The organism is Miniphocaeibacter massiliensis, assembly GCF_900232905.1.
Lineage (GTDB): Bacteria > Bacillota > Clostridia > Tissierellales > Peptoniphilaceae > Miniphocaeibacter > Miniphocaeibacter massiliensis.
Map to the genome: position 1 here is coordinate 1 of NZ_OCTQ01000008.1, position 44,083 is coordinate 44,083.

Sequence of the window (44,083 nt, forward strand, 5' to 3'; positions counted from 1 at the left end):
ACTTTGAATCTTTTTTAGTTATTTCTTCTTCTTTTACTTTTTCTCCATGATTTACCGTTACTTGTTTTGCTTCTGTTGTTCCATCTACGAATGTTCCACCATTTGGTTCAAATATTACTGTTTGTTTATTTAAGTCCCATTTTGCATACAACGTCATATCTTCTGTTACTGGATTTTCAAAGTCGTATGCTGTTGTTAGAGCTTCGTCTGTATACCAGCCTCCAAATCCATTTTTTTCTTTTGTTATTTCTTCACTTGTTACTTTTTCTCCATGGTTTACTGATACTTGTTTTGCTTCCGTTGTTCCATCTTTAAATGTTCCGCCATTTGGTTCAAATATTACTGTGTATTTATTTACATCCCATTTTGCATACAACGTCTTATCTTCTGTTACTGGACTTTCAAAATCATATGCTTTTGTTAATTCTTTATCTGTAAACCAACCTTCAAACTTTGAACCTATTTTGCTTATTTCTTCTTCTTTTACTTTTTCTCCATGGTTTACTGATACTTGTTTTGCTTCCGTTGTTCCATCTGCAAATGTTCCACCATTTGGTTCAAATATTACTGTGTATTTATTTATATTCCATTTTGCATATAGTGTTATATCTTCTGTTACTGGACTTTCAAAGTCATATACTTTTGTTAATTCTTTATCTGTAAACCAACCTTCAAACTTTGAACCTGTTTTACTTATTTCTTCTTCTTTTACTTTCTCTCCATGGTTTACTGTTACTTGTTTTGCTTCTGTTGTTCCATCTGCAAATGTTCCACCATTTGGTTCAAATATTACTGTTTGTTTTTTTACAATTTTTGTATTTTCAACAATTTCTCTAACTTCTATAAGATCTTCTGTAACTTCATCTATAGTGAATGGAATTTTACCTTCTATTTTTTCGTATCCTTCTGGTGCAACTGTTTCTTCATAATAATAATTTCCTGGTAATAGGTTTGCAGGTTTTGATTCTCCAGTTTCTTCTGCTGTAACTCTATTATCTGTAAGCACTTTACCCTTACTATCATATATTGTGAAAGTAGCTCCAGCTAATTTTAATTTATCATTTTCAGAATCTATTTTTTGAAGTATAAAATTTACCTCATTTTTAAATAGATATGTTTTAGCATAATTAGCTCCAGGTGCCTGTATATACACATCTTGATTTAATACTACATCCTTATAAACTAAAGGTGAACGATCTACAAAATTAATTTTATATTGTCCGTTTGGTAAAAAGCTACTTGTTGCAACTCCGTTTTCATCTGTTGTCATTGTTGCTAGAATATCACCAGCTTTATTTGTTACCTTTAATTCTACATCCTTAATTCCCTTCATTGTTTGCGCATCAAGTAAAGTCATATGAGCATATCCATCTGGCACTTTTTCATCTTTTACATTGTAAAATTCTAAAGATGCATACATGCTGTCTGCATTTAAAGTTACGGTATATGATTTTTCATCTTTTATATAACCTTCTGGTGCATCTTTTTCAGAAATTTTATATGTTCCATCTGGTAAATAAAATTGTGTTACTGCTCCTAATTCTGTTTCTAATGGTCCATACATTTCAAGAGTTTCAACATTTATTATCATGAATGTTGCACCATCTAGTAAATCATTTTTACTATTATCTCCGACATTTTCTCCTTCAAATTTTGTAATCGAAATGGCGTTTTTACCTGTTGCTTTAGCATTACTTCTTTCAATCTCTCTTACTTCAACTGTTATATCTTTTTCTTGTGAAGTAGTCTCACCTACTGCAACACCTAATACCCTGCTAACTATTTTTAATTTATTAAGAACTGTTAAATTGTATACTTTATCTTTATTTATAACTATACTTTGTTCTTCATCAAAAATATCATGTGTTTCATCTGAAGCTGTCTGCACTAGTATATATTCTCCAACTTCTAATTCTCCTACAAATATAAATCCTTGAGCATTACTTACAAGATCATCTCTTAATATATTTCCTTCATTATCTTTTAAAGTAAACTTTGCTCCAGATATTACTTTCTTACGATTTGAATCTATTACACGAATTTGTAACTGTCCATATTCTTTCTCAACTGCTTTCTCTTCCCATTGAGCATATAAAACTATACTTTCATTAGTGTATACTAATTCTTTCCCTGACTCATAGGAATCCCCTGTTCCGTCTTCTTTAGTATTCCATCCTTTAAATGTTTTTTCACCATTTGTTGCTTTTAAGGTTTCTAAACCATCTACTACTGATGTTTTACCATTAATATTTCCTGCTGTATAATATTCAACAACTTTTCCTTCTTCATTTTGTTCATAATAAATTGAGCCATCATAGGACTCCATTTCACCTAAACGAAACTCTCCACCATTTGCAATATATTTTACGTTTGCAATTTCAACAGAACCTGCATCATAAGGGCTCTCTCCTCTAGAAAAACCTCTTTGGTCCAGTTCATCTGTTATATCGGCTTTACCTGCTCCTTCCGCTGATCCTCCTGGTCTAATTAATAGAGTAGGAATTTTTATACGATTTTCTGAGCATCCTGCTTCTTTTGATGTACCATTCGCTGAATATAAAACACCATGTTTACCAAAAGACATTTCTACAGTTTCTTTTGTTACTGTGCCATTATCTAATCCAATGTTGCCTTCTTGGTCATTAACTATTCCAGAGTCCAATGCACCTACATTATTAGTATCTTCATAATCTCCAATATTCCCTACAAATAAATTATTTTTTAAATTCCCACCTACAGCATTCGTTACATAGCCTGTGAATGCTATTGCTCCTGCTTGTGCTCCTGCTGTATTTTCAACAAAAGTATTGTTTTCAAATGTTACATAAGATAATCTACCTTGGAAAGGACTTCCATTTCCATATAGCTGAATGGCTCCTCCACTGTACATTTGAGTAGCACTTTTTGATAATGCTTGGTTTTTATAGAAAGTATTATTTCTAAATATTATTCCTTCGTTTATTACATCATTTGATTGTATAAATACTGCTCCACCATCATCTCCAGCAACATTGCCTTCAAATGTATTTCCATCTAATTCTATTTTAGCTCCATTTACAGTATTAAAGATACCTATAGCTCCACCATCTGCTAATTTACCACCTAATTCTTCTGCTGCTTTATTACTTTTAAAATATGAATCTTTAATAATAACATTAGCTGAACTTCCTAGTCTGTTGAAGGCTATAGCTCCACCTTCTCCACCATAAACAGCACCACCCATAGTAGTTTCATTTCCTTCAAACACAGAGTTTTCAACTAAAAATGTTCCATTAAATCCTGTTGAATAAATAGCTCCTCCTGAGTATCCTGTAGCTGTAGCTATATTTTCTTTAAATGTTGAATTTCTTATAGTTAAATTTGATGAACTTCCTAAAGAAATTCCACTTCCTGCCCCAGTATTCCTATTATATATTGAAATATTATCTAATATAACTTTTCCTGTAGCATTTATATTAATTGCTGTTTTATCAGAAGCTTCAAATTTAATATTTTTAATAGTTAAACTTCCTAGGTTTGAACCATTAACAGTAATCTCTCCTTCTGACCATACCTTGTTTTGACAATCTAAGATAACGTTTACACTAGGTATCTCTAAACTAACTTTACCAAAAGCAAAACTTTCAGATAGCATAATAACTTCTCCATCTTCAGCATTTTTTATTGCTTCTATTAATTCTTCTACAGTATTTATATCTCCAACTGCCAATACTTCTGGTACTTCTTCGACCTGCTCTTCCGTTTTTTCCGTTTTTTCTTCCTTTGGTAATTCCTTCTCCTCTGTAACCTCTTCTTTTAGATTTCCATCTTCTACTTTTTCTACTGTATTAGTATTATCTGTTGTTTCCTCTAGATTATCCGCTAAAACCAGCGTGCTCGAAAACAGATTAATCAAAATCACCAATACTGTAAATAAAGCTATTCTTTGTTTACTTTTCATACTTTTACCTCCATTATTTTATTAAATTATATTTTTATTAATTTATATCTTCATTATATCATTCTATTTGTTTCATTTCCAAGTAATTAATATTTAATATATATTTAATTGATGAATATTATTTGCGATATATTTATAAAAAAATAGAGCTTCTGCTCTATTTCCAATTTATTGTTATCCAAGGTCTATTATTTTTCCAACTTATTTTTATATCATTGTCATAAATTTGAGAAAGTATATCTTCCCTTATAATATCTTTCTTATTTCCTTTACAGATAATTTCTCCTTCTTTCATTATTGCAACATGTGTTATTGCTGGGAAAATTTCTTCTATACTATGAGTTACATAAACCAATGGCTTATCTATATTTTCATATTTTTCATTTAATATTTTTAATAGATGCTCTCTTGATTTTAAATCTAAACTTGCACACGGTTCATCTAAAATCATAAGATCAGGATTATTCATAAAAGCTCTAGCGATTAGTGTACGTCTTTGCTCTCCTTGTGACTGATTCAAAAATGTGCCATCTTTTAAATATTCTAAATTAAAATCTTTCATTAATTGTCTAGCTATAATATAATCCTCTTCTTCCAAATCATTATAAATACCTATGGTACTATACTTTCCACTTATGATTATTTCTTCTAATTTATAGTAATTTAAGGTATTTAAAAAGCTATTCATTGTTGAAGAAACAAACCCAACTCTAGACTTTACTTTCTCCCAAGGATATTTTCCAAAAGTTTTTTCAAAAACTCTAAGAATACCTGATGTAGGATGAGTAAAAACAGGTATCATTCCTAATAATGTAGACTTTCCTGAACCGTTAAGACCAAGTAATACCCATTTTTCATCTTCCTTAATTTCCCAATTTACACCTTTTAATATTTCTCTTCCATCTCTTTTAAAAGTAATATTTTCAAAAGCTAGTATTTCCTTTTTATTCATTATATTCTTTCTGCTACAGCATCTCCTATTTCAGAACAAGTTACATACTCGCCATCAGGCTCCCTAATGTCTATTGTTCTTATTCCGTCTCCCAGAACTTTTTCTACAGCTTTTTCTATAGCCTGAGCTTCTTCTTCTAAATTAAAAGAATATCTTAACATCATAGCAACAGACAAAATTGTAGCTAATGGATTTGCTATATTTTTCCCAGCAATATCTGGTGCAGAACCGTGAATAGGTTCATACATATGTATTCCTATTTCACTAATACTTGCCGATGGTAGCATTCCTATTGAACCTGTTATTTGGCTAGATTCATCAGAAAGAATATCTCCAAATATATTATTGGTAAGAATAACATCAAATTGTGAAGGATTTTTTACAAGTTGCATAGAAGCATTGTCTACGTACATAAAATCTAATTCTACTTCTGGATAGTCTTTAGCCATTTCTTTAACCACTTCTCTCCAAAGTTTGCTAGAATCTAAAACATTAGCTTTATCTACAAGAGTTACTTTCTTTCTCCTTTTCATTGCAGAGTCAAATGCCATTTTAGCAATTCTTTTTATTTCATTCTCATCATACTTTTCAACATCATATGCGGTTTTTACTCCATTTTCAACATATGTTTTTCTATCACCAAAGTATATTCCACCAATAAGTTCTCTTACAACTAAAATATCTACACCTTGTTCAACAATGTAATCTTTTAATGGCGAAGCCGATTTTAACGCTTCATAAATTGTTGCTGGTCTTAAATTTGCATAAAGACTAAGTCCTTTTCTAAGAGCTAAAAGTCCTTTTTCTGGTCTTAATTCTGGTTCTACAGTATCCCATTTTTCTCCTCCTACTGCACCAAGAAAAACAGCGTCTGAATTTTTACAAATCTCCAAAGTTTCCTCTGGTAGTGGAGTATGATATTCATCATAAGCAGCCCCACCGATTAACGCATATTTATATTCAAATTTATGTCCATATTTTTCTGCAACTTTATCTAAAACTTTAAGAGCTTCATCTACTATTTCAACCCCTATTCCATCACCTTTAGTTACTGCTATTGTCTTATTCATTTTTCCTCCCTGTCTAACATAATTTACCAACCCATCTGCTGCTATTATTTTTTCCATAAAGGTCGGAATAATTTGTGATTGATATGTTTCATTTTTAGTATTATTTGTAATTAAACCTGTTTTAAAATCTACTTCAATATCATCACCATTTTCTATTTTGGTAGCAGCTTCTTCAGACTCTAAAATAGGCATACCTATATTAAATGAATTTCTATAAAAAATTCTTGCATAATTTTTTGCAATTACAACTTTAACTCCACTTGCTTTTATAGCTATTGGTGCATGTTCTCTTGAAGAACCACAACCAAAGTTATCACCAGCAACTATAAAGTCTCCTTCTTTAACTTCTTTATTAAAATTTTTATCTATATCTATCATGCAAAATTTAGCTAATTCCTTTGGATCCTGCGTATTCAAATAGCGAGCAGGAATTATTACATCTGTATCAATATTATCTCCATACTTAAAAACTTTTCCCATTTCTTCCTCCTAGTTGCTTTCTGGTCCTGCAATTTTACCGGCTATTGCTGAATAAGCTGCAATTACTGGACTTGCCAAATAAACTTCTGAGCCTGTATGCCCCATTCTTCCTATGAAATTTCTATTAGTTGTAGAAACACATTTTTCTCCTTCAGCAAGTATCCCCATATATCCACCTAAACAAGGTCCACAAGTCGGAGTACTAAACACACAACCTGCATCTACAAATATCTCTGCTAACCCTTCTCTAACGCATTGTTTGTAAATCTCTTGAGTAGCTGGAATAATGATACACCTTAAATCTTCTGCTATAGTTTTCCCCTTAAGAATTTCTGCTGCTTCTCTCATGTCTTTAATTCTTCCATTTGTACAAGAACCAATTACTACCTGCTGAATTTCTATGTCCCCAACATTATCTATTGTTCTTGCATTTTCTGGCAAATGTGGAAAAGCTACTGTCATTTTAACTTCTGACAAATCTATATTATAAACTTCATCGTATTCTGCATCTTCATCAGCATAAAATTCTTCCCAAGATTTTACTCCATGTTCTTTCATATATTCTCTTGTTTTATCATCTACTGGGAAAGTTCCATTTTTAGCTCCTGCTTCTATAGCCATATTGCAAATAGAAAATCTATCATCCATTTCAATTGTAGATGTTCCTTCTCCCATAAATTCCATGGACTTATACCTTGCACCATCTACACCTATCATTCCAATTATGTGAAGAATTAAATCTTTCCCAGTAACATATTCGTTCAATTTACCTGTTAAATTAAATTTAATAGCCCCTGGAACTTTAAACCAAGCCTCTCCTGTTGCCATACCAGCAGCCATATCTGTAGAACCTACTCCTGTTGAAAAAGCTCCCAATGCTCCATAAGTACAAGTATGAGAATCTGCTCCTATTATTACATCTCCCGACTTTACTATTCCTTTTTCTGGAAGTAAAGCATGTTCAATGCCTGAACGTCCTACCTCAAAAAAGTTTTTTATTCCATATTCTCTAGCAAATTCTTTACATTTTTTTGCTTGAGTAGCTGACTTTATATCCTTTGCTGGAACAAAATGATCAAGTACTATAGAAATTTTTTCCTTATCAAAAACTCCTCCATCTGTCATTTTATGAAATTCATTTATTGCAACAGGTGTTGTAATATCATTACCTAACACCATATCTAATTTTGCCATTATAAATTGATCTTTTTCAACAGAATCCATTCCTGCATGTTTAGCAAGAATTTTCTGTGTCATAGTCATTCCCATTATTTTACCCCCTTAATTTTCTTCCCCATGTGCATGTATTCTCTCTGTAAAGTATTCTAAATGATTCATAGCATTTACATATGCTAATATACTAGATTTTATAATATCATTTGATATACCTTTACCAGTGAATGTTCTTTCTCCTTTTGAAAGTTTCAAAGAAGTTTCCCCTAAAGCATCTTTACCTTTGGTCACTGAATAAATTGAAAAATCTTCTAGTTTTATCTCTGAACCAAAAATCTTTCCTAATGCGTCAAAAGCTGCATCTATTGGTCCTTTTCCTGAACCCACTATCTCTAAAACCTCATCTCCCTTTGTAATCTTTATGATAGTTTTAGATTCCTTACCTTCACTTGTCGCCGTAGAATAATCAACTAACTCATACTCGTTAATCATATTTGACATATCCCTAATTACTAAAGCTTCTAAATCTTGATCATAAACTATTTTCTTTTCATCTGCTAAAGCCTTAAATCTATCAAATATACTGTTTAATTCTTCATCTGTAACTGTGTAACCCAAATCACTCAATTTATCTTTTAATGCATGTTTTCCTGAATGCTTTCCTAATACCATATTATTTTTAGTAAGTCCTACGGATTCTGGAGTCATAATTTCATAAGTTTCTTTATTTGCTAAAACCCCATGTTGATGTATTCCTGACTCATGAGCAAAAGCATTTACTCCTACAATTGCTTTATTAGCTTGAACTTTTGCACCTGTTATAGTTTGAAGCAAATTAGAAGAACGCATTATTTCAGTTGTAACAATATTAGTATCGACTTTATAAATATCATGTCTAACTTTCAACCCCATAACAACTTCTTCCATAGCAGCATTTCCAGCTCTTTCACCTATACCATTTACTGTACATTCAACTTGAGTTGCACCTGCTCTTATAGCAGCCAATGAGTTAGCTACTGCAAGTCCTAAGTCATTGTGACAATGTACTGAAATGTCTACATTTTCCATACCTCTTGTGTTTTCTTTCACAGCTTTTATAAATTCATAATATTCAAAAGGATCAGCGTATCCAACAGTATCTGGAATATTTATAACTGTTGCACCTGCTTCTATTACAGCCTCAAATACTTTAGCTAAAAATTCTACAGAACTTCTTGTAGCATCCTCTGCTGAAAATTCTACATCATGGCAATATTGCTTTGCATGCTTTACTGCTGCAACAGCTCTTTCTATTGCTTGTTCTTCAGTCATTTTTAATTTATATTGTAAATGAATAGGTGAAGTCGCTAAAAATGTATGTATTCTTGGTCTGTTAGCATCTTTAACAGCTCTCCAAGCAGCGTCTATATCTTTCTCCAAAGCTCTTGCTAGAGATGCTACAACTGGTTTTTCTACAGTTTGAGCAATTCTCTTTACAGATTCAAAATCTCCCTTAGAAGATATTGCAAATCCCGCTTCAATAATATCTACATTCATTCTTTCCAACTGTCTTGCCATTTGTAGTTTTTCGTTTAAGTTCATACTACATCCTGGTGATTGTTCCCCATCTCTTAACGTTGTGTCAAATATTTTTATCATTTTACCCTCCTACTTTACCTTGTAAATTAATTGTATTTTATACTATTTAAAATATCTTTACCAGAGTAAACTGACAAAGATATTTTAGTAAATAAAAATCCCTGCATAATTATATACAGGGACGAATTTTTTCGCGGTACCACTCTGCTTGCTTTATTTTACTGGATACTAAATATTTTTAAGTGCAATATAGTATACAGTAGCTTTCTTCCAAGCTTTTTCAAACCTTGGGAAAGCCTTACATTTGACGTACCTAATATTTGCTTTGCAAATATGGTTACGTCATAAAGCCACTCTTAATCTTAAGGTGATTAGCCTTTCCCCCTACTTGTTTTCAAAGGAAATACTAGAAAACTAGAATACTCTCTCCCAATTATTATCTTTCACCAACCGATAACTCTCTCTAAATCTTCGTAAAGTATATTTTTTCATAACGTATATATTAACTTGTAAAATGGTAAAAAAATAAGCCTCCTAAAATTAGGACGCTATTAACCGTGTTACCACCTAAATTGCATAAAAACTATGCCACTTAAAAGTTTTTAACGAAACTACTCGTCACTCCCTACTAAGCTCAAAAGTGATGCTAGGAAACTAGAAGCAAAATTTTCCAACCTAGGTTTTCACCAACCACCTAGTCTCTACAGTTTTCTAATTCTACGCTTTTCCATAACGCTTTCTAAAAATTATTAGGTACATATTATCACGTTGTCCAAAAAAAGTAAAGTAAAACAAAAAATTTAATTACTTTAGTTAACTAACTAGATTAAATATTTATTTTCTACAATTATTATTAGAATAGCAACTTTTTTATTTAATTTTAATGTAGAATAAAGTATAATTTTAGTATACAAAAATTATTATAAAGGTGAACCATGTTTGATTATGAATATATCACTAAAAATGAAATAGATTTAATAAAAGAAGCCAGCCATATGTTGAAGATATCTTGGAAAGAATCTTACAAAAATATACTTAATAGCTCTTATTTAAGTAGCTTAGACGATAATCATTGGACTGAATTTATAAAAAACAATCTTCTTAATAAATCTATAAAATGCATAATTGCAAAATATAATAATACTATCATAGGTGTATCTATATTTGGAAAATCTATAACCAAGGAATTTCCAAATAGTGGTGAAGTAATATCTCTATATGTATTAAACGAATTTAAAGGAAATAAAATAGGATATACTTTATTTACCAAAGCTATATTTGAACTAAAAAATCAAAATTTCAAAGATATAATAATTTGTGTCTTTAAAGATAATACGACTGCCATAAACTTTTACAAATCTCATGGTTTTACAGTAGTACAAAATAATTTGACCACTCTAATAGGAAACGAAGATTTACCTTATATAATTATGCAAAGAAAAAGCCAGCCTTAACAGCTGGTTTTATTTTAATAGTATTTTTAATAAATTTTCTTTATCTTTCAATATCTCTTTTTCTTCTTCAGTTCTCACTTTCATTTCTTCTTCAACTTTATTTTTTATATCTTCTGATAAGTTTTTTGCTCCAAAAGGATATACTACATTATTTTCTTTATCTATGTGAAGTCTTAATAAATTAACATAACTCATTGCATTAGCTAAAACTTGTATTTTATTTTTATCAGATTTTTCTAGCTTATATTCATTTAAATATTTTTCTAATTCTAAAACATAATATCTTGCCATTTGATGTTCTTGTAGCATTGCATAGTTTATCAATTTTTCAGCAGCTTCGCCTAAGTTTTCTGACATATACTTAAATAAAATATCTTCCTCTTTTTTATGATGTGCATCATCTGCATACTTTCTTATAAATACTATTAGTTTTCTAAAATAGTCATCATTTATTTCTTCACCATTCACAATTTTAATACATTTTTCTTCAACTTTATTAATAACTTTAGTAATTCCCTCATGTTCTTTTTCTAAGTATTCTACTGTAAACATTATTTCCTCCCTATTTCATATAAATAATCATCAACCTTATTAAATCTATAATTAGATGAATCAAAAATACCTTTTATATATTCGTTCCTTAAATCCCAATATATGTTCATTACATCATATTTAACCCAAAAATTAGAATGTTTATCAATAATAATTTTAAAAGAAAGTAAGTCTTCTGTATCTTCTAAAATTATTATTGCATTATCACAAGGCATCCCATCTAAAAATTTCGAACTAATTAATTTATATCCTTCTTTAACTGTAGATGGTTTACTTTCTTTTTTACCCAAATTATGCAATAAACCTTTAATTTCCTCTAAACTATCAGTATCATCTTTTAATATAAGAGCTACTGTTTTTGCAAATCTATTTTCAACAAGTTCCACTCTTTTTTGTAACCATGCATGGATATTATCTGAATCTATAATATCTTCTAATTTTCCATCTTCAATAGTTCCTAGTTTATCAACTTCTTTTTCTATATTATAGTTTCCTTTGTTTTTTGCAATATTCAAAATTTCTTTAACTATTTTTTCTTGAAACTTTATTTTATCAAACATTATATAATGTATAAATCCTAAATATTTACTCATTATTCCTCCTGTTTTTTATTAATAAGCATTATTGCTATGTAAAGAATACCCTAATCAGAAAATATATTCTATGATATTTGCAACAAAAAAAGAACTATATAAATAGTTCTTTTATAAAGAATAGTCTAAATTTCTACTAGAAATCCAACCGTCATAAGAATTACCTGTAACAGAGCTCGTAATTATAGCATGACACCATGTTCTTCCAACATCTTCTACAGTTTCATAAATATATACCGAAGAGCCTTGAGATACATATGTTATAACCGATGCATTCACATCTGGTCCAGATCTTACATTAGCTTTTGCACTTGTAACATAAAAAGTTCCATAATCTCCAGACTTTGCTACTTTGTTTTTATTACTTGTACTACTTTTCTTGTTTTCTACTTCTTTCTTTAATTTTTCTAACTCATCTTTTGCTAAAGCAAGTTCTTCCTGTTCTTTAACTTCCTTTTCTTGCTTGTCCTTAGCATCTAATATCTTTTCTTTAAAGGCTAAAACCTTGTCACTGTTATTAAACAACTCCTTATACTCTGCTATTTTTGTTTCAGCATCTTCAAAATTCATATCCTCAATACTAGCTTCTATAGCTGATATAAATTTTGCATCTATTTCTTCTAACATTTTTTTTGCAGATTTGTAATTATCTTTATCATCTTTTATAACTTCTTTTAGATGATTGTATGCTTCTTTAAATTTTTCCTTCTTAAAGCTTTTTTCACCTTCAATAAAATTTTCATTTGAATCTTTTAATTTCTTTATAGTCTCTAATCTTTCTGTATATTCAGGTTTATCGCTTTTTAAAATCAATTTATTATATGTAATTATTGCATCATCATAATTTTTTAATTCAACATACTTTTCAGCATTTTTTACCAATTTATTTCTATTGTATGCTTTTAATCCAAAAAACGCTCCTACCATAGCAAATATACAAAAAACAACTACAGCGACTATTATAATTATTTTTTTACTATCTTTTTCCATATATCCTCCTTATAAATAAAACTTCTTACTTTAAAATATACATTAAAATACAAAAAACACAAGCCTTGTATATTTATTAAATGAGTTAATTTTGTGAATATTTGTTAAAATCATATCTCAATTTTACAATTGTCTATCAAAATCTATAAATAAAAAAAGAACTGTTTCTCAGTTCTAATTTTTATTTATAAATTCCATAATTTTAGTAACTACTATGTTTTGTTGCTCATCTTGTGAAATTATAGCCTCACCATCACCTTTTTGTTTTCCATAATTTCCAAAATAAGCATGGTTTCCACCATCTATTATGCCAACTACTTCTGCTTTTTTAATTTTAGACTTATCTAAAATTTCATCTTCTGTTCCGTAAAATATCAAAGTTTTTTCCTTGTCATATTCTCCATAATTATAAGCCCCTAGTAAAAACAAGCCTTTAATCTCTTTACTGTTTTCATTAGCATAGCTACTTCCCATAGCTCCTCCTAATGAATGTCCTATTATATACCACTCACTTATATTAGGATTGTTTTTTATAATATTATCTGCAGCATTTTTATTAAAAATAGCTAATTTAAATGGCATTTTAACTAAAAATGAATTGACTCCCTTTTCTCTTAACTTGTTCATTATGGGTAAATAAGCGTAATGCTCTACTTTCCCTCCTGGATAAAAGATTATACCAATATCTGACTTTTCTTCAGGATTTAATTCAACATATCCATCAATTTCCTCAATGTAATCTTTCTCCAATAAATCTATCGCAGATTCATCAGCTTCATAATAATTCATACTATAAACGTTTAAAGCAACAAATATTACAAGCAATATTAAAGTTATTGTTATTAATAATTTTTTTAGTTTTTTCATTTTTCTACATACAATTTATATTTTCATAGATAGAGCTACTTTTCCTTTATCTCTATCTATTCCTATTATTTTTACTTCTACTACATCTGCTACTTTAACTAAATCTTTAGGATGTTTTATGAATTTTTCTGACATTTGTGATACATGTACAAGTCCATCGTTTTTAATTCCTATATCGACAAACGCTCCAAAGTCTACTACATTTCTTACAGTTCCTTTTAGAGTCATACCTTCTTCTAAATCATCTATTGAAAGTACATCTGAACGAAGTATAGGTTTTGGCATTTCATCTCTAGGATCTCTTCCCGGTTTCTTCAATTCATCTACGATATCTTTTAATGTTGGAATACCTACCCCTAATTCTTCTGCTTTTTTACTAAGTTGAACTTTCTTCAAATCTTCACCAAGTAATTTTTCTGCTATTTCATAACTCTCTGGATGAACTGCTGTATTATCTAATATATTTTCACTTTCAGGTATTCTTAAAAATCCTGCACATTGTACAAATGCCTTTGGACCAAGCCCTTTAACTTTATTTAATTCTTTACGACTTTTGAAAGGTCCATTTTCTTCTTTATGTGCAACTATATTTTTTGCAACTGTTTTTGATACACCCGAAATATAATTCAAAAGAGCTGGTGAAGCTGTATTAACATTAACCCCAACTGAATTTACACAATCTTCTACTACATTTCCAAGAGTTTGCTTTAATTCTTTTTGGTTAACATCGTGTTGATATTGACCTACACCAATATGTTGTGGTTCTATTTTTACAAGTTCTGCCAATGGGTCTTGAATCCTTCTTGCTATAGAAATAGCCCCTCTTATAGTAACATCTAAATCTGGAAATTCCTCATCCCCAAGTTTTGACGCAGAATAAATTGAAGCTCCCGCTTCATTTACTATTGAATAAAACAAGTCTTTTTTTCCTATTTCATCTATTAGACCTGCAACCATACTTTCTGTTTCTCTTGAAGCTGTTCCATTACCTATAGCTATTAAATTAACATCATGTTTATCTATAAATTTTTTTAAAACTTTTTTTGAGCCTTCTATATCTTCTCTAGGCTTTGTAGGGTATATTGTAGAATAATCTAAAACTTTGCCATGTTCAGAAATAACAGCTACTTTACAGCCTGTTCTATACCCAGGGTCAAGTCCTATTACTACAGATTTTTTTATTGGTGGTTGCATTAAATATGGTTTTAAATTTCCTGCAAATACTTCTATGGATTCTTTATCCGCCATCTCTTTTAATTCATTTTTTATTTCCGTTTCTATTGACGGAAGTAGCAGTCTTTTATAACCATCATTTAATGCCTCTTCTAAATACTTGTATCCTGGATATTCTTCGTTCATGCAAAGTTTGAATAATATATTTTCTATATTTTTCGAATCATTAAAATCATATTTTAGCTTTAAAATCCCTTCTTTTTCTCCCCTAAACATAGCTAAGATTCTATGAGGTTTTAAATGTTTAATTCTCTCTGCAAAATCATAGTACATTTCATAAGTAGCATCTTCTTTTTTATCAGACTTAGACGAGTTTATTCCTCCATTCGTATGAGCCTCTTCTCTTACAATATCTCTAAACTCTTTTGTTTCAGAAATAATCTCTGCTATTATATCTTTAGCTCCTTCTAAAGCATCTTCTATTGTTAAAACTTCTTTTTCTTCGTCTATTAAACTTTCTGCTAGCTTTTCAATATCATCATTTTTAGCTTTTAAAGATAAAATTAATTCTGCTAAAGGTTCTAATCCTCTCTCTTTTGCAATAGTTGCTCTAGTTCTTTTCTTTTGTTTATAAGGTAAGTATAAATCTTCAACTTCTTGAATTTTTTCTGCTTTTTCTATTTCTTCTTTAAGTTCTTTTGTAAGTTTACCTTGCTCATCAATTAATCTAATTACGTCTTCTTTTCTTTGTTCTAAAGACCTTAAATATGTAAGTAACTCTTCTAAACTACGAAGTTCTGTGTCAGATAAATTACCTGTAACTTCTTTTCTATATCTAGATATAAAGGGTATAGTATTTCCTTCATCGATTAACTTTATAGTATCTTCAACTTGTTTTTCTCTTATTTTTAAATTTTCTGCTATTTTTAAATTTATATTCAATTTTCCACCTCATTGTTTTGTTAAACTATTTTTATCACTTACATATTTTACCAAAAAAATTAATTTATGTTTACCCATAAAACAAGGATGCAGTTTTCTGCATCCTAATTGTTTTTTTGTTCTATTGCTTTCATTTTTAGATATTCATTTATAAAATCATCTATTTCTCCATCCATAACTTTTTCAGCATTCCCAACTTCAAAGTTTGTTCTATGGTCTTTTACTAAAGTATAGGGATGAAAAACATATGATCTTATTTGAGATCCCCAAGATATTTTGTTATATTGTCCTTGGATATCTTCAATTTTTTCGCGATTTTCTTCTTCTTTAATAGTAATTAGTCGAGCTTTTAACATTCCCATTGCAGTTTCTCTGTTACTTATTTGGCTTCTTTCAGACTGGCACTGTACAGTTACACCAGTTGGAATATGAGTTATTCTAACGGCCGAATCTGTTGTGTTTACATGTTGCCCACCTGCACCACTTGCCCTATAAGTATCTATTCTTAAATCATTAGAATCTATTTCTATTCCCTCATGATTATCTATTTCAGGGTATACATCTACACTCGCAAATGATGTATGCCTCTTTTTATTTGTATCAAACGGAGAAATTCTAACTAATCTATGAACTCCCTTTTCTGATTTCAAATATCCATAAGCATTATAACCTTTTACAAGTAGTGTAACAGACTTTATTCCACCTTCAGTATCTCTATTATAATCAGTTATTTCATGACTATATCCGTGGTCATCCATCCACCTTACATACATTCTGAGCAACATTTCTGTCCAATCTTGAGCTTCCGTTCCACCTGCACCTGAATTTATGCAAAACACTGCATTATTTTTGTCATATTCTCCACTTAGCATAGTTTCTATTTTAAATTCATCTAGCTTTTTTTCTATACTTTTCAATGATTTATTAATATCTTTATCATACTCAGTGGTATCTTCTTCTTGAACCATTTCGATTAACACTTTTACTTCTTCTAACTCTTCATCTATTTCCTGTAATTTTTCTACTTTTTCTTTTTTTATTTTAAGTTCATCAAAAAGACTTTGGGCTTTTGAACTATCATCCCAAAAACCTTCTGCCATAGTCTTTTTTTCCATTTCTTCTATATCTTTTTCTAGACTAGGCAAGTCAAAGTGAATCACCAAGTTCCTTTAAAATATTATCTAGATATTCTATTTTTTCATTTATCGAGTATAAATCCAATTACTCACCTCTATGCATTTTTACCACAACATTTTTTGTATTTTTTCCCACTACCACATGGACAAGGATCATTTCTTCCAATTTTTTTGCCCTTAACTATTGTTCTTTGTTCTTCTCCACTTGCGTTAGTTTCTTTAGCTACTTTTACTCTTTTTACTTCTTCAACTGGTTGAATATTAAATAGTCCTTTTAAAGTTTCTTCCTTAATGGAATGGTTCATTTCTTCAAACATTTGGAAACCTTCTTCATTATATGCTCTAACAGGATCTTGCTGTCCATATGAACGAAGACCTATACCTTGGCGTAATTGATCCATTGCGTCTATATGATCCATCCATTTTCTATCTACAACCATTAAAAGAACAACTCTTTCCACTTCTCTAAATTTATCAGAACCTATTTCTTCTTCTTTTTCTTCATATGCTTTTTTAGATTGTTCTATAATATATTCTTTTAAAGTATTTTCGTTATATTTATTTAAATCTGGGAATTGTAATATTCCATCAGGTAAGAATGCTGATTTTAAATAAAGCATTAAACCTTCCATATCCCAGTTTTCCGGTTTGTTAGAACCATTTGTAAAATTATCTACTGATAAATTTACAACTTCTTCCATCATGTCAAGAACATAATCTTTCATATTCTCGCCATTTAAAACTCTTTCTCTTTCTCCATAGATAATTTTTCTTTGTACATTCATAACATCATCATATTGTAGTACATGCTTACGAATACCAAAGTTATTTGTCTCAACTTTTCTTTGAGCTCTTTCTATAGACTTAGAAATTTGCTTAAATTCGATAGGTTCATCCTCTGGAAATCCACCTTTTATTGCAAAGTTTTGTATTCTTTCTCCACCAAACAGTCTCATTAAATCATCTTCTAATGATATAAAGAACCTTGATGAACCAGGATCCCCTTGTCTACCAGAACGACCTCTTAACTGATTATCTATACGTCTAGACTCATGTCTTTCTGTTCCCAGTATATAAAGACCTCCAGCTTCAAGCACTTTTTTCTCGTCTTCTTCTGTAGTCTTCTTGTGTCTTTCATACAATCTATGATAAATTTCTCTGGCTGCTTTTATATCTTCATCGTCAGTTTCAATAAAACTATCTAAATTATCTATTATATAATCTGCAAAACCTTGTTTTTTCATATCGTGTTTTGCCATAAATTCCGGGTTTCCACCAAGTACAATATCGGTACCACGACCTGCCATATTTGTAGCTATAGTAACTTTACCAAAAGTACCTGCTTGAGCAACTATTTCTGCTTCTCTTTCATGGTTTTTAGCATTTAATACATCATGTGGTACTCTTGCTTTTTTAAGCATTGCAGATATTAGTTCTGAAACTTCTATATTAACTGTACCTACAAGGATTGGTTGTCCTGTTTCATGAACTCTAATAATTTCTTCAATTATCGCAGTATATTTAGCTTTTTCATTAATATATATTCTATCTTCAAAATCTTGTCTAGCTATTGGCTTATTTGTTGGTATTTCTACAACATCCATATTATAAATTTCACTAAACTCGTCTTCTTCTGTCTTTGCAGTACCTGTCATACCAGAAATTTTATTGTACATTCTAAAGTAATTTTGGAATGTAATAGTGGCTAAGGTTTTTGACTCTGCTTCAACCTTAACACCTTCTTTAGCTTCTATAGCTTGGTGTAAACCATCACTATATCTTCTACCTTCCATAATACGTCCAGTAAACTCATCTACTATTAAAACTTCTCCATCTTTTACAACATAATCTATATCCCTATGCATTGTATGATGTGCTTTTAATGCTTGATTTATATGATGAGCTATCTCCATATTGTTTAAGTCAGATAAGTTTTCTAAACCAAAATATTTTTCTGCTTTTGCAGTTCCTTTTTCTGTAAGGCTTGCTGTTTTTTTCTTTTCGTCAACTATAAAATCTACAGTTTCTTCTTTTATCTCTCTGTCTAAAATATCTGGTTTTTCTTCATTTGGATCTATAATCCTACCTTCTAAAGTTTTGACAAATCTATCAGCTTTTTCATAAAGATCTGTAGATTCATCACCTTTTCCAGATATAATAAGTGGAGTTCTAGCTTCGTCTACTAATATAGAGTCAACTTCATCAACTATTGCATAATTTAATCCTCTTTGAACTTGATCCTCTTTGTAAATAACCATGTTATCTCTTAAATAGTCAAATCCAAATTGATTGTTTGTTCCATAAGTTATATCACAAGCATATTGATCTTTTCTCTCTTGATTATCTAGACCATAAATTATACAACCAACAGTAAGTCCTAAGAATTGATGTACTTTACCCATCCATTCCATATCACGCTTTGCTAAGTAATCATTTACTGTTACAATATGAACTCCATCTTCAGTTAGAGCATTCAAATAAGCAGGTAAAGTAGCAACTAAAGTTTTACCCTCACCTGTCTTCATTTCAGCAATTCTACCTTGATGTAGTATTACTCCACCAATTAGCTGAACCCTATATTGTTTCATACCTAAAACTCTCCAAGATGCTTCTCTCACAACTGCAAAAGCCTCTGGAAGTATATCATCTAAAGTTTCCCCATTTTTTAGTCTTTCTTTAAACTCTTGGGTTTTAGATTTTAATTCATCATCTGTTAAGTTAGCCATTTTACTATCGTATGACTCTATTTTATCTACAATTGGTTCTACTTTACTTACTTCTTTATTGTTAGAACCAAATAAATTTTTTAAAAATCCCATAATCCACCTCATACTTTTTCACGGTTTATTTTACCACTTATTAACTATATATACAAATAAAATCTCTAAAAATAGCATTTTAACAATACTTCTATTTTTCCGTTTTATTAATATTATTATAATTCAATTAGCAAATACACTTACGATTTTAACATAAAAAAGACATTTCTTAAAATAAGAAATATCTTTTTTATAATATATTTTTTATTGTTTATTTTTGTAATTTAAATATAGTCTATAGATAATAGCTGCCGCTATTATTATTACCGCTATTTGAAATAATAAACCTACAATTGATACTACTATAGATAACAAGATTATAGCAATTATTACAACTGCTATAATGGCTAAAATATTATACATTCTATTTTTCCTTATCTCCTAAAAAAGTTTCATATACTGCCCTTATAGCTTTTTCATAATCATCATCAGAAATACCAACAATTATATTTACCTCACTAGATCCTTGTACTATAAGTTTAACATTTATTCCCGCTCTCGCGAGTCCTGTAAACAATGTAGCAGATGTTCCTGAAGTATTTTTCATTCCATGTCCAACAACGGTTATTAATGAAATATTCTTTGTATATCCTACTGAATCGGGCTTACATATTAACTTTATATCGTCAATTATATCTTTAACTTTTGGCTCTTCTACATTATCATCAATTATTAAAGATATTGAATCTATAGAAGATGGCATATGTTCTAAATATATATCATAGGATTCTAAAATTGACATTAACTTTCTATGAAAACTTTTATCTTGATTCAACTTTACTTTTTCAATATATATTACAGTAAAATTCTTTCTTCCCGCAATACCTGTAACCCATGTTGAATCATTTCCTAAACTTGCTTCATCAACAATAAAAGTTCCCTCATCTTCTGGTGCATTTGTATTTTTTATATTTATTGGTATTCCTTTTGAAATAACTGGAAATATTGCTTCATCATGCAAAATTGAAGCTCCCATATAAGATAATTCTCTAAGCTCTCTATAAGATATCTTTGATATACCTTTTGGCTTACTAACTATTCTTGGATCAGCAATTAAAAACCCTGAAACATCTGTCCAATTTTCATATAGTGATGCTCCCACAAGTCTAGATATGATTGAACCCGTTAAATCTGATCCACCTCTGCTAAAAGTTTTTACTTTTCCATTAGGTAATGAACCATAAAACCCAGGAATTACAGCATTTTCTACCCCTTCTAATCTTTTCTTTCCTATTGTATAAGTTATATCTGAATCAAAATTACCCTTTACATCAAAAAATATTATTTCTTTAGGATCTATAAACTCAAACCCTAAATATTTTGATAATAATATTCCATTTAAAAATTCCCCTCGGCTTGCTATGTATTCCTTAGACGCTCCTTTTCCTAGTTCATTCAAAATATCATCAAAGTAAGGATCCAAATCTATTTCAATACCAATACCTTTAGCTATACCATTATAAACAGCTTTTATATTTGCTAAAACTTTTGAATAATCTTGTTCTAAATTAAATAAATCTTCTAGTATATATAATAAATCTGTTACCTTTGTATCATCTGGATATGACTTTCCTGGTGCTGAAGGTACAACAAATCTTCTTCTTTTGTCTGATTCTACTATTTTTTTAACCTTCTTAAATTGTTCACTATTAGCTAGACTACTTCCTCCGAATTTTACAACTACTGGCTTTTCCATATATCCTCCCACTCTATGCAATTATTATTTTACCGTATTATATCATAATGATAAAAATAAGAACATATTTAATCTATTTTTTAATATTTATGTACTTTTTTATATCCTTTTAAATAACCTAAATTAATTCCTATATGTCTTATCACAAGGATTATAATAAAAACAACTACCCTTAACGCCTTCCTACAAACTCCGAATAAAAATAAATCCATTCCTGATAAAGTAGCAAGGAGAAACTAGGGTAAATAAAAAGTTTTTATAAAAATTTTAATTAGTTGAAACCTTAAAATATCTAATGCAACAAATTTCATATAGTATCATAATTGAAAAAGCTAATATTAATAAAATATTCCAATATCCTACGTTTTTTATATTAACCCCCCTAAAAATCAAAGCAATTGTACTAACAATTACTTGTCCAATTCTTTCAAAATCCAAATCTCTCCATATTTATCATCTAAAAAAAGACTCAACTAAAAGTTGAGTCTTTAAATTATAAATTTTCCACTACAAATCTAACTGTTTCTTTTGCAATTCTTAAATCTGCTTCAGCTGTTAATGAACCAATATGTGGAGTAAGTGAAATCTTTGGATTATTTAATATCCTTTCATTTTTAACTGGCTCATCATCAAATACATCCAACGCTGCTGCTTTAACTTTTCCACTGTCTATAGCATCTAGTAAAGCTTCGTCATCTACTACTCCTCTATTTGAATAATTTATAAAGAATACTCCATCCTTCATTAATTTAAATGTACCTTCATCTATAATATGATGGTTTTCTTCCCCTCCAGGTATGTGTAGAGAAATATAATCTGATTGAGTCAATAACTCATCCATTGTAACTGGTTCATAGCCATATAATTCTGTAGTAGAATACTTATCATAGTAAATTACTCTCATACTCAAACTTTTGGCTTTTTCTGCTATTGCTCTAGCTATTCTACCAAATCCTACTAATCCTAAAGTTTTTCTAGAAATTTCTGTACCATAGTACTTTTCTCTATCCCATTCACCTTTTCTCATATTAATATTAGTTAGATGAATATTTCTAGATATAGTAATCATTTGTCCAATTACCATTTCCGCTACTGCATTTGTAGTTCCTGATGGAGTACTATATGTCCTTATACCTTTCTTTTTAGCATAATCAACATCTACATTGTCAAGAATTGCTCCAGCTCTTACTATTACTCTTAAATTTTTTGTTTTTAATGCCTCATCTATTACTTCTCTAGTTATCTTTGTATCATATCCTACAACTATACAATTTACTTCCTTTATTAATTCCTTTAACTCATTTTCATTAACTCTCTTGTCAATTATTTCATGACCTTTTTTCGCTATTTGAGTTATGTACTGTTGTTCTAGACCATTTGTTATTAATACTTTTGCCATTTATATATATTCCCCCTTATTGTAATTTATCTCTTTATTATATTATAACCCAATATCACTAAAAAAAACATTTTCACAATTTGAATTTATAAATATATTAATCTATACTAAAAAAATAATCAAATTAAAATCATTTCTATCTCCATGTTAAAACTATCTAAATTACAATTATAAAATAAAAATTTTATATTTTATTAATTCTTATTATACATCTTTAAAAATAAATATTATAAGCCTATTTATAGAAAACAGCTTAGTTAAATATTATACTAAAAATTATCACTTAACAAAATGCACTTATATTTTTACAACAAAAAATATACACTTAATATTAATTAATAAAATTAAATTAATCTTTTATTTAAGAAATCGATTTTTCAAGATATTTATATAGTTTTAATAAAAATACTAAATATAATCTCAATTCTAATTTCTACATTTTCATTAATTAAAAATAATTATTTAGTTATAATTCCTATACCACTAGATGTACCTATTCTACTTGCACCAGCTTTTATCATATCTATTGCATCTTCTCTAGTTTTTATACCTCCACTTGCTTTTATTTTCACTTTATCCCCAACAATTTCTTTCATTAACTTTACATCATCTACTGTTGCTCCTCCTATACTAAATCCTGTTGATGTTTTTACAAAATCTGCTCCTGCTTCCATGGCTAGTTCACAAACTTTAACTTTTTCTTCTTCTGTTAATAAACATGTTTCAATAATAACTTTTACTAATGCTCTATCTTTAGATGCTTCTACTATCTCTCTTATTTCATCCTTAACATAAGGATATTTTCTACTTTTAATTTTACCTATATTAATTACCATGTCTATTTCTCTAGCACCATTTTGTATTGCATTTTTTGTCTCAAAAACCTTGCTTTCAGTCGTCATAGCTCCTAGAGGAAAACCAATAACTGTACAAACTTCTACGTTTGTATTATTTAATTTTTCATATGCTAATTTTACGTAACTTCCATTTACACAAACAGATGCAAAATCATATTCTATTGCTTCTTTGCATAGTCTATCTATCTCTTCTTCTGTTGCATCTGCTTTCAAATTGGTGTGATCTATATATTTGTTTAATTCCATATCTTTAACTCCATAATTTATATTCATAAAAAAAGGAACCAACTATGTTGATTCCTTATGAAATTCATACTAAAACGCTGGCTCCAATAAACCATAATTTCCATCTTTCCTTTTATAAACAACTTTTACCAAGTCAGTTTCAGCATCTAAGAATACATAGAAATTATGTCCAACTAATTCCATTTGTAAAATTGCCTCTTCTACACTCATAGGCTTAATTCCAAAAGATTTTACTTTAACAATTTTAGGAGCATCCTCGTCTTCTTTTTCTTCTATTTCTGGAATATTTTCAAATCTTATAGTTTCTCCACTTTGATATCTTTTTTGTAATTTTGTTTTGTACTTTCTTACTTGAGATACTAATGCATCCACTACTCTATCTATAGAAGTATACATATCATCGGTTGATTCTTCTGCCCTTAAAACCGTTCCTGAAAGAAATATTGTGACCTCTACTTTCCTTAGGTTCTTTTCTTGGCTATATGTAACTTTAGCCTCCACATCTTCTTTGAAGTATTTATCTAGCCTACCTAGTTTCTTCTCAGCTACTTCCTTAAGATTTTCATTTACATTATAATTTTTACCTATATGTTTTAATTTCATACATATGCCTCCTATTTCCAACGGTTTTTATACAAGATGTGTATCTTGTACTTAATATTATACCCATTTTAATTAGAAATATATATTTTAAAAATTTTTAAGTGATTTTAATATATTTATTCATAATTAAAATTGTGCACAATTTGTTAATTTAAATTGTGGATAATGTGGATAACTTTGTGGAAAACCTATTTTCACTATTATTTTTATGTTGATTAATTTATTAATAACTTTTTATAACTATTTTTTAGATATACTTTATATGTTATTTCTATAATATTTTTGTAACTTATCTAATAATTATTATTTTTTCAGATTTTTAAATTGTCTTTAAATATAGTATTATATAATTAAAGATATGGAGTGTTTTATGAATAATTTTTTGCATTTTTTAAAAAAAACTTTTGGTCCTAGGACTTTAAAAACAGCAGTTGCAACTACTTTATCTATATATGTAGCACATTTACTAGGTATGAATAATCCTATACTAGCTGGGATTTCTGCAGTTGTTTCTATGACATCATCAGTATTTGATTCTTACAAAATAAGTGTTAATAGAATTTTGTCTACAATTATAGGAGCAATTATAGCTATTGTCTTTCAATATTTTGGAATAAAGAGTATGATTGCAATGTTTTTTGGAATAATATTAATAATAAATATTTGTAATTATTTTAATTGGAACAAATCAACCCCATTATCCTGTATTGTATTTATTATTATTATGCTCTATCAGCCAAGATTGTCTGACGATCCTAGCTACTACATGTATGCTTTCTACAGAGTTACAGATACAACAGTAGGACTATTAATAGGTTTCTTTATAAATTACTTTATCTATCCACCAAATCGTCATCAATTTTTACTATCTACTTATACAAAAAGTTTAAAAGAATTTGAAAACTCTTTTAAACTTTTACTTGCAAATAGTAAGAATATAAAATTAGGCAATTTAATCGATGATATAAACGAAATAAATACTGAACTAAAATCAATAAAAAACGATAAAAAATTATTTAAAAATAAAAACTTTAAAATATCTGATATATCTAAAATAAACAATGATTTTTATACTGCTTTTGGCTTAATAACTCAACTTTCAGAAAATGGTCAAATACCAAATATTAGTAATGAAAATTTAAAACTTATAAAAAATTATTTTGGTAGTAGTTCTGCTATAATCTCTACAAATATAGACAAAGAATATGAACTGGCTTTTAATTATTATTTAGATGAATTATTAGAAACATTTTTTAGACTAAAAGAAAATATTAAAATTTTTGAAAAAAATATTGAAAAAATTTAATTTGAGTTGATAATATGTTTAAGAAAAAAGAAAATATAAATAATAATAAACAAATCTTTTTCAAAGATTTGTTTTCTCATATTAAACAAGATAATATTGCAATGTTATCTTCACAAACAGCATTTAACTTTGTTGTAGCTCTCGTTCCTTTTTTAGTAGTTGCAATAAACTTAATATTGTTTTTTGCATCTTCAGAAATATTAACCATTCAAGAATATATTAACAAACTCCCTGAAGAATTAGCTAATATTGCAAACGAATTGTTTTATTTTATCATTAACCAGAAAAGTACTAGTGCACTATCATTAGGTATTATAATAACCATATGGTCATCATCTAAAGGAGTCAAAGCTCTAATAAATTCTTTGAATAAGTCTTTTGAAACAGAAGATAATAGAGGATTTATATATAATCAACTAAAGTCAATTATTTTCACAATTTTATTAATAATTTTTATTATGGTTGCTTTAGGCGGAGTTGTTTTTGGCGACTTAATTCTAAGTTGGATTGTAAGTTTTTTTAAATTAGAATTAAATAACTTCTCTAGATCCTTAATATACTTTTTAAAAGCAATTATCCCATTAATACTAATGATTTCTATATTTACATCAATATATTTATTTGGTCCAACCTTTAAACAACATAAAATACCTCCTTTTAAACCATGCTTTATTGGAGGTGTAGTTTCTACTATAGGATGCACAATTATAACGTATGCTTATTCATTTTATATTAATAACTTTGGAAATCTTTCATCAGTATACGGTCCTTTAATGGGTATTATGATTCTATTCCTTTGGCTTAATTATACTGTTCTGATTATAATATTTTCAGGTGAAGTTGCGGCTACATTATTAAGACTAAATTACGATATAAAAAAATAAAACTAGTAGATACCTACTAGTTTTTTATTCCCCATAATGTTTACTATCTTTATTGTCTTTTTCATTTCCTCTTTTAAAATTACCTGTAGTTTTTGCCATTAATAACTGAGCTTCTACTCCTGATAAGTTATCGATTTTATCTATAAACTTTTTAGCTTCTTTTTTGTATAAAGTTTTTACTATTTTATTTTTCCAATAAATAAATACTTTTTCACCTTTGAATATCTTATATTCAAAAACCTCTTCTTGTAACTTACCTCTTTTATCTACATTTTTCATTTTTATGTTAATTGTTTTCTATTGGATTAGAATAACCCTCTAATTCTGATGTACAATTCGGACATCTTGTAGCTTTTATAGATATTTCTGATAAACAATATGGGCAACTCTTTGTTGTTACTTCTACCTCTTCTTCTTTTTTACCAAACATCTTATTTATAGCCTTAACCATTAAAAACATAAACAATGCTATTATTAAAAAATTTATAATTGCTTGTAATACTCCACCATACGCTACTTTTGCTTTGCCTATTTTAAAAGACAATTGACTAAATTCGACTCCTGATATTGCCGCAGATATTAAATTAGTTATTATTTCTACTATTTTCGTAACTATTTGTCCAAAAGCTCCACCCATTATAATACCTACTGCCATATCTATTACATTTCCACGCATGGCAAATTCTTTAAATTCTTTTAACATCTTTACCTCCTTATTTTTATGGAATTATTACTTTATCTAATATACCCTTTAATTTAGCAATTGTAACTCCATAATTAGTCATTGGTATATTTTGTCTTTTTGCTTCTTCTACTCTTGTTTGAACATGCTTTTTATTAAACATACATGCACCACAATGTATAATTAAATCATACCTAGATAAATCTTTTGGAAAATCATCTCCTCTAACAAAATCTATGTTTATATTTTCTCCATATTTTTTCCTTAACATTTCAGGTATTCTTACAGTTCCTATATCTTCACTTATTGGAGGGTGTGTACAAGCTTCTGCTATTAAAATTTTACTACTTTTGTTTAACTGTGGTATTCTTTCAGCTGATTCTATAAAATACTCTATATCCCCTTTTAAAGCAGCAAATAACACCGAAAATGAGGTGAGTTCTGAATTTTTTGGTTTCATTTTATATACATCTTCAAATACTTTTGAATCTGTAATTATTAAATCTGGTTCTTTATTTAAAAGATTTAATGTTGTCTGCACCTCTTCAATAGAAATCGAAATAGTAACTGCATGTTTGTCTATCAACTCTCTTATTGTTTGTACTTGAGGTAATATTAACCTTCCTTTAGGAGCTTCTTTGTCTTGTGGCATAACTAATAAAACCAATGTATCTTTTTTTACTAAATCTCCAGTTATGAATTCTTCTTTTTCCTCTAAATTTTCTGATATTTTATTTAAAATTAATTCTTTGTTTTCTTTTTCTGAAAAAATTATTACTTCTTCCTTTAGTTCTTTTGAAATTTCTTCAATTTTTTCTTTATCATAATTGTAAATATCATTTTTATTCACAATGGGAATATATTTAACTTTATTTTTATTTAATAATTCCACCCATTCTCTATCATATCCTGTCAAAGATTCTTCTATTATTAATAATGCTATATCTAATTTTTTTAAAGATTTTTCTGTTTTTTCTATTCTTAACTTACCAATATTCCCAATGTCATCATATCCTGCAGTATCTAGAAAAACTACAGATCCTATATCATGTAATTCCATATTCTTTTGTACAACATCTGTTGTAGTCCCTGCATAATCACTTACTATAGAAGTTTCTTGCCCTGTTAAAATATTTAAAATGGTAGATTTCCCAACATTTCGTCTTCCTACTAATCCTATATATTTTCTATTAGATCTTGATGTTGTCTCCATAATTAAAACCTAAAATCTCTCTCTCCATTTTCTATATTACTTAAATATTCTTCAGCTATTTTTCTAACTTTTTTATTCTTTATATTTGGAACTTCTCTTTCTATAATTTTCAATCCTTTTTCTACAGTATCTTCTGATGCATAGTCTTCTAAATATTCTTTTAACGTCATTACAGCATTAGGCTGGCAAATATTTGCTATTTCTCCAGACTTAACAAGTCTCATAAACCTGTCTCCAGTTCTTCCTTCTCTATAGCACGCTGTGCAAAATGATGGTATATGACCATTTTCTAGCAACCAATTTACAACTTCATCCAAGGTTCTATTATCACTTGTTTCAAATTGTGCTGAATTTTCATCTTCTTTTTCTTCTTCGGCATATCCACCTACTGATGTTCTTGAACCTCCACTAATTTGAGATACGCCTAATTGTAAAACTTTTGAACGGGTTTCTTCATTCTCCCTTGTAGAGACTATAATACCCGTGTAAGGAACTGCTATTCTTATTAACGCCACTATTTTCATGAAAATTTCATCACTTATTGCATTTGTAAATTCTTCAGGATTTACATCATCTGCAGGTCTAATTCTTGGAACAGACATCGTATGTGGTCCAACTCCAAACTTAGCCTCCAAATGTTCCCCATGCATCAATAAACCTATAAAATCATACTCATAATTATTTAATCCAAATAAAACTCCACATCCTACATCGTCAATTCCAGCTTCCATTGCTCTATCCATAGCCTCTGTATGATATGCATAATTATGTTTTGGTCCTGTTGGATGCAATTCTTCATAGTTATTTTTATTATAAGTCTCTTGAAATAAAATATATGTACCTATACCTGCATCTCTTAGTTTTTTATAATTTTCTACTGTAGTTGCAGCAATATTTACATTTACTCTTCTTGTATCTCCATTTTTATGATGCACACTATAAATTGTTTTTATAGATTCTATTACATATTCAATAGGACAATTAACAGGATCTTCTCCAGTCTCTAGAGCAAGTCTTTTGTGTCCCATCTCTTGTAATGCTATTACTTCTTCTTTAATTTCTTCTTGTGTAAGTTTCTTTCTTCTAATAGTTTTATTTTTATAGTGATATGGACAGTAAATACATCCATTTACACAGTAATTTGATAAATACAAAGGTGCAAACAACACTATTCTATTTCCATAAAACCTTTGTTTTAACTCTTTTGCAAGTATTAATATCTCATTGTTTAAATCTTCTAACTCACAAGATAGTAGAAGAAATGCTTCTTTATAAGTTAAGCCTCTAGCTTCTTTAGCTTTCTCTAGTACCTGCTCAATCATCTCTCTATTTTTGCTGTTTTTTCTGCCAAATTCTATAGTCTTTAAAATCTCTTCATCATTAATAAATTCTTCTGCAATAGAAGAACTTGGATTGTACTCACTCATAATCTTCCCCTTAAATTTTCGAATAAATTGCCTTACAGCTTACTTCTTGTATCATCCCTAATTTTCCTGTTAGTGCACTAATTTCATTTTGTGGTGCATCTACTATTACTGAAATGACATTTACATTTTCTTTTACTTTAGGAATCCCCATTCTTCCTAGTATGTAACTTGAATAATCATGTAGAATTTCATTTACAAATTTACTTGAACTACTATCTTCTATAATAATTCCTATTATGGCAACTCTGGTTTCCATACACCCTCCTGTTTTGCACAAAAAAAGACACAGCTACCCTGTGTCTAAAGTAATAATTTTCACAGGTTTAGCATCAGAACTAATCTTTAACTTTACCTTGTACAATACTATAATAACACTTATTTTGTAATCAAAAAAGAGAAAACAAATATCAATTAACTTTAATTTCAATTAAACAATAATCAAACCCTTGTCTCATACTTTGTAAAATTTCGACTTCTACAGATTTATCAAAAACTATTTCAAATAATTTTTTATTATATCCAGCTGTGCAATGACACCAAGTTAATGACTCAGATATTTTTGATTCTTCCAACATTGGACACTCACAACTAAACATTTTTGTATATAAAAAATTACCCTTTATATACCAACCAGCACCATTTTCATTTAAAATTTCAACAAATTTATATAAATCTTTATTAACTGATAAATATATTTTCTTTAGATATATAGCCGTATCTTTTAATTTACCATTTTCATTACAATAGCATCCTTTTCTTATTAATTTCACTATATTATTATCAAATCTATTTTCAAGTAAAACAGATAACTTTTCCACCCATTCTGCACGTTGAGTAGGTGTTGAATTTATGTCTAATGGTAGCTCTAAGATTATTTCTTCAACTACTTCTTTTGATGCAACTTTTTCTAAGCTATTTTTAAGACGCCCTATTTCGTCTAATTCTAATGTTGGTGAAATATAATCCGGCATAGAAAATTCCCCCATAATTTCCTCCTAATTTTATATTCTAAAAAAGGAGACCTAGGCCTCCTTTAAATTATTTATTAATATGATGTATCTGTTCTTTTACGCTTTTTATATTCTTCTTCATTAAACTTAGAAAAATCTACTTCTATTCCTAATTCTTCTGCCATCATTTTCCCATACTTTTCATCTGCATAGTAACAATGTTCTATATGACGTAATCTTATTTTTTCTTCTGCATCTCCCATAGCTCTTCTAGTATTTTCCACAAGAACTTTTTGTTGTTCTGGAGTCATTAAATTAAATAATTTACCTGGTTGAGTGAAATAATCATCGTCATCATCTCTAAAGTTCCATCTTCCTACTGCACCATTTGCTGGTTGTTTCGGTTCTTCATGTTCTGTGTACTCTACAAAGTTTCCATAACTATTTGGAGCATAATGCACTTCTGATCCACCATTACCATCAACTCTCATTTGTCCATCTCTATGATATGAATTTGTATTTTGTGCATGTTTTGGTGAATTTACTGGAATTTGATGATGATTTACTCCTAAACGATATCTATGAGCATCTCCGTAAACAAATAGCCTTCCTTGTAACATTTTATCTGGTGAATAAGAAATTCCAGGAACTACATTTGCTGGAGTAAATGCCGCTTGCTCAACATCTGCATAATAATTTTCAGGATTTCTATTTAACTCATATTCGCCCACTTCTATAAGTGGGTATTCACCATGATACCAAACTTTTGTTAAATCAAATGGATTATACGGCATATTTGCTGCTTGTTCTTCAGTCATTACTTGAATATACATTTTCCACTTAGGATAATCGCCCTTTTCTATAGCTTCATATAAATCTCTTCCATGACTTTCTCTATCCATTCCAACAAGTTTTCCTGCCTCTTCATCTGTTATATTTTTTATTCCTTGTTGTGTTATCATATGGAATTTAACATAAACTTTTTCATTTTCATCATTTATCATAGAGTAAGCATGTGAACTAAACCCGTGCATATGTCTATATGATGCAGGAATTCCCCTGTCACTCATAGTAATAGTTACTTGATGTAATGCTTCTGGTAATGATGTCCAAAAGTCCCAGTTGTTGTTTGCACTTCTTAAGTTAGTCCTAGGATCTCTTTTTACTGCTCTGTTTAATCCAATAAAATGATGTGGATCTCTTAAAAAGAATACTGGAGTATTATTTCCTACCAAATCCCAGTTTCCGTCTTCTGTATAGAATTTAATTGCATATCCTCTAATATCCCTTTCAGCATCTGCTGCTCCTCTTTCACCTGCAACTGTTGAGAATCTAATAAATATTTCAGTTTCTTTTCCTACTTCTGAAAATATTTTAGCTTTTGTATATTTAGTAATATCATTAGTAACTTTAAATGTACCAAATGCTCCAGAACCTTTAGCGTGCATTCTTCTTTCAGGTATCACTTCTCTATCAAAATGAGCCATTTTCTCCATATACCAAACATCTTCCATTCCCATTTGACCTCTTGGCCCAACAGTTACTGCAGTTTGATTGTTTGAAACTGGAATCCCCGATTCATTAGTCAATCTAGGATCTTTACCTATGATATCGTTTTTACTTGTAATTTTCTTATCCTTATCCATCCTTGCCTCCTAGTTGTTTAAATTTTTAATTATTAACAAAATAGTTAATAACTACTTTTCTTTTAATATTATACCCTTTCGCACTTTTTGTAATCATTACAAAAAGCGCGAAAGATATCTATTCTACTGCTTTTAATGCTTCTACCATATTTATATGTTTTAATTTTCTATGAACTACTAACATTACCATAACTGCAAAAAGTATAGTTATAATTGCAGACAATATATAATTCATTAAAAATATATGAGGATCTAGCATAACTATATCTGGTACTAAATTGTTAATAATGATGTAATGCATTATAAATCCTAGCACATATCCTAAAAATATTCCTAAAATAGTTAATATAAAGGTCTCTCTATATACATAAGCTGTTACTTCCTTATCGTAAAACCCTAAAACTTTAATGGTTGATAGTTCCCGAAGTCTTTCTGATACATTTATATTGGTTAAATTATACAATACTACAAATGCAAGTGTACATGAACAAATAATTATTACAAATACTAATATATCCAACGTTCCAAGTAATGTGTCTATCATTTCTTTTACTTGACTATTATTATATATACTCAAAACTGAATCATTATTGTTTACTTCTTCTATTATTTGACTTTTTTCTTTATCACTCTCTGGAGTTAACTTCAAAATATCTCCATTAGGTTCATAATCTTTATCAAAAATTTCATTGTAATATTTAGAAGTCATATATACATAATGCCCGCTATAATTTTCTGCTATATCTCCTATTTTTACGCTGTGCTCTATACTATCAGAGTCCTTTATTTTTATTGTATCTCCTACTTTAGCTTTTAATACTTTTGCAGCCTTTTCAGTTATTACAACTCCATCATCTTTTAATTTTATATTTTCAAGATTCTTTCTATCCCTTAGTATAACAAATTCACTTAATTCTTCTTTTTCTTCTGGAGATATTAACGTTATTGCCTGATCTGGAGCTCCTTTTACATCTATTGTAAAACTATCAATTACTACAGGAGTTGACTTTTCTACCTTATTTTTATCAGTTATTAAATTATTATACTCTTTAAACCCCTCTGGACTAAAATCCTCATCATATATAGAAATCATGTCGTAATTAAGAAGTTCATGGTATTGTTTTTGTTCAAGACTAGTAATTGAATCTTTTATTCCAAATCCCATAAATATTAACCCTGTACAACCAGATATTCCTATTATTGTCATAAACATTCTGCGTTTATATCTAAATAAATTTCTCATTGTAACTTTTTCCATGAAATTAAGTCTTTTCCATATAAATTTTAATCTTTCGAAAAAAATTCTAGTTCCATGTTTTGGAGGTTTGCCTCTCATTAAATTAGAAGCATTTTCTCTTAGACTACTTTTTGATGCCATTGCTCCAGCTACTGCAGTACATAAAACTCCAATTATCAACGACATAGCTGAATAAAATACATTAAAAGGTATAAATGAAGAATAAAACACATAATTTGAAGCATAGGCGAAGAATATTAATGGTGAAATTACTGTATGTCCGATAATTATACCTAGTATGCTCCCTAAAACTGACGCTATACCTCCATAAATAAAGTATTTTTTTATAATTTGAGAATTTGAATATCCTAGAGCTTTTAAAGTACCTATCTCTAACCTATCTTCATCTACCATTCTAGTCATAGTAGTTAATGATACAAGAAGTGCTATAAAAAAGAAAAATACTGGAAATACATTACTTATTATTCCAAGTCTTCTAGCCTCGTCGTAAAAAGTGTAAATCTCCGAACTATTTTCTCTAGATTCTACAGTATATCTTGGTGCCATTAAGATATTTAGCATTCTTTTAGCATCATCTAAATCTTCTTCACCATCTGCTATTTCTTTTTCTGCTTTTTCTTTTTCATCTAAAAATTCTTTTTCATTATCTTCTAATATTTTTTTATTCTCATCTAGTTCAGAAAGTGCCAATATTAATTTGTTTTGTCCACTTTTGTACTCTTCTTCTATAGTTTTATTACCACTGTTTACTTTTTCTTGTGCTTTTTTTAAAGCTTCTTTTCCTTCTGCTAGTTGCTTTCTACCATTAGATATAGTTGAAACCGCTGAATCATATTTAGTTTTGCCCTCTTTCCATTCTGCTTCTTTCTCGTCTAAAGTTTTTTTGCTTTCAAGTAGTGTATCTAAGTTTTTTTCATATACCGCTTTTTCAGACTCTGCTTTTTTAATACCTTCTTCTAGCTTAATCTTATTTTCCTTTAATATTTGTTCACTATTTAGTAAATTTTCTAACTGAAAAATTTTGTTTTTTATATCTGAAATAGTTTTATTTAGTTCACTTATCTCAAAATTTAATTTAGATATTTCATTTTCTATATTAACTTTATCGTCTTGTAGCTCTTTTAGCTTATTCTGTAGATTTATATTCGTTGGATCATCTTCTAGTTGTTTCTTAATATCTACAATTTGACTTTCTACTTGATTTAATTTATTTTGTTTGTCATTTAGTTCTGAGTTTTTTTGCTGTAACTGGCTTTCAGCCTCTGATTTTTGATTTTCTAATTGAGTTATTTGTCCTGATATTGAAGGTAGCATCTCTAACGTGTCTTTTATTTCTTTGAGTTGCACATTCATTTTTTCTATTTCTTCATTATATTTGTTTATAGCACCTTCTAAAAGTTCTTTATTAGTATTATATTCACTCCAAGCATTATCTAATTCTTTTCTTCCTGAATCTATTTTTATTTTCGATTCTTTTATTTCTTTTTCTGCTTCTTCTAACTCATTCTGTTTATTAGATATTGATTTTTTATTAATATCTATTTCTTTTTGAGCTTTTATTAATTCATCTCTGGCCTTTGATATTTCAGAATTTAATTTTTCTTTTCCTTCTTCATATTCTAAATATCCATCTTCAAGTTTTTGTTTTGCATCAGTTATTTCTATTTCAGCATCTTCAAGCTTTTGTTTTGCATCAGCTATTTCTTTTTCACCGTCTGCTATTTCTTTAGATACCTCTTTTTTCTTTTCTTCAAAAACCTCATCTTTTCTTTTATATAAAATATCTTCTATTTCTTTCTTATGTTTTTCAGCTAATTCCTTATATTTGTCTTCACTAAATTTAAAACTTTTTAAATCTTCAAAAGTTATTTTCACAGTAGAATAATTCTCTAAATTAAATATAGACTTTTCTACAAAACCAACACCTGTTAAAAGTCCATCTCCTATATTACTACTACCTAAATTTATAGAATCAACATAGTCTGGACTAGTTATAAACCCAACAATTTTAAAATCATAATTGTTAATTGAATATTCTTCCTCTTTTTCAATATCTATATTTTCTTTTAAAAATGATATTTTATCACCTATTGAATACTCTTTTTGTAATTTCTCATCTAATACTATTTCTTCTGAGCTCTTAGGTAATCTACCATCGATTACATTAAGTTCATTAACCGTTTTAGTTATTGAATTTAAGCGTATTAAATTATCTTTATTTTTTGTTTCTACATCAAACTCATATCCCAAATCTATGTTTCTTATTCCTGATGCAGTTTTTATTAAGTCTATATCTTCATCTTCCAGTCCATATGTAGAGGTTACTACAATATCAGCTCCATTAGTTTTTTGAAAAAATAAATCTGCACTTTCATACATAGCTGGACCTGTTATTTTTAATCCAATAAAAACCAATACACCTATTGTTATCATAAGTAAAATAGATAAAAATCTACCTTTGCTATTTTTTATTTCTCTTAAAGTATCCTTATTTAAAGACTTCATGCTACCACTCTATTTCATCAATTGACACAGGATTAGGATTTAAAGTTATACCCCTTACCTTTGCATCATTTATTTCTATTACCCTATCTGCAATAGGAGCTATAGCTTTGTTATGTGTAATTAAAATTACAGTTGTCCCTGTTTCTATACAAGTTTGCTGTAATAATTTTAAAACGGACTTACCTGTATTATAGTCTAGTGCTCCCGTTGGCTCATCACATAATAAAAGCTTAGGATTTTTAGCTAACGCTCTTGCTATAGCAACTCTTTGCTGCTCTCCTCCTGACAACTGTGCTGGAAAATTATCTAACCTTTCTTCAAGTCCAACCTCGACTAAAACCTCTTTAGCATCTCTTGCATGCTCAACAATCTGTGAAGCTAACTCAACATTCTCTAAAGTAGTCAAATTTGGAATTAAATTATAAAATTGAAAAACAAAACCTATATCATACCTTCTATATGTAGTTAATTCCTTTTCATTGTATTTTGAAATATTTTTTCCATCTACAATAACTTTTCCTTTATCGTTTTTGTCCATACCTCCTAGAATATTTAAAACCGTTGATTTACCAGCGCCACTAGGACCTACTATAATTGCTAGCTCCCCTTTTTCTATAGAAAAATTAATTCCTTTATTAGCATAAATAGTAGAATCTCCCATTTTATATGTTTTATAACTATCTATAACTTCCACAAAGCTCATACTATCACTTCCAATTATCTATTATGTGTAACTCCTTATAATTATAATATACACTATTAATCAACTAATTTTAAATTAAAATATTTAACTATATTTTCTTTAATGATATAATGATTAATTATATTGTAAAGAGGACTTTTATGCCAAACACGTTAGACTATTATAATACTAAAAATTTAAAAAATAAAATTATGATCGATGTTAGATCTCCTTATGAATTTAAGGAATCTACCATCCCAGGTTCTATAAATATACCTGTTTTACTTGATGAAGAAAGAAAAAAAGTTGGAACATTATATGTAAACAAAAAAATAGACGAAGCAAAACAATTTGCTGTAAATTCTATTTCCAAAAGACTTCCAGAAATATTTAGTAAATTCTTAGACATTTCTAAAAATTATGAAAATATAATCATATTTTGTGCTAGAGGTGGCTATAGAAGTAAGTCGTTATCTATCTTTTTAAATTCATTAGACATATCAAATTTTAGAATAGAAGGTGGATATAAAAGCTATAGAAATTACGTATTAAACAATATGGATAATGTTATTTCTACCATTACTCCTATAGTATTGTACGGAAATACAGGTTGCGGAAAAACTAAAATACTTTCAGAATTAAAAAACAAAAACTTACCTGTAATAGACTTAGAAGGACTTGCTGTACACAGAGGTTCTATTCTAGGTGCTGTTGGACTAAATGAACAACCTACTCAAAAAATGTTTGAAAACCTACTTTTTGAGGAACTTTCATTATTTAAAAATGGATATGTTTTTTTAGAAGGAGAATCTAAACGAATAGGAAAAATCATATTACCTGAACTACTCTATCAAAAAATGGCTAGTTCAATAAATATAAAAATAGATGCTCCTATTGAATATAGAATCGAAAACTTAGTTGAAGAATATGCTTCTCCTAAAAACAAAGAATCTATTGCTGAAGCTATTAAAAGAATGAATAAATTCATATCAAACGAAACTGTTAAAAAACTACTAGATGCACTAAATAACAATGACTTTGCATATATCGCAAAAGAATTGTGTATAAATTACTATGACAAAAGATATAAAAACAGAATTGAAAATTACGATTATGAATTTACAAATTATGATTTAGAAAAAGTTACAAATGAAATAATAGCGAAAACAAAAAAGTACTTTTAAAAGTACTTTTTTGTTTTTTTGACTACTTTAATTCATTACTCACTTTCTTCTGTAAACATTCCTACCACTTCTTCTACTGTTAATTCGTTTGCAAATATTATTTTCACCATTTTCCAATCACCATCTCTATACTGTTTTAGCTCTGGAAAGCGACTGTACAGTTCTTTGTTTTCTTTTGGTAGTGCTGGTGTTGAAAGGTCTATTGTTAAAATATCTGTATTTGATATATGACTAAATATTACTGGTTTACTTTTCTTCCAATTTCCATTGTCAAAAATATCAAAGTCCATATCCCATGTATAACTATTTCTCTCATAAAATTCATTCATTATTTCTTTATCTTTTAACTTCCACCAATATGCATTCTTACCTTCAGGAATTTCTGTGGTTTTCTCATTTGTTATAGCATTATAATATATCTTAAAACTATCCCAACTACCACTTATATCATATAAATCCTTTGGCTTTTCTACTATTTTTTTCTATATAGTATTCTCCATTTCCTCCCTTTACTACATCGGCACTCCATTTTACAGATTGGTACTCAGGGTATTCTTTCATCCAATCTAAATAGTCTATAGTTTTTACAAGTTCTTTTGTTTTTATATCGTAAAGCTCTACTTTACTTTCATAAATTTTAGTTATATTGTCTACTGTTTCTTTTGAATATTCATAATCGTATTTCGCCTTCTCTATTGTAATGTATTTTTCAGGAACAACTTGTATTCTACTTAATACAGCTGGGCTAATATTGTCCGGTTCTATAATTAAGAAGGTATCTTCTTTGTATTTTCCTACTCCACTTCCTAAAGTATGAACACTATCTATACTTGCATCGTATTCATAAGAAAATTCTCTTATTTCCGAATTTTCTTTTTTTGTTTTATAGTAATTGTATGTTACTAAACCTATTACTGTTATAATTTAAAAAAATACTACTCCTACAATCACTTTTCTATTTTAAACATATTCTCTCCTACTATTTTTTATCTCTATCTTGTATTTATTCCAATTCTTCTATCTTGCGATGCTTTCTCACTGCTTCATCTATTTTAATTCTGTCATTATCAAACTAACTTTTCATTCTATCACCTAAATTATCAACTTTTTCATTATATGTGTGTATAGAGTCATCATATATTTTATTTCCTTCTTTAGTATTAAGATTATCAAGTCCATCTCGTATGTTCTCTATATGGTTTTTGCAGTGCTTTATTTTATGATTTTAATTAGTTTATGTATGTAATAAGCTATTAATATATTTCTATACTAATAGCTTATTTATTTCTATTTAACTTTCATCTGTAAACATATCCACCACTTCTTGTGCCGTTAATTCGTTTGCAAATACTATTTTTACCATTCTCCAATCACCATCTCTATACTGTTTTAACTCTGGAAATCGAGTATAGAGTTCTTTATTTTCTTTTGGTAGTGCTGTCGTTGAAAGGTCTATTGTTAAAATATCTGTATTTGATATATGCCTAAATATTGCTGGTTTACTTTTCTTCCAATTTTCATCTTTAAAAATATCAAAGTCCATATCCCTTGTATAACTATTTCTCTCATAAAATTCATCCATTATTTCCCTATTTTTTGCAATCCACATATATGCATTCTCATCTTCATGAATTTCTGTAGTTTTCTCATCTGTTATAGCATTATAATATATCTTAAAACTATCCCACCTACCACTTCTATCATATAAATCCTTTGGCTTTTCTACTATTTTTTTTCTATATAGTATTCTCCATTTCCTCCCTTTACTACATCGGCATTCCATTTTACAGATTGGTACCCAGGGTATTCTTTCATCCAATCTAAATAGTCTATAGTTTTTACAAGTTCTTTTGTTTTTATATCATAAAGCTCTACTTTGCTTTCATATATTTTAGTTAAATTATCTACTGTTTCTTCTGTTTTTTCATAATCGTATTTCTCCTTCTCTATTGCAATGTATTTTCCAGGAACAACTTGTATTCTACGTAATACAGCTGGGTCAACATTGTCTGGTTCTATAATTAAAAAGGTATCTTCTTTGTATTTTCCTACTCCACTTCCTGAAGTATGAACACTGTCTATACTTGCACTATTTTCACTAGAAAATTCCATTACTTCCGAATTTTCTTTTTTTATTTTATAGTAATTATATGTTATTAAACCTAGTACTACTATAATTAAGAAAAATACTATTTTTACAATCACTTTTCTATTTTTTAGCATATTCTCTCCTACTATTTTTTATCTCTATCTTGTATTTATTTCAATTCTTCTATCTTACGATGCTTTCTCAATGCTTCATCTATTTTATTTCTATCCTCTTGAAACCAATTTTTCATTGTAGTACCTAAGTTATCACCAACTTCTCTATTGTATGTCGGTATAGAGGCATCATATATTTCGTTTCCTTCTTTAGTATTAAGATTACCACGTCCATCTCCTATGTTCTCTATATGGTTTTTGCAGTGCTTTATTTTATGATTTTAATTAGTTTATGTATGTAATAAGCTATTAATATATTTCTATACTAATAGCTTATTTATTTCTATTTACTTTCGTCGGTGAACATTGCTACTACTTCTTCTGCTGTTGGTTTACTCTCAAATTTTATTTCTACCATTCTCCACTCTTGATCTCGGTATTTCTTAAGATCTGGAAATCGAGTATATAGTTCCTTATTTTCTTTTGGCAAAACCGGTGTTGAAAAATTAATTTTTAAACTTGATCCTGCTCTATATCTAAATACTTTAGGTTTTTCTTTTTTCCAGTTATCATTATCAAAAAGTTCATAATCAAATTCTTGTAATTTGTTTTCTTTGTAAAACTTATCCCATAGTTCTTTTTTATCATATAATATTTTTCCCCTGTAAATATCTCTTTCTTCTAATCTTTCTTTTCCAATTATAAAATCATCATAATTTTCTTTACCATATTTTTTTATTTCTTCACCTGTAGATAAATTATAGTAAATCTCAAAGTTCTCTAACACAGTATCTTTTTTTCCATAAGGTATTTCAGGTTTTTCTTCAAAGCTTATTTTTATATAATGATTTCCATCTTTTCCCTCAAATATATCATAATATGCTCCACCTAATTGATATTTTGGATATTTTTCTAACCAAGGCATAATGTCTATGGTTTTTAATAGCTCTTTTGTTTCTATATCATATACCAAAATTTCTGCCACTTTATACTCTTTTTTCGAAATCCCTATCATTGCCCTAGTATGTTCATATTCAAATTTATTCTTTTGAAGGATTAAATATTTCTTTGGTACAACACTTATATCTCCAAAAAAGGAAGCCTCTAATTTTCCAGAGTTTAATACTAAAAAACTATCTTCTTCATATTCGCCTTTACCTTCTTTTATTTCTATAATGTCATCTATAGTTATAGTTGTTGATACTGAATGTTTCTGTACTCTATTCTCTTGCCAATAGTCAAATCCCTTATATACTAAAATTCCTAATATTAAAACAATTAAAATACATACAGAAATAAATTTTTTCTTATTTTCTTTTATTATATTAGTCAAATTTATTTGTAGCTTTTTCATTAATAAATTCTCTCCATTCCTGTTGTAAATTACTTTGTCTACCTGTATGTTTATTGTATGCATCAACCATTTCTTTAAATTCTTTAATTCCTTTTTTACTATCTAATTTAAAATCTCCTTTTATAAGTCTATCTACTTTATCTTTCTCTTCTTCTAATATTTTTTTGTCTCTACCTGTTTCTTCATCGATATCTTCTTGTATTTTAGTTAATATTTGATATTGTTCATTTTTTGAATCATATTCTAATTTTTTCCAAGATGTCATCCCCTTTTCAGAGTCTTTCCATTCTTTTAAAAAATGGCGCATTTCTGGTTCATTAATGCCAACAGATACTAAATCATCTAAAGTTTCATCTATTGTTGTAATAGTTCTTCCAGTGCCAAACCAAGAATATTTTTCTTCAAAATATTTTTTAGATAATTGAGAATCAACTTTTTTGTGTTTTTGCCAATAATCAAATAAATTAGAGATTGTATTATTCCCAAATTTCGCACTATGTTTACCTAATTCACTTTCAATACCTAGCATACCATCAATACTTCCAACTTTGCCCTTTATTATACTACTACCTAATTTTATAGCTGATCCTAAAGCCGGTGTTCCATAAAAAGCAACTAAGGTTAATGCGATTCCTTCCGCAGTATTTAATACAAAATTTTGTAACATATTTTCTTTTTGATTCTCTAAAGCCTTCAGTTCTTTAGCTGTATAGTAATTATCAACATCATTAGATTGTTCTAGAAATTTATAATCAATCTTTCTCTTAACTCTTTCTCCAAATTTATCATAATAACTAATATTTGCTGAATATCCTCCTAATTCTTCATCATACTTTAAGCTTGTTATTTTAGGAAAGCGAAGTTTTTCATTAGGATTCTCATATTTTCCTAACTTAGATAATGCTATTTTCTCACCTAATAAAAAATCAGTTAACGCAGATCTTCTTAGGTATTCATTATACATCTTTTTAAATTCTGGATTTTTATATGGATCACCAGATTTTACTAGCCTATCATACTCTTCTTCTAACTTTGCTCTATCAATGTCATCATAATAACTTGTACCTACTATTAATCTATTTAGATAAATATCTCCATAAGTTTCTCCTACTTCTCCTCTATCATAATTTATCGGCATAATAAATCGTTCTGATGCATTAATTATAGCATTATTAAAGTTCTCTAAATGCTCACTATGTTTGTCACTATCCCCTAATAATCTAAAATATTTCCCCATTATTAAAGTAATTGCATCTGTTACATTTGCTGGATTTATTTTTACCATTTTTTCATAGTTTTCTTTTTCACCAGTTGTCATTAATAGATAGAATTCTTTATCTTCATCTGTTTTTAATGTTTCCCATTCTAACCACATTTCCTGTGCTGAAATACCTACACTTCTCATATGATTAATTCTTTGGTCGTCAAATCCATTTTCTTTTAACTTTAATATAGCTTTTTCTTCTGCTACTGCTGACTTCCATTCAGTTTGACTCATTGGTAAACTAAAACCTGAACCTCTACTCTTATTTAATACTGCTATTCCCGCTTTTACAGTATTGTATAGCCCTTCTGAATTTTGGTATAGTGATTCTGTTGCTGCTTCTATTCTTCTAATTTCTCGCAAGTCAGCCTCATATTTTGCAATCTCCACACTATTTTCAGTAATAGCATTACTTAAAATATTTATTCCAATATTATTATACGATGCTGATGCTGGGTTTGTTTTACTTTGGTTTGATAATGTTTTCTGTTGAGATTTATATATATTGTTCAAAGATTCTAAATTTTCTATTTTACTTCTAATTTCGTCTTCGTCTAAATCTTTACTTCCCACCGCTCCTATTAATGTATTACTGTCTGCTATAACTGAATCGTTAGCAGCTACTAAATCATTTATTACATTTTGATGCCCTATTTCTATTTGGCTTTTTAATGAATCCCATGCATCACTTTTCAACCCTTCTGTGTTTTGTATATCTAAAATACTTGCTTTCATATCATTTAATGAATTATTTTGTTCTTGCAATGTATTAATAAGACTTGTTGATTGTCTTTTTATTGCTCCTGGTTTTATTATCGTCCCCATATTATACCTCCTCTTCTACTTCTTGTTCTAGCTTTTGTATTTCTCTTCTACAACTCTCTTCTCTATCGTTTAAAGTATTAAACTGACTTTTTATTTGCTTTTCAAATTCTTCTTTAAATTCTTGTCTTTGTTCTTGTATTTTTATTAACATTTCTTGTTGCTGGTAGAAGTTTTTTTGTAA

36 protein-coding genes and 1 other annotated feature are annotated in these 44,083 nt (G+C 28.8%); of the genes, 4 read left to right on the forward strand and 32 right to left on the reverse strand.

From position 1 onward, the window contains the following. The 5 genes from CS899_RS10380 to CS899_RS10400 form a co-directional block, all read right to left on the reverse strand. Positions 1 to 3,940: InlB B-repeat-containing protein (locus CS899_RS10380; RefSeq protein ID WP_207204788.1), on the reverse strand; the 3,940-nt coding region annotated here is incomplete at its 3' end. A gap of 157 nt (positions 3,941 to 4,097) precedes the next feature. Continuing rightward, positions 4,098 to 4,892 (reverse strand): ABC transporter ATP-binding protein, encoded by a 795-nt coding sequence (locus CS899_RS10385; RefSeq protein ID WP_100066135.1) that lies wholly within the window; start codon positions 4,890 to 4,892, stop codon positions 4,098 to 4,100. Next, positions 4,892 to 6,442 carry a 3-isopropylmalate dehydrogenase gene (gene leuB / locus CS899_RS10390; protein ID WP_100066136.1) on the reverse strand — a complete coding sequence of 517 codons (1,551 nt, stop codon included), beginning with the start codon at positions 6,440 to 6,442 and terminating at the stop codon, positions 4,892 to 4,894. The genes CS899_RS10385 and leuB overlap by 1 nt, the downstream gene beginning before the upstream one ends. Positions 6,443 to 6,451: 9 nt before the next feature. After that, entirely contained in the window at positions 6,452 to 7,711 is a 1,260-nt protein-coding gene (gene leuC, locus CS899_RS10395; RefSeq protein ID WP_100066137.1) for a 3-isopropylmalate dehydratase large subunit, read from the reverse strand. Positions 7,712 to 7,723: 12 nt separating this feature from the next. Further along, positions 7,724 to 9,253 carry a 2-isopropylmalate synthase gene (locus CS899_RS10400; RefSeq protein WP_100066138.1) on the reverse strand — a complete coding sequence of 510 codons (1,530 nt, stop codon included), beginning with the start codon at positions 9,251 to 9,253 and terminating at the stop codon, positions 7,724 to 7,726. Between the two features lie 478 nt (positions 9,254 to 9,731). Next, positions 9,732 to 9,935 (reverse strand) — a binding site (T-box leader). Between the two features lie 193 nt (positions 9,936 to 10,128). Here CS899_RS10400 and CS899_RS10405 point away from each other — a divergent pair. Then, on the forward strand, positions 10,129 to 10,647 hold the full coding sequence (locus tag CS899_RS10405; RefSeq protein ID WP_100066139.1) for a GNAT family N-acetyltransferase: 519 nt from the start codon (positions 10,129 to 10,131) through the stop codon (positions 10,645 to 10,647). Positions 10,648 to 10,656: 9 nt separating this feature from the next. On the opposite strand, the gene CS899_RS10410 is transcribed toward CS899_RS10405, so the two are convergent. The 12 genes from CS899_RS10410 to hpf form a co-directional block, all read right to left on the reverse strand. After that, entirely contained in the window at positions 10,657 to 11,199 is a 543-nt protein-coding gene (locus CS899_RS10410; RefSeq protein ID WP_100066140.1) for a hemerythrin domain-containing protein, read from the reverse strand. Next, positions 11,199 to 11,792 carry a hypothetical protein gene (locus CS899_RS10415; protein ID WP_100066141.1) on the reverse strand — a complete coding sequence of 198 codons (594 nt, stop codon included), beginning with the start codon at positions 11,790 to 11,792 and terminating at the stop codon, positions 11,199 to 11,201. The genes CS899_RS10410 and CS899_RS10415 overlap by 1 nt, the downstream gene beginning before the upstream one ends. Before the next feature lie 111 nt (positions 11,793 to 11,903). Beyond that, positions 11,904 to 12,782 (reverse strand): SH3 domain-containing protein, encoded by an 879-nt coding sequence (locus CS899_RS10420; RefSeq protein WP_100066142.1) that lies wholly within the window; start codon positions 12,780 to 12,782, stop codon positions 11,904 to 11,906. 174 nt (positions 12,783 to 12,956) lie between these two features. Continuing rightward, the gene (locus tag CS899_RS10425; protein WP_100066143.1) at positions 12,957 to 13,649 is read right to left on the reverse strand and encodes an alpha/beta hydrolase; all 693 of its coding nucleotides are present in this window, start codon (positions 13,647 to 13,649) and stop codon (positions 12,957 to 12,959) included. 15 nt (positions 13,650 to 13,664) lie between these two features. Beyond that, positions 13,665 to 15,764 carry a Tex family protein gene (locus CS899_RS10430; RefSeq protein WP_100066144.1) on the reverse strand — a complete coding sequence of 700 codons (2,100 nt, stop codon included), beginning with the start codon at positions 15,762 to 15,764 and terminating at the stop codon, positions 13,665 to 13,667. A 104-nt stretch (positions 15,765 to 15,868) separates the two neighbouring features. Continuing rightward, a protein-coding gene (prfB, locus tag CS899_RS10435) for a peptide chain release factor 2 (RefSeq protein WP_207204789.1) occupies positions 15,869 to 16,985 on the reverse strand; the annotation gives its coding sequence in 2 pieces (ribosomal slippage) (positions 15,869 to 16,912 and positions 16,914 to 16,985; 1,116 coding nt in all). A 10-nt stretch (positions 16,986 to 16,995) separates the two neighbouring features. Next, entirely contained in the window at positions 16,996 to 19,719 is a 2,724-nt protein-coding gene (secA, locus tag CS899_RS10440; protein ID WP_100066145.1) for a preprotein translocase subunit SecA, read from the reverse strand. Between the two features lie 204 nt (positions 19,720 to 19,923). Further along, the gene (locus CS899_RS10900; protein ID WP_164995915.1) at positions 19,924 to 20,082 is read right to left on the reverse strand and encodes a hypothetical protein; all 159 of its coding nucleotides are present in this window, start codon (positions 20,080 to 20,082) and stop codon (positions 19,924 to 19,926) included. Position 20,083: 1 nt separating this feature from the next. Further along, positions 20,084 to 21,415 carry an aspartate kinase gene (locus tag CS899_RS10445; RefSeq protein WP_100066146.1) on the reverse strand — a complete coding sequence of 444 codons (1,332 nt, stop codon included), beginning with the start codon at positions 21,413 to 21,415 and terminating at the stop codon, positions 20,084 to 20,086. Positions 21,416 to 21,908: 493 nt separating this feature from the next. After that, positions 21,909 to 22,814 (reverse strand): NAD(P)-dependent oxidoreductase, encoded by a 906-nt coding sequence (locus CS899_RS10450; RefSeq protein ID WP_100066147.1) that lies wholly within the window; start codon positions 22,812 to 22,814, stop codon positions 21,909 to 21,911. Positions 22,815 to 23,272: 458 nt separating this feature from the next. After that, positions 23,273 to 23,917, reverse strand: a complete 645-nt coding sequence (gene deoC, locus CS899_RS10455) for a deoxyribose-phosphate aldolase (RefSeq protein WP_100066167.1) — start codon at positions 23,915 to 23,917, stop codon at positions 23,273 to 23,275. Between the two features lie 69 nt (positions 23,918 to 23,986). After that, positions 23,987 to 24,520, reverse strand: coding sequence for a ribosome hibernation-promoting factor, HPF/YfiA family (hpf, locus tag CS899_RS10460; RefSeq protein WP_100066148.1), 534 nt, complete (start codon positions 24,518 to 24,520; stop codon positions 23,987 to 23,989). Between the two features lie 370 nt (positions 24,521 to 24,890). Between hpf and CS899_RS10465 the strand changes: the two genes are divergently transcribed. Together CS899_RS10465 and CS899_RS10470 are read left to right on the forward strand one after the other, a co-directional pair. Next, the gene (locus CS899_RS10465; RefSeq protein WP_164995916.1) at positions 24,891 to 25,826 is read left to right on the forward strand and encodes an FUSC family protein; all 936 of its coding nucleotides are present in this window, start codon (positions 24,891 to 24,893) and stop codon (positions 25,824 to 25,826) included. Between the two features lie 14 nt (positions 25,827 to 25,840). Beyond that, positions 25,841 to 26,710 carry a YihY/virulence factor BrkB family protein gene (locus tag CS899_RS10470; protein WP_100066150.1) on the forward strand — a complete coding sequence of 290 codons (870 nt, stop codon included), beginning with the start codon at positions 25,841 to 25,843 and terminating at the stop codon, positions 26,708 to 26,710. A gap of 24 nt (positions 26,711 to 26,734) precedes the next feature. Here CS899_RS10470 and CS899_RS10475 read toward each other — a convergent pair whose 3' ends face one another. From CS899_RS10475 to CS899_RS10515, 9 genes are all read right to left on the reverse strand, one after another. After that, positions 26,735 to 26,989 (reverse strand): hypothetical protein, encoded by a 255-nt coding sequence (locus CS899_RS10475; protein ID WP_100066151.1) that lies wholly within the window; start codon positions 26,987 to 26,989, stop codon positions 26,735 to 26,737. A gap of 7 nt (positions 26,990 to 26,996) precedes the next feature. Next, positions 26,997 to 27,413 (reverse strand): large conductance mechanosensitive channel protein MscL, encoded by a 417-nt coding sequence (mscL, locus tag CS899_RS10480; protein WP_100066152.1) that lies wholly within the window; start codon positions 27,411 to 27,413, stop codon positions 26,997 to 26,999. 16 nt (positions 27,414 to 27,429) lie between these two features. Beyond that, positions 27,430 to 28,605, reverse strand: a complete 1,176-nt coding sequence (gene hydF / locus CS899_RS10485; protein ID WP_100066153.1) for a [FeFe] hydrogenase H-cluster maturation GTPase HydF — start codon at positions 28,603 to 28,605, stop codon at positions 27,430 to 27,432. A 2-nt stretch (positions 28,606 to 28,607) separates the two neighbouring features. Continuing rightward, a complete protein-coding gene (gene hydG, locus CS899_RS10490; RefSeq protein ID WP_100066154.1) occupies positions 28,608 to 30,032 on the reverse strand; it encodes a [FeFe] hydrogenase H-cluster radical SAM maturase HydG in 1,425 nt (474 codons plus the stop codon). Positions 30,033 to 30,042: 10 nt separating this feature from the next. Then, complete coding sequence (locus tag CS899_RS10495) at positions 30,043 to 30,288, reverse strand: TM1266 family iron-only hydrogenase system putative regulator (protein ID WP_100066155.1); 246 nt, start codon at positions 30,286 to 30,288, stop codon at positions 30,043 to 30,045. Between the two features lie 151 nt (positions 30,289 to 30,439). Then, positions 30,440 to 31,018 (reverse strand): DUF6144 family protein, encoded by a 579-nt coding sequence (locus CS899_RS10500; protein ID WP_100066156.1) that lies wholly within the window; start codon positions 31,016 to 31,018, stop codon positions 30,440 to 30,442. 59 nt (positions 31,019 to 31,077) lie between these two features. Continuing rightward, on the reverse strand, positions 31,078 to 32,628 hold the full coding sequence (locus CS899_RS10505) for a catalase (protein ID WP_100066157.1): 1,551 nt from the start codon (positions 32,626 to 32,628) through the stop codon (positions 31,078 to 31,080). Between the two features lie 118 nt (positions 32,629 to 32,746). Continuing rightward, complete coding sequence (locus CS899_RS10510; RefSeq protein WP_100066158.1) at positions 32,747 to 36,391, reverse strand: FtsX-like permease family protein; 3,645 nt, start codon at positions 36,389 to 36,391, stop codon at positions 32,747 to 32,749. Position 36,392: 1 nt separating this feature from the next. Continuing rightward, on the reverse strand, positions 36,393 to 37,094 hold the full coding sequence (locus CS899_RS10515; protein WP_100066159.1) for an ABC transporter ATP-binding protein: 702 nt from the start codon (positions 37,092 to 37,094) through the stop codon (positions 36,393 to 36,395). Between the two features lie 140 nt (positions 37,095 to 37,234). Here CS899_RS10515 and mnmH point away from each other — a divergent pair, with 140 nt between their 5' ends. Continuing rightward, a complete protein-coding gene (gene mnmH / locus CS899_RS10520; protein WP_164995917.1) occupies positions 37,235 to 38,257 on the forward strand; it encodes a tRNA 2-selenouridine(34) synthase MnmH in 1,023 nt (340 codons plus the stop codon). Between the two features lie 35 nt (positions 38,258 to 38,292). Here the strand turns inward: mnmH and CS899_RS10525 are convergent, their stop codons facing one another. The 6 genes from CS899_RS10525 to CS899_RS10905 form a co-directional block, all read right to left on the reverse strand. After that, positions 38,293 to 38,586 (reverse strand): hypothetical protein, encoded by a 294-nt coding sequence (locus CS899_RS10525; RefSeq protein WP_100066161.1) that lies wholly within the window; start codon positions 38,584 to 38,586, stop codon positions 38,293 to 38,295. 962 nt (positions 38,587 to 39,548) lie between these two features. Then, complete coding sequence (locus CS899_RS10530; RefSeq protein ID WP_100066162.1) at positions 39,549 to 40,040, reverse strand: hypothetical protein; 492 nt, start codon at positions 40,038 to 40,040, stop codon at positions 39,549 to 39,551. Then, on the reverse strand, positions 39,983 to 40,480 hold the full coding sequence (locus CS899_RS10535; protein ID WP_100066163.1) for a hypothetical protein: 498 nt from the start codon (positions 40,478 to 40,480) through the stop codon (positions 39,983 to 39,985). Before CS899_RS10535 ends, CS899_RS10530 begins: the two co-directional genes overlap by 58 nt. A gap of 322 nt (positions 40,481 to 40,802) precedes the next feature. Next, positions 40,803 to 41,813: a hypothetical protein gene (locus CS899_RS10540; RefSeq protein WP_100066164.1), complete on the reverse strand. Its 1,011-nt coding sequence runs from the start codon at positions 41,811 to 41,813 to the stop codon at positions 40,803 to 40,805. Further along, positions 41,785 to 43,902, reverse strand: a complete 2,118-nt coding sequence (locus CS899_RS10545; protein ID WP_100066165.1) for a hypothetical protein — start codon at positions 43,900 to 43,902, stop codon at positions 41,785 to 41,787. Before CS899_RS10545 ends, CS899_RS10540 begins: the two co-directional genes overlap by 29 nt. A 1-nt stretch (position 43,903) precedes the next feature. Beyond that, a partial coding sequence (locus tag CS899_RS10905; RefSeq protein ID WP_164995918.1) for a hypothetical protein occupies positions 43,904 to 44,083 on the reverse strand: 180 nt, incomplete at its 5' end.

Coding starts and splice junctions, on each gene's coding strand:
- CS899_RS10475 (WP_100066151.1), bottom strand. CDS start 26,989: ATGAAAAATGTAGATAAAAGAGGTAAGTTACAAGAAGAGGTTTTTGAA.
- CS899_RS10515 (WP_100066159.1), bottom strand. CDS start 37,094: ATGAGCTTTGTGGAAGTTATAGATAGTTATAAAACATATAAAATGGGA.
- CS899_RS10400 (WP_100066138.1), bottom strand. CDS start 9,253: ATGATAAAAATATTTGACACAACGTTAAGAGATGGGGAACAATCACCA.
- CS899_RS10525 (WP_100066161.1), bottom strand. CDS start 38,586: ATGAATGAATTTTATGAGAGAAATAGTTATACATGGGATATGGACTTT.
- CS899_RS10505 (WP_100066157.1), bottom strand. CDS start 32,628: ATGGATAAGGATAAGAAAATTACAAGTAAAAACGATATCATAGGTAAA.
- leuB (WP_100066136.1), bottom strand. CDS start 6,442: ATGGGAAAAGTTTTTAAGTATGGAGATAATATTGATACAGATGTAATA.
- deoC (WP_100066167.1), bottom strand. CDS start 23,917: ATGGAATTAAACAAATATATAGATCACACCAATTTGAAAGCAGATGCA.
- CS899_RS10470 (WP_100066150.1), top strand. CDS start 25,841: ATGTTTAAGAAAAAAGAAAATATAAATAATAATAAACAAATCTTTTTC.
- CS899_RS10450 (WP_100066147.1), bottom strand. CDS start 22,814: ATGGCAAAAGTATTAATAACAAATGGTCTAGAACAACAGTACATAACT.
- mscL (WP_100066152.1), bottom strand. CDS start 27,413: ATGTTAAAAGAATTTAAAGAATTTGCCATGCGTGGAAATGTAATAGAT.
- secA (WP_100066145.1), bottom strand. CDS start 19,719: ATGGGATTTTTAAAAAATTTATTTGGTTCTAACAATAAAGAAGTAAGT.
- mnmH (WP_164995917.1), top strand. CDS start 37,235: ATGCCAAACACGTTAGACTATTATAATACTAAAAATTTAAAAAATAAA.
- hpf (WP_100066148.1), bottom strand. CDS start 24,520: ATGAAATTAAAACATATAGGTAAAAATTATAATGTAAATGAAAATCTT.
- CS899_RS10465 (WP_164995916.1), top strand. CDS start 24,891: ATGAATAATTTTTTGCATTTTTTAAAAAAAACTTTTGGTCCTAGGACT.
- CS899_RS10495 (WP_100066155.1), bottom strand. CDS start 30,288: ATGGAAACCAGAGTTGCCATAATAGGAATTATTATAGAAGATAGTAGT.
- CS899_RS10405 (WP_100066139.1), top strand. CDS start 10,129: ATGTTTGATTATGAATATATCACTAAAAATGAAATAGATTTAATAAAA.
- CS899_RS10425 (WP_100066143.1), bottom strand. CDS start 13,649: ATGAAAAAACTAAAAAAATTATTAATAACAATAACTTTAATATTGCTT.
- CS899_RS10540 (WP_100066164.1), bottom strand. CDS start 41,813: ATGAAAAAGCTACAAATAAATTTGACTAATATAATAAAAGAAAATAAG.
- CS899_RS10415 (WP_100066141.1), bottom strand. CDS start 11,792: ATGAGTAAATATTTAGGATTTATACATTATATAATGTTTGATAAAATA.
- CS899_RS10510 (WP_100066158.1), bottom strand. CDS start 36,391: ATGAAGTCTTTAAATAAGGATACTTTAAGAGAAATAAAAAATAGCAAA.
- leuC (WP_100066137.1), bottom strand. CDS start 7,711: ATGGGAATGACTATGACACAGAAAATTCTTGCTAAACATGCAGGAATG.
- CS899_RS10420 (WP_100066142.1), bottom strand. CDS start 12,782: ATGGAAAAAGATAGTAAAAAAATAATTATAATAGTCGCTGTAGTTGTT.
- hydF (WP_100066153.1), bottom strand. CDS start 28,605: ATGGAGACAACATCAAGATCTAATAGAAAATATATAGGATTAGTAGGA.
- CS899_RS10410 (WP_100066140.1), bottom strand. CDS start 11,199: ATGTTTACAGTAGAATACTTAGAAAAAGAACATGAGGGAATTACTAAA.
- hydG (WP_100066154.1), bottom strand. CDS start 30,032: ATGAGTGAGTACAATCCAAGTTCTTCTATTGCAGAAGAATTTATTAAT.
- CS899_RS10445 (WP_100066146.1), bottom strand. CDS start 21,415: ATGGAAAAGCCAGTAGTTGTAAAATTCGGAGGAAGTAGTCTAGCTAAT.
- CS899_RS10900 (WP_164995915.1), bottom strand. CDS start 20,082: ATGTATAATATTTTAGCCATTATAGCAGTTGTAATAATTGCTATAATC.
- CS899_RS10385 (WP_100066135.1), bottom strand. CDS start 4,892: ATGAATAAAAAGGAAATACTAGCTTTTGAAAATATTACTTTTAAAAGA.
- CS899_RS10545 (WP_100066165.1), bottom strand. CDS start 43,902: ATGGGGACGATAATAAAACCAGGAGCAATAAAAAGACAATCAACAAGT.
- CS899_RS10530 (WP_100066162.1), bottom strand. CDS start 40,040: ATGGAATGCCGATGTAGTAAAGGGAGGAAATGGAGAATACTATATAGA.
- CS899_RS10500 (WP_100066156.1), bottom strand. CDS start 31,018: ATGGGGGAATTTTCTATGCCGGATTATATTTCACCAACATTAGAATTA.
- CS899_RS10535 (WP_100066163.1), bottom strand. CDS start 40,480: ATGCTAAAAAATAGAAAAGTGATTGTAAAAATAGTATTTTTCTTAATT.